The sequence below is a fragment of the Sphingopyxis panaciterrae genome (assembly GCF_011762125.1).
GTDB classification, from domain to species: domain Bacteria; phylum Pseudomonadota; class Alphaproteobacteria; order Sphingomonadales; family Sphingomonadaceae; genus Sphingopyxis; species Sphingopyxis panaciterrae.
In genome coordinates this window covers 204,916-262,586 of sequence record NZ_JAASQN010000006.1, presented here as the reverse complement: position 1 = coordinate 262,586, position 57,671 = coordinate 204,916, and the positions used below count along the sequence as shown (strand labels likewise).

Here is a 57,671-nt window from a genome sequence, read left to right as displayed (position 1 = left end):
ACCCCTGTTCGCCCAGCTCGCCGCCGATCGCGCGCATCGCTTCGCGCACCCCGTCGGCAGCGGTCGGCGCGGCGAGGACGGGGTCCAGCCATGCGGCGCGCAGCGCGCCCGTCACGCGCTCGTGCACAACCGCGAGACCGAGCGCCTTCTTCGATTCGAAATGATGGTGGAAGGCGCCGCTCGACACTCCCGCCAGCCGCTTTACATCCTGCACCGACGTGTCGTGATAGCCGCGCGCCTGGAACAGCTCGGCGGCGGCATCGAGGATGCGCGCGCGCATCCCTTCGGGATCATTGGTCCGGATTTTGCCGCGGCGCCTGTTTTCCATCGCCGCCGACGCTAGGCGGTTTTGCCGGCGCCGAACAGGGCTCCGGTTGTGACAAATCGGCTACATCATCCGATTAATCGCGCGCGCCATGGCCCGATTGATAGGATTAATGGCCCATATGATGGAATTGTGCTGCGGTCGCTTATTGCAAATCATTCTCAATCGCTATACGGGGCGGGCGACCAAATTCGGAAAATTCAGGGGGTTTTCATGCGCCGTTGCTCATCCGCCATTCGCGTCATCGCCCTGCTGATGGCGGGCGCCGCGACCTTGCCGGTTGCGGCCCACGCGCAGGATGCGGTCTCTCCCGAGGCGGTCGAAGCCGATGGCGGCGTCGAGGCAGTCAAGCAGGACGATGGCGCGATCATCGTCACCGCGCGCCGCTTCGTTCCCTCGGGCGCGATCACTGCGAGCAAGACGACCGCGCCGCTGATCGAAACGCCGCAGTCGGTGTCGGTGATCTCGCGCGACCAGATCGACCTTTTGAACTTCGTCGATGTTCAGCAGGCGGTGCGTTACACCGCGGGTGTCGCGGGCGAAAATTACGGGCCGGACCTGCGCTTCGACTTTTTGCGCGTGCGCGGTTTCGTGCCCGTCCAATATATCGACGGCATGCAGGCGCCGGTCAGCGACACGATCGACAACGTCGGCATCGACCTCTACGGCTTCGACGCGATCGATATCCTCAAGGGGTCGGCGAGCACGCTTTATGGCAGCACCCCCCCGGGTGGCATCTATAATCTGACCAGCCGCCGCCCCTCCACCCGGACGGGGGGCGAGATTCAGGTCAAATATGGCACCGACGATTTCAAGCAGGTCGCGGGCACCGTCACCGGCGAGTTGACCAACGGCATCAGCGCCCGGCTGACCGGCCTTTATCGCGACCGCGACGGGCAGACCGACTTCGTCACCGCACGGCGCGCCTATGTCGCTCCGGCCGTGACGTTCGAGATCGGACCCGATACGAAGCTGACCGCGCTCGGCTATTATCAGTGGGACCGGGTCGAAGGCGACACCAATGGCTTCCTGCCCGCGAATGGCGTGTTGTTCGACAATCCCGTCGGCAAGGTCCGCCGCGGCATCAATCTTGGCGAGCCCGATTATAATTTCTATCGTCGCGAACAATGGGGTGCGGGTTATGAACTGACGCACCGTTTTTCGAGCGCGCTCAGCTTCACGCAAAATCTTCGCTGGACCGACTATAGCGAATATCAGCAGATCATCTACGCGTCGGGCCTCGCCGCGGACAATCGCACCGTTTCGCGCTCGAACTTCCCGTTCGCCGACGATACCCAGCAATTCGCGGTCGACAACCGCTTCGATGCCAATTTCGCGACCGGTGCAATCGAGCATCGCGTGCTCGTCGGCTTCGACTATCGCAACTATCGCGAGCAGTCGGCCTTCGCCTTCGCCGGCGCGACCGATATCGACCTGTTCGATCCGGTTTACAGCACGGCGCCGATCACCGCGCCGGCGCTGGGTGCGTTTACCGACGTCCGGCTGAAGCAATATGGCCTTTATGCGCAGGACCAGATGAAGATCGACAATTTCATCCTGACGCTGTCGGGGCGGCAGGACTGGTCCAGGGTCACGCGCTACCTGACCACGCCGGTCACCCAGACCAATCAGGACAAGTTCACCTGGCGTGTCGGCGCCACCTATGTGACCGAAGCGGGCGTCGCCCCCTATGTCAGCTATTCGACCTCTTTCCTGACCAATGTCGGTTCGACCATCGGGGGAACGCCCTTCGTGCCGAGCACGGGCAAGCAATGGGAAGCGGGTGTCAAATATGACGCGCGCAACTTGGGCGATGACGTAAAGCTCTTCGCCACCGCCGCCCTGTTCCGGATCGTGCAGGACAATCCGCTGCTGACCGATCCGAACGCCGTCTTTTTCGACATCCAGACGGGACGGATCGTGTCCAAGGGTTTCGAGGCCGAATTCGTCGGCCGTTTCTACCAGAAGCTGAGCGTCAACGCGTCCTACAGCTTTACCGACGCCAAGATCACGCGCAGCGATTTCCCGCCCGAGGTCGGCGCACGGCTCGAAGCCACGCCGCGCCACAAGGCGTCGCTGTTCGTCGATTACACGCAGGATACCGGCGCGCTGGCCGGCTTCGGCGGCGGCGCCGGGGTGCGCTATCTCAGCAGCAGCCCGGGCGTGACCCCGTCGACCATTCCCGCCATTCTCTACACCAGCCCCGCGGTGACCTTGTTCGACGCGACGCTGCATTACGACATCCCGGGCTGGCGGCTTGCAATCAACGGCAGCAATATCTTCGATAAGCGCTATGCAGGCCGCTGTAACGGGCCGGTCGGGTGTTTCTTCGCCCAGAGCCGGCAGATCGTCGCCACGGCGACCAAGCGTTTTTAAAGCATCGTCAGCATCATGGGCCGCGAAGGAAACTTCGCGCTCCTTTCCGATGACACAGGCTAGCTCCGCCGCATCGCCCAGATGACGACAAGCGCGGGGATGCTCAGCGCGATCCACGACATCGCATCGCGCAGCCCATCGCCGGTCAGCGCGACGACAAGTCCGGCGACGCTCGCGAGTCCGATGGCGGCGGGCGCGGCGAAGATCCTGCGCAGGCCGTGCTGGCGCGCCTTGCTCATCCGGCGGGCACCACCTGGCCGCCGGTTTCGACTTCGCGGACGAGCGCGTCGGTCCCGGCGCGCCGCTTGCCGAGCCAGAGGTAGAGGCCCGAGCTGAGGACGATGATCGTGAAGCCGGTCAGGATCGCCCACAGGATCTTGAGCGGCAGTCCGCCATAGTCGCCGAAATGCAACGGCTGCGATACGAACAGCGCCTGTGCGTACCAGGGCATCGGCCGCGCATCGACGAATGCACCGGTTTCGGCATCGACGAGCACGGGGGTCAGCAGACGCTCGGTCAGCGCGGTATCGCCCTGAAAGAAGATCGCATAATGATGCTTGCTGCTGAAATCGCCGCCGGGAAAAGCGATGAACTGCGGGTTGTTGCCGGGAACTGCGCGGCGCGCGGCCGCCATCGCCGTGTCGATCGAACCGTAACGCGCGGGCGCTAGCGCGCGCTTGCCGGCATAGGCGCGCACCATGTCGGCGAGTTCGGTTGTCTGCCACTGCGCGAAGATCGGGGTGGCGAGCGCGTTGATCACCCCCGTCGCGCCGACGACGGTCATCCAGGCGAGCGCGACGATGCCGAGCAGGTTGTGATAATCGAGCCATTTGACGCGGCGGCTGCGCGAGGTGCGGAGCGTGCCGAAATCGAGCTTGCGCATGAAGGGGGTGTAGAGGACGACGCCCGAGACGATCGCGACGACGAAGAGCAGCCCCATGAAGCCGAGGAAGAGCATGCCGGGGAGGCCGAGGAACATGTCGGTGTGGAGCTGGAGGATGAAGTGCATCACCCCGGCCTCGTCGACCGCGCCCGTCGTTTTACCCGTCGAGCGGTCGAGAAGCTGGATCGTCATGTCTTCGGCCGGCGAATCGGGGCGCGGCGCGGTGGTGACCGTCATCGACGGCTGGTCGTTGTCGAACGCCATGAACACCGGCACTTCGCCGGGACGCGCGGCGAGCGCCCTGGTCAGCATTGCGTCGAGCGGTGCAAGATGCGGATCGGTTCCCGACGATCCGACCCCGGGCAGGCCAAATTGCGGCGTCGCTTCGCTCAGTTCGTCGATCTCGTGATGAAAGATCAGCGGCAGACCGGTCACGCACAGCATCAGCAGAAAGGCGGTGCAGACGATACTCGTCCATTTGTGGATGAGGAACCATGTCCGGATGGTCGATCGTTGCATGGCAGATGGGGCCGCTGTTATGGCGAGAAATAATCCATGGGCCTTATGGAGTGCCCTGGCATTTAACAACCCGTTTCACGGCGTTCGTCTCGCTGCGCCGGCCTGCTATGCCATCATTCGAGCCAGCCGGGATCGTCATCGATTGCGTCCTGGCACGCGGGCGCCGCGATAGCGCTTTACCTTCCTTTCACGGGGAGCCACTATGGATGGGCTCGAGGGACCGCTCGCATCGATGGAACCCGCATGCCCATGATCCGGGAAATGCAGCGATTGCGCGCCGAACATGCGGCTTTGGTCACCCTGTCGCATATTCTGGCCGGCATGGTTCGCGCGCCGCGACCGCCGCGTGCAACCGCGCTGCTTTCGGCGCGGAGCCTGTTTCGCGACACGCTGCTTCGTCACCTCAAATGCGAGGATTGGGTGCTCTATCCGCGGCTGAAGGCGAGCGGCGATCCCGAACTGATCCGGATCACGCGCGAATTCGAGCTCGAAATGGGCGACCTCGCGATGGATTTCACCGCCTATGATGACAAATGGACCATCGAGCGGGCCGAGGCGGCGTGGCTCGATTTCTGCCGCGAGACCGCGATCATGCTCGAGATATTGGGGACGCGGATAGAACGCGAGGAACGCGACCTCTATCCGCTCGCCGAAAAGCTGCGTCCGGCGCAGAGCGTCATCGATACCGGGGCGGGGCGGGGCCGGACCGGCCATTTCCGGTCAAGCGAGCCGCGCCGGGCCTGATCGAAATCCGGCGGCATCGGTTGCCGATTGTCGCCGTTTCTTCTTCTATCGGTCATCGCGGCGTCATGCCTATGCCGCAACGCAGCAATATCGCTTGCCTAAAGCCCCCGCGATCCGCGCGCCATTTCGGCGCGGGGCAAAGGGGATTCACGCATGACTTATCCGTTCAGGAACCGCCTGCGGGCTGGGGCCGCCTTGATCGCCGTGCTGGCTGCGACGCCGGCGCTTGCCGGGGAACCGGCGGCCGATGCGGCCGGTGCAGCCGATGCCGGGGCCGAAGAGATCGTCGTGCTCGGCCGCGGTCAGGCGCGGCAGGTGCAGGAACTGGGCGCCGCCGACATTGCACTCGAAGTGTCCGGGATCAGCCCTCTCAAAGCCATCGACAAGCTGCCGGGGGTCAATTTCCAGGCGGCCGATCCGTTCGGCGCCTATGAATGGTCGGCGCGCATTTCGATCCGCGGGTTCAGCCAGAACCAGCTCGGCTTCACGCTCGACGGCATTCCGCTCGGCGACATGAATTACGGCAACCATAACGGCCTGCACATCAGCCGCGCGATCATCAGCGAAAATGTCGGCCGGGTGGAGGTCGCGCAGGGCGCGGGTTCGCTCGCCGCGGCATCGACGAGCAACCTTGGCGGCACGATCGAATTCTTCTCGCGCGAACCCGCCGCGGAATTCGGGGTCGAGGCATCGGGCACCTATGGCAGCGATGAGACCAAGCGCGCGTTCGTCCGTCTCGACAGCGGCGAAATCGCGCCCGGCGGGCCGCGCCTGTCGCTGAGCTACGCCTGGCAGGATGCCGACAAGTGGAAGGGCAACGGCGCCCAGCGCCAGCATCAGGTCAACGCCCGCATCGTCCAGCCGGTCGGCGACGGCCAGTTCTTCGGCTTCGTCAACTATTCGGACCGCCGCGAGAACGACTATCAGGACATGAGCGCCGAGATGATCGACCGCCTCGGTTACGGCTGGGACAATTATGCGAAAAATTGGGATCTCGCGGTCGATGTCGCCAAAATCTATCAGAACCAGGTCGCCCGCGCGGCCTATGACGACGGGATCAAAAAGGGCACTATCCCCGCCGGTACGCCTTTCACGGCGCCTTACGCCGGGGCCGGCCAGGCTTTCCCGGCACCGATCGAGACGGTCGACGATGCCTATTATGACGCCGCGGGGCTCCGCAAGGACTGGCTCGGCGGGGTCGGCGTCGAAGCACCGCTCAGCGAACATTGGACGCTGAAGGCGCTGGGCTATTATCATGGCAACAAGGGGCGCGGGCTGTGGTTCACCCCCTATGTGACGACCCCGGGCGGCGCGCCGATGACGATCCGCACGACCGAATATGCCATCGAACGCTATGGCATCGTCGCCTCCAGCCTGTTCACGCTTGGCGCCAACAAGCTCGAAGTCGGCCTGTGGTACGAGGATAATGACTTCAACCAGGCGCGCCGCTTCTACGGGCTTGCCGACACGGCCGGCGCGCCGAGCCGCGGCAGCCTCAAATTCCCGAAGGATCCGCTGGCGACGCAGTGGGACTTCGATTTCAACACCCAGACGCTGCAATATCATGTGCAGGACACGCTCGACCTCGGGCGATTCCAGATCAACGCGGGGTGGAAGGGGCTGCGCGTCACCAACCTCGCGACGCCGACCGTCAGCGGCGGGCTCGCGTCGGGGAAGACCGAGGTCCGCGACTGGTTCCTGCCGCAGGCCGGCCTGCTGTTCCGCCTCAACGACGATAACGAGCTGTTCGCGAGCTACACCGAAAATATCCGCGCCTATGAATCGTCGGCGACCGGCGGCCCCTTCGCGACGACGCAGGACGGCTTCGACGCGCTCGACCTGAAGCCCGAGACATCGACGACCTATGAGCTGGGTTTTCGGACCAAATCCTCGCGTTTTCAGGGCGTGATCGCGGGCTATTATGTCGACTTCAAGGACCGCATCATCGCCTTTGCGAACGGATCGGGCATCCAGGGCAATCCGGCGATCCTCAGCAATGTCGGCGACGTCCGCTCGTGGGGTGTCGAGGCGGCGGGCACGTTCCGCGTCACGCCTGAACTGTCGCTCTTCGCTTCCTATGCCTATAATAATTCGGAATATCAGGACGATGTCGTCAACGCGGCGGGTGCGATTGTCGCGGCGACCGCGGGCAAGACGGTGGTTAATTCGCCCAAGCATCTCGCGAAGGGCGAGATCACCTGGGACAATGGCACCTTCTTCGCGCGGGTCGGCGCCAATTACACGTCGAAGCGCTATTACAGTTATGAGAATGACGCCGATGTCGGCAGTTTCGTGATCGTCGATGCCAGCATCGGCTATCGCCTGAATGACCGCATCTCGATCCAGGCGAATGCGACGAACCTGTTCGACAAGGAATATGTGTCGACGATCGGCACCAACGGCTTTGCGAACCGCGGCGACAGCCAGACGCTGCTGGCCGGGGCGCCGCAGCAGTTTTTCGTGACGCTGAAGGCGGGTTTCTAAATACCCCTTTCCATTGACGATGATGGCGCGGTCCAGCTAGGGCCGCGCCATCATTTTTTGGGAAAAACAGTCATGACCGATACGCCCCCCGATCACCTGTCGACCAACCCGCGCTCGCCGCATTTCAACATGGATGTGCTGCAACGCGGCATCGGCATCCGCTTCAAGGGCAAGGAGCGCACCGACGTCGAGGAATATTCGATCTCCGAAGGCTGGATCCGCGTCGCGGCTGGCAAGTCGAAGGACCGGTTCGGCCAGTCGATGACGATCAAATTGTCGGGCGAGGTCGAAGCCTGGTTCGAGGATACGGCCGCCGAGGGCGGCGAAACGTCGGACGACTGACCGGCATTTGCTGCCCAACGGCGGGTTGCGGCCGTTAGCGGACACTAGCCAAATAACCGTCGCCCCCGCGAAGGCGGGGGCCGCTGGCAACCTTGCTTAAGGCCGATGGCGGCCCCCGCCTTCGCGGGGGCGACGGTTTTTAGTCGGCGTGCGAACGGCCGCTCCCCACCCCAAAGCCGCCATTGCATGCCGGGCGCCATGGCATCGACCTTAGCTCCCAAAAGGGGGAAGCCACCCGGAGCGGCGGACCGTCCCGGATGGCTTCAATGCTCGCCAATGGCCTTAGAGGGTTGGGGGGTAAGGCTCAGTTGGCGAGCGAGGCGGCGACCAGTTGGAGGCCGTTTCCGGGTTTCCAGTCATTCTTGGTCCAGACCGGTTCATCGAAGTTATCTTGCCCGGGCATGCTGTGGCTGCCCGCATAGATGAAGCCCTGCACCGGGTTGGCGCGCAGGCCGAGATCGCCGATCGGGGCATACCAGACGCGAACCATGCTCCAGTCGCCGGCCGAGCTGACATCGATGACGCGAACATTGCGTTCGATCTGGCCGCGGCGGCCGTTGATCGGCGACCAGTTCGCATGGTCGATCAGGATTTCACGGTCGTTGACGATCTTCTTGACCACGGCGACGTGGCCGAGCGGCATGCCGCGGGTGCCGGCAAAGGCCATCACGGCGCCCTTGCGCGGCTCTTCGCCGCGTTCGTAGGTGCCGGCTGCCTGTGACCACCAGGTCTTGGCGTTGCCGCGGATTTCGACGCCCGATTCGGCGCGGGCAAAGGGGACGCACTGGAGCGCTGCGGCGGGGGTGGCGGCGAGGACACCGGCCAGCATCATGAGGGACGCCAGGGCGGCACCCAAGAAGCGATTGTGAAGCATGGATTGCGACCCCCATTTGGCTTGTCTTCAAGCGTTGGAGGCTGTTTGCCATGATCGGCGAAAGCTACCAGCCGTCTAGCGGTGAGTTGCGCCCGAACTGCGATGGGTGGCGGAACCTTTTGATAACGCTTTCGGTTCGTCGTGGCATCGCTTCGGCCCGTCGCCGCTTCGCCCGTTTCAGGCGGCTGCGGTCTCGAGCGAATCCGGGCGGCGGAACAGGGTCAGCACATCGGTCGCGGGCATCGGGCGGCCGTAATAATAGCCCTGGATGTTGCTGCAGCCGAGCGCGCGAAGCGTTTCGACTTCGACCTCGGTCTCGGCGCCCTCTGCCGTCGTCGACATGCCGAGGCTGTCGGCGAGCGCGACGACGGCACGGATGATCGCGATCGATTCGATGCTGCCCTTGGCGGCGCCGACGACGAAGCTGCGGTCGACCTTGATCGTCGAGAATTGCGTTTTGCGAAGATAGCCGAGCGACGAATAGCCGGTGCCGAAATCGTCGAGCGACAGGCGGATGCCAAGGCTGATCAACTGGTCGAGCAATTGCGCCGCGCCGCCGCCGTCGCGCAGGAAAACGCTTTCGGTGACTTCGATTTCCAGCCGTTCGGGCGTGAGGCCGCTCTGCGCCAGGGCCGAGACGACGACCGAGGCAAAGGCGGGATCGGTGAGCTGTTCGGCCGACACGTTGACCGCGACCTTGAGGTTCGATGGCCAGCGCATCGCTTCGTGGCAGGCGGTCCGCAGCACCCATTCGCCGATCGGCGAGATGAGGCGGCTGTCTTCGGCGAGCGGAATGAAACGCCCCGGCGACACATTGCCGAGCTTCTGGTTGTGCCAGCGAATCAGCGCCTCGAAACCGTTCAACGTGCCGTCGCCGGCGGTGACCACCGGCTGGTAATAAAGTTCGAACTCGCCGCGATCGAGTGCGCCGCGCAGTTCCTGTTCCATCACCCGCCGTTCCTCGGCCTGGGCATGGAGCGAGGCGACATAGGCGGCGACATGATTGCCGCCCTTGTCCTTCGATTTGTAGAGCGCCAGGTCGGCGTTGCGCGTCAGCGTTTCGACCGTCGCGCCGTCCTGCGGCCCGATCGCGAAGCCGATGCTGGCGCCGACGAACAGTTGATGATTGTCGACGACATAGGGCCGGCTGATCGCGGCGATGATTCGCTGCGCCAGTTCCTCGGCATCGAGCGCCGAGGGCAGGTCCTGCATCACCACCGCGAACTCGTCGCCGCCGAGGCGTCCGCAGGTCATGCCGCGCTCTATCATGCCCTTCAGCCGCGCCGCGACCTGCGCGAGCAGCTTGTCACCGACCGGGTGGCCGAGCGTATCGTTGACCGCCTTGAACCGGTCGAGATCGATCATCAGCAGCGCGCAGCGCGACTTGGCGTCGGTCGCATGCTTGAGTGCGCGCGCCAGTTCCTCGTTGAGGTGGAGGCGATTGGGCAGGCCGGTCAGATTGTCGAAGCGCGCCATCTTGGCAATCTGTTCGGCCGAGGCGCGTTGTTCGGTGACGTCGGATCCGACCCCCCGGAAACCGAGAAACTTGCCCGTCTCGTCGAGGCGCGGCGAGGCCGAGAGTTCCCACCAGCGCGGCTTGCCGTCGATGGTGACGGGAACGATGAGGTTGGAAAAGCTTTCACGCCGCTTCATCCGTTCGGCCATGTCGTGCAGGCTGCGGGGGAATTGCCCCGTCTCCCACGCATCGCCCGACAGCGCCTGGAGCAGCGGCACGCCTTCCAGCCCGTCGGTCGAGGCGCCGAGTGCATAAGCAAGGCGCGGCGAGACATGGACGAGGCGGCGGGCATTGTCGGTCTGCCACAGCCAGTCGGCCGAGGTTTCCTCGAACTCGCGCAGCAGCAGGCTGACGGTCTCGTTCTTCTCGTGCAGCGTCTCTTCGGCGCGACGGAAACGGACATGCGTCTTCGCGAATCGCATCGCGAAGGTGCAAAGGAGCAGGGCGGCGACAAGCGCGACCGCCGCAAGCTGCGGTGCGCCCGCGCGAACCAGCGCCGCCGCCGCCGACAGGCTGACCGGCGCGATATAGAGCACGCACACCATCGGCATGCTGTGCGCGATCATCGTCAGCGTCAGCATCATCAACAGGGCGATCGTCCAGATCGACAGGACATGGTCGAGCGTCGGAATGCCTTGCAGCCAGAAGGTGGAGGACCATAGCATCGCCGAATAGAAAGCGTGGCGATGGCACAGCCGATATTCGGGCAGGCCCGAGAGCTTGAGGTCGCCGAGCAACAGGCTGGCGAAAGCCCGGTACGACCAGAAGCTGAAGAGCAGCGCCACCGCGAACCAGCCGCCGGCGATGGCAAACGGCACCCGCAGGACCATCGTCAGCGCGGCGACCAGCGCCATGCCGAGCCCCATCCACAGGCGCAGGCTTCCCTTGCCGCGCAGCGGTGCCAGCTGGAGCTGGCGGAGGTCGCCGACATCCTCGCCGCGCGGGCCGAGCCCCAGGAGGGTTCGCGCGGGAACGTCGTCGGCAAAAATCTGGTCGGACAGCAGGCTTTTCACGAAAGCCTGTTTAAAGCGGCGGGGTTACCCGAACGTAACTATGGCTGCGGGCGCACGGTGCTTTTTTGTCCTGTGCCGGGACAAACGGCCCCGGCGTCAGGCGGCGATCGCGAAAGGCTGGATTTCGCCGGCCAGATATTGCGCGCGCGCCTTCGACCGGCTCAATTTGCCCGAACTGGTCCGCGGCAAGGTGCGCGGCGGGATCAGCTCGACGACGCAGTTCATGCCGGTGATCGCGCGGACGCGGTCGCGGATCGTTTCGCGCAGCGCCAGCCGTTCGCTGTCATCGCTGGTGCGGCACTGGACGAGGACCGCCGGGGTTTCCTCGCCGCCCGGCGCGGTGATCGCAAAGGCCGCGATATCGCCCGACTTGAAGCCCGGCAGCTGTTCGACCGCCCATTCGATATCCTGCGGCCAGTGGTTCTTGCCGTTGATGATGATCATGTCCTTGGCGCGGCCGACGATGTAGATGTAACCGTCCGACAGATAACCCATATCGCCGGTGTCGAGCCAGCCGCCGGCCATGCACGCCGCGGTCGCTTCGGGATCGCGGAAATATCCGGTCATCAGCGACGGACCGCTGCACCACACCTTGCCGACCGTCTGGTCGGGCAGCACGTTGCCGGCTTCGTCGCGGACCTCGATCACCATGTCGCGCGCGGCGCGGCCGCAGTTGACGATCGCGCGGTAACGGGTCGGGCGGCCGGCATCGCCCGCGGCGCCCGACAGTTCGGTTTCCTCGACCAGTTCGACGACGATGCCTTCGCCGGGCGGCATGATGCTGACCGCCAGCGTCGCTTCGGCGAGGCCGTAGCTCGGCAGGAAGGCGCTCGCCTTGAAGCCCGCGTCGGCAAAGGCGTCGACGAAATTCTGCATCACGTCGGGGCGGATCATGTCGGCGCCGTTGCCCGCGACGCGCCAGCGCGACAGGTCGAACCGGTCGGCGACGTGCGTCTGGCTTGATACCCGGCGCGCGCAAATGTCATAGCCGAAGGTGGGCGAATAGCTGAGCGTCGTGCCCTGGTTGCGGCTGATCAGGTCGAGCCAGGCGAGCGGACGGCGGGCGAAATCCTCGGTCTTGAGATAATCGACCGACACCTGGTTGGCGACGGGCGACAACAGGCAGCCGACGAGCCCCATGTCGTGGTACCAGGGCAGCCACGAGATACAGCGGTCGCTGTCCTGCAATTCCATGCCGTGCGAATGCGCGGCCAGATTGTTGAGCAGCGCGCCATGGGTGACCGCGACACCGTGCGGAAAGCGCGTCGATCCGCTGCTGTACTGAAGGTAGCAGGTCGCGTCGCTTTGCTGTTCGGGGAGGTCGGCGACGGGCGCCAGCCGCTGCTCGAACGCGCTCCAGTCGATCGGGGTCACGCCCTGCGCTTCGGCCGCCTCGATCGCCATCGCGGCAATTTCGGGCGGGAAGAACAGCATGACGGGATCGCAGCTGGTAAGCTGGACGCTGAGTTGGCCGACATAGGAATCGCGGCCGCCGAAGCTCGTGGGCAGCGGCAGCGGCACCGGCCAGGCGCCGGCATAGATGGTTCCAAAGAACAGCGCGGCGAATTCGGGGCCGGTTTCGGCGATCAGCGCGATGCGGTCTTCGGGCTTCACCCCGGCGGCAACCAGGCGGTGCGCGGTGGCGATCGCGTCGGCCTGCAGTTCGCGATAGGGATAGGGGCGGGTGAGCTTGCCGCGCGGATCGTGGAAATTGAGCCCGCGCGTGCCGCTGGCGGCATAATCGAGCGCTTCGCCGACGGTGGCGAAATCCGAAAAGCGGCGCGGCTGGGCGCAGGTCGTCGGTGTCGGCGTCAGCGCGTCGGCGGAAATCGCTGGATTTTGGATCGTCATGGATGCTGAGTCCCGGGAATCAGGGCGCGCGGCAACAAGCATGTCATCTTTCTGTGCCATATTATCGTGCGCGAACCCTATATTGTTGGAACAAATTGGCCCGTTTCCGGGCTTTATTGCCCGATATGGCGGTGCTGATCGTTCTCAATCAGGCCCGACTGTGGCATAAACATGGCATATGGCCAACCGCCGCGCTCTTCCCGACCGTTCAAAAAGGCCGCTCGGCGCAGCGAAGCTCGACGAATTGGCGCTCGCCTATGTCGCGCGATTCGCCACGAGCCGGGCCAAGCTGATGCGCTATCTCGCGAGAAAGGTTCGCGAATCTGAGTGGGCCGACGACATCGATGCCATGACGGTTTGCGAGGCGATTGCCGATCGGATGGAACGGCTGCGCTATCTCGATGACCGGCAATATGCCGCGATGCGCGCGGGGGCGATGACCCGCCGCGGACTGGGTGTCCGGCGCGTGAAGGCGCAGCTGTACGTCGACGGCATCGCGCCCGCGGATAGCGGTGAGGCGGTGGCGGCGGCCGAGGACGCTGCGGTCGCTGCGGCGCTCGGTTTCGCGCGCCGCCGCCGCTTCGGGCCGTTCGCGGTCCGCGCGAGCGATGACCCGAAGCTAAGCGAACGGCAGGTTGCCGCCTTTTTGCGCGCCGGGCACAGCCTGGCGCTCGCGCGCCATATCCTCGCCGTCGCGCCGGGGGACGATGATGCGCTGGCGGCGCTGGACGCTGGCGCGGCGCTCGATTAGGCCGGTCAGGTCATCAATCCGGGATAAGGATCCGCCGATGCGTGCGCTGTTTACCGCTCTTGTCCTGTCGCTCGCCCTGCCGATGGCGGCGTGCAGCACCAATGGCAGCGAGACGGAAAGCGTGGCGACGATCCCGCTGGCGATCGCCATGGCCGGCCAGACGCACCCGTTCCGGGTCGAGGTTGCGCGCACCGCCGAGGAACAGGCGCAGGGATTGATGTTCCGCACCGGCCTGCCCGCCGACGGCGGGATGATCTTTCCGTTCGAAAAGCCGCGCATTGCGAGCTTCTGGATGAAGAACACGCTGATCCCGCTCGATATGATCTTCATCCGCGCCGACGGCAGCATCGACCGGATCGCCGAAAACACCATCCCCGAGTCGCTAGAGCCCGTGGTCAGCGGCGGCGAGGTTGCGGCGGTGCTCGAACTGGCCGGCGGCACGTCGGCGCGGCTTGGCATCGACGAGACGGCCAGGATCACATGGAAAGATGGGAAATAGCGGTGCGCGGGACGGTTTGCGACTTGCGAACCGCCTTGGCTTGCCTGTAAACGCCGCAGCCATGAGCATCTTGGGCAAGATTTTCACCTGGTGGGACGGCGCGACCGTCGGCACGTTGCTGAACAGCTGGAGCACCGGCGAGAAGGTCGGCGAGGACAGCCTCGGCAACCGTTATTTCCGTGCGAAAAAGGGCGGGCGACGTTGGGTCCTCTACAATGGATCGAACGACGCGAGCCGTGTGCCACCCGAATGGCATGGCTGGCTGCACGGCACCTTCGACGAACTGCCCGGCGACGTCCTGCCCGCGCCGCGCGCGTGGGAGCAGGAACCCAGCGCCAATCTGACCGGCAGCACCGGCGCCTATCGCCCGGCGGGTGCGCTCGAACGCGGCGGGCGCCGCGCGGCGGCGACCGGCGACTATGAGGCCTGGCGGCCCGGCGCCGAGTGAGCATTTTCGTGCCGCGCCTGTCCGCGACCGTGGGCCTCGCCGCCCTGACGGCACTGGCTCTCGCGGCCTGCGACCGGTCGCCGGCGACCAAGGCGGGCGGCAGCGAGAAGGCGCCGCAGATCGCCAAATCCGAACGCGTGCCGCAGGAAGTCGGCGGAATCGAGGGCGCGACCCCGATGGCCGACCGCGTCGCGGTGCTCGGCCTGCTCAACAAGCGCAACGGCCTGGTTCGCGATCTCGAGATGAAGCCCGGCGATTCGGCGCGCGTTGGCCGCGCTATCGTGCGCCTGCGCGCGTGCGAGGCGACCGCGCCATGGGAAGACCCGCCTGAAACCGGCGCCTTCGTCCAGCTGACGGTGCAGGATCAGCGCGACGATAAATGGTATCGCGTCTTTTCTGGCTGGCTGTTCAAGGAACGCCCCGACCGCAACGTGATCGAGCACCCGATCTACGACGTCTATGTCAAAAGCTGCGCGATGACATATCCGGGCGGCGAGCCCGTCGCCCGGTCGGCACCGAAGGCGGTGCCGGGCGCAGCACCCAAGGCGTCGAGCGCCCCCCAGTCGCCCGCGGCGAACGGCGGCGCGGGAACGCCCGCACCGGCCGCTGCCCCGGCTGTCCCTGCGCCTGCACCCAAGGCATCGCCGCCGCCGCCCTCCGACAACACCGAATAAAGCTGCGCCAGATAGTCGCGCTGGGGGATTTCGATCGCGCCCAGGCTGGCGAGGTGCGGCGTGATGAACTGACAATCGAGCAACTGCCAGCCGCCGGCGCGTAGCCGCGCGACGAGATGCGCGAGCGCGACCTTCGACGCGTCGCGCGCCCGGCTGACCATCGATTCGCCGAAAAAGGCGCGCCCGAGCGTCACGCCATAGAGGCCGCCGGCGAGCTCGCCGTCCAGCCAGCATTCGACGCTGTGGGCATGGCCAAGGCGGAACAATCGTTCGTAGCTCGCCTTGATCACCGGATTGATCCACGTCGTCGGCCGGTCATCGGCCGCCTCGGCGCACAGCGTCATCATCGTGGAAAAGGCGGTGTCGGTGGTCACGCGAAAATGGTCGCCGAGGATCACCTTCTTCAGGCTGCGCGACAGATGGAAGCCGCCCAAGGGCAGGATCGCGCGCAGCCGCGGTTCGACCCAATGGACCGACGGATCGTCCGCCCCGTCGGCCATCGGGAAAAGACCCTGCGCATAGGCGCTGAGCAGCAGCGCAGGGTCGATGGTTTCGATGTGCCGTGTCAGCTTACGGGCTTCACGAATTTCAGCGTCATGCGGTCCGATTCGCCGATCGCCACATATTTTGCGCGGTCCGTGTCGCCCTCGGTCAGCACCGGGGGCAGTGTCCACACGCCCTTTTCATAATCATGCGTGTCCTTGGGATTGGCGTTGATGTCGCTTTCGCCGGCGAGCTTGAAGCCTGCCGCCTCGGCAAAGCCGACGATCGACGAGCGCTTCATATAGCCGCTCTTTTCCTCCAGCGCCGCATCCATCTCCTCGGGCAGCCGGTGGTCGACGACCCCCAGGGTACCGCCGGGCTTCAGCATCGCGAAGATCTGCTTGAACGCATCGGCGGTCTTGTCGGTGCCGCCGAAACGCCAATTGTGGACGTTGCGAAAGGTCAGCACGACATCGGCGCTGCCGTCGGGAATTTTCGTGCCCGCGCCGGTGCCCGGAAATTCGGCGAGCTTGACCGCGCCATAGGTGGCGGCATCGGCCGCCTGCTTTTCCTTGATCTTGTTCAGCCCCTTTTCCCACGGCGCCGCGACATAAAGGGTGCCGCCGCCGGCCTTGGTCAGGGGGGCGAGGATTTCGGTGTACCAGCCGCCGCCGGGCCACAGTTCGACGATCGTGTCGCCCGGCTTCACGCCGAAGAAGGCCAGCGTTTCGGCCGGGTGGCGCCAGGTATCGCGCGGCGTGTTCGCGGGGCTGCGGGTGGGGGCGGCAACCGCGGCTGCGATTGCAGCGGCGTCGGCGCCTTGAGCGGAGTGCGCGGCGTGACCTGCGTGGCCGTCCTGCGCCAGCACGGGCAGAGGACCGGAAAGGGCGATGGCGGCACTTGCAACCAGCAACAGGGAACGCATATGGGCACCTCTCTCTTGGGGGGAATGCCCCTGTTTGCGTAGGGATGCGCGGCAATGCAAGTATCCATGCTCTCGCTCGGCATCGGCGCCGCCGCGCTGTTCGGTTTTGCCGAGGTCGCCGACTGGCGCCGTCGCCATCGCCGCGACGTCGACCGGGTCGGCTTCATGCCGTGGCGCGGGATCGCGATGCTCTCCGCAATGGTCGCGCTGTTGTCGACCGCGGTCTGGCTGCACCAGTGACCTGCCGCCGGTGACGACGCTTTCCGTCATCGATATTTCGCCGCTCCGCGCGATGGACGACGCCGCGGCCATTGAACGCGTTGCGGCCGAAATCGGTGCGGCGAGCGCCGAGTTCGGCTTTTTCTATGCCGACGGACACGCGATACCGGACAGCCTGTCGACGCGGCTGGAGATGGCGAGTCGCCGCTTTTTTGCCCTGCCTGAGGTGGAGAAGGCGCGGATTGCGATGGTGCACGGCGGAATTGCCTGGCGCGGCTGGTTTCCGCTTGGTGGCGAACTGACGTCGGGGCTTCCCGACCGCAAGGAGGGACTCTATCTCGGCGAGGAACTGGCTCCCGACGATCCGCGCGTGATCGCCGGCTGGCCGCTGCACGGCGCCAACCTCTGGCCGTCGGCGGTGCCCGAACTGCGGCAGGCGGTCGACGACTATCTGGACGCCGCGGTCGCCGCCGCCGAGGCACTGATGCGCGGTATGGCGCGCGCGCTCGGTCTGTCCGCGGACCATTTCGCGGCGGGCATGACGCGGCGTCCGACGCTGCTGTTTCGCATTTTCCACTATCCTCCGGGCGGCGAATCCGACCGCTTCGGGGTTGGCGAGCATAGCGACTATGGGTTGCTCACCTTGCTCGGCCAGGATGGGCATGGCGGTCTGGAGGTGCGCGCCGCGAACGGCGACTGGATCACGGTGCCGTCGAAGGGACGGATGCTGGTCGTCAACATCGGTGACATGTTCGAACGATTGACGCGCGGCCGTTTCCGGTCCGCACCGCACCGCGTGATCAACGCGTCGGGCCGCGAGCGCCTGTCGTGGCCGCTGTTCTACGACCCCGATTTCGCCGCACCGGTTGATCCGTTGCCGATCGCCGGAACCGACCGCAGCCTGCCGCGCTGGGATGGGGCCGACGTCCACGCCGCGGGCGGCACCTATGGCGATTATCTTTTGGGCAAGGTCGGCAAGGTCTTTCCCGATCTCGCTGGACCGGCGTTCGGCGACTAGGGTTTGACCCTGGGCCTCACAGGCACGCCTCCAGATACGGCTGGTCGAACCCGTACTGGCGCGCTTTTTCGAGTGTATAGGGGCGCAGGCCCATGGCGCGATATTCGCCGACGATCTTGCCGTCCTTGTCCTCGTCGAGATATTCGAACTTGAACAATTCCTGGGTGACGATGACGTCGCCTTCCATGCCGATCACCTCGGTGACGTTGGTGACGCGGCGCGACCCGTCGCGCAGGCGCTTGATCTGGACGATCATGTCGACCGAATCGGCAATCTGCTTCGAGATCGCTTCCTTCGGGATCTTGATGTCGCCCATCAGCACCATATTTTCCATACGGCCGAGGCATTCGCGCGGGCTGTTGCTGTGCAGCGTACACATCGACCCGTCGTGACCGGTGTTCATCGCGGCGAGCAGATCGAAACATTCCGCGCCACGGACTTCGCCCATGATGATGCGGTCGGGACGCATACGCAGCGCGTTTTTGACGAGGTCGCCCATATGGATCGCACCATTGCCCTCGAGATTCGCGGGGCGCGTTTCGAGCGGCAGCCAGTGCGGCTGCTGCAGGCGAAGTTCGGCGGCGTCTTCGATGGTCAAAACCCGTTCGCCGGGGTCGATCATCTTCGACAGGGCGTTGAGCATCGTCGTCTTGCCCGAACCCGTGCCGCCCGAGATGACGATGTTGAAGCGGCTGGCGCCCGCGATCTTCAGCGCGGTGCACATTTTCTGGCTCATCGCGCCCCACTGGCAGAGCATGTCGAGCGTGATCGGCTTCGCCGAGAATTTACGAATCGAGATCGCGGTACCGCGCAGGCTCAGCGGCGGGACGATGACGTTGACGCGGCTGCCGTCCTTGAGGCGGGCGTCGGCGAGCGGGGTGGTTTGGTCGACGCGGCGGCCGACAAGGTTGCAGATGCGCTGCGCGATCTGGAACAGATGCTGTTCGTCGCGGAACTGGATCGGCGCGATGACCAGCTGGCCTTTGCGTTCGATGTAGGTCTGGTAGGGTCCATTGACCATGATGTCGCTGATGTCGGGATCGGCGAGCAATTCCTCGAGCGGGCCGAATCCGAGCAGTTCGTCGACGAGCACCTTTTCGAGCGCAAACTGTTCGCGGCGGTTCAGGGTGATGCGCAGTTCCGCGAGCACTTCGAGGATGATCGGGCGGAATTCCTCGGTCAGTTCGTCCTTGCTCAGCGTTGCCGCCGCCTCGGGATCGACGCGTTCGAGCAGGCGCGGCAGTACCTGTTCCTTGATCTTGTGGACGCTGGCTTCGAACCCTTGCGCCTTTTCAGGCTCTGCCATGTCGGCGGTCGAACGCTGGTTCAGCCGCTCCATCGCTTCCATTTCGGGCGACATCGGCCCCGACGGCATTTCGGCGACCGGCGCCTGGTCGATCGCGGGAAATTGGGTGCCGCCGGCCGCGCCGGCGCCGCCCTGCATCGGTTTTGCCACGCCGAAGGCCGGGCGGCCAGCGGTTCCGGGTCGACGTCCGAATGCACTCATCGCTAGATCCTGCCTCTATTCCATACGAGGAAACCGCGGCGATTGCCGGCGGACCCCCCAATCCGACAGGGTGAATAAAGCGGAAACTTTGACATTATCCTAATGCGGGCGGAGGGCATGCGGCGGGATGCCGGCTTCGGGGTGGGAAACTGCCCTTGCTTCACCGACCCTCGTCATCCCGGGCTTGACCCGGGATCCCGTTTTTTTGGGGGGGCACCGACAGTTTCGGCATCAAGCGGGGCCCCGGATCAAGCCCGGGGTGACGAGGAAAAGAACGTCTGCTCCCGCCCGAAACCGGGCAATCCCGATAATTTCCCCGCCCCCAAATGAAAAAGCCCGCATCCTTGCGGACACGGGCGTTTTCATTCGATCGGGCGAAAGATCAGGCTGCGATATGTTCCGCGAGCACGGTCAGCCCGGCTTCGTTGACTTCGGCAAAGCCGCCTTCGACCTCGATCGTTTCGGGTGCGGCGCCGTTGGACGCATAGATGGTCAGCGGACCGTTGCGCAGCGTCGCCATGAAGGGGGCATGGCCTTCGAGCACCGAGAAATCGCCTTCGCTGCCCGGCACGGTGACCATATAGACCTCGCTCGACCTTTCGAGGCGGGCGGGGGTGACGAGTTCGAACTTGAGGGCCATTTTCTGATCCTTGGCCCCCTCCCCGCAAGGGGAGGGGCGATAGGGTTTGTTATGCCGCGTCTTCGGCGAGCTTCGCGGCCTTGGCGATCGCTTCGTCGATGCCGCCGACCATGTAGAAAGCGGCTTCGGGCAAATGGTCATATTCGCCGTCGACCACCGCCTTGAACGATTTCACCGTGTCTTCGATCGCCACGAACTTGCCGGGGATGCCGGTGAAGACTTCGGCGACGTGGAACGGTTGGCTGAGGAAGCGCTGGATCTTGCGCGCGCGGGCGACGACCAGCTTATCTTCTTCCGACAGCTCGTCCATGCCGAGGATCGCGATGATGTCCTGGAGCGACTTGTACTTCTGCAACGTTTCCTGAACGCGGCGGGCGGTTTCATAATGCTCCTGGCCGACGGTCGCGGCGGTCAGCACGCGGCTGGTCGAATCGAGCGGATCGACCGCCGGATAGATGCCGAGTTCCGAAATCGCGCGGTTCAGCGTCGTCGTCGCGTCCAAGTGGGCGAACGAGGTCGCGGGCGCCGGGTCGGTCAAGTCGTCCGCGGGGACGTAAATGGCCTGCACCGAGGTGATCGAGCCCTTGTTCGTCGAGGTGATGCGTTCCTGCAGCGCGCCCATGTCGGTCGCGAGGGTCGGCTGATAGCCCACCGCCGAAGGAATACGGCCGAGCAGCGCCGACACTTCCGAACCCGCCTGGGTGAAGCGGAAGATGTTGTCGACGAAGAACAGCACGTCCTGGCCTTCTTCGTCGCGGAAATATTCGGCCATGGTGAGGCCCGACAGCGCGACGCGAGCGCGGGCACCCGGGGGCTCGTTCATCTGGCCGAACACCAGCGCCACCTTCGACCCGTCGGGGGTCGGGTTGCCGTCGGCGTCCTTGGCGATAACCCCGGCGTCGAGGAATTCGTGATAGAGGTCGTTGCCTTCGCGGGTGCGTTCACCGACGCCCGCGAACACCGACACGCCGCCATGGCCCTTGGCGATGTTGTTGATCAGTTCCTGGATGAGCACGGTCTTGCCGACGCCCGCACCGCCGAACAGGCCGATCTTGCCGCCCTTGGCGTAAGGCGCGATCAGGTCGATGACCTTGATGCCGGTGACGAGGATCGCGGCTTCGGTCGACTGGTCGACGAATTCGGGGGCCTTGGCGTGGATCGGCGCGACCGCGGTGGCCTTCACCGGGCCCTGTTCGTCGATCGGCTCGCCGATGACGTTGAGGATGCGGCCGAGCGTCTGCGGACCGACGGGGACCGAAATCTGTGCGCCGGTGTCGGTCACCGGCTGGCCGCGGACGAGGCCGTCGGTCGCGTCCATCGCAATCGTGCGGACGGTGTTCTCGCCGAGATGCTGCGCGACTTCGAGAACGAGGCGGTTGCCGTTGTTGTCGGTTTCGAGCGCGTTCAGAATCGCGGGCAGGGTGCCGGTGAACTGGACGTCGACGACGGCGCCGATGACCTGGGCGATGCGGCCGGTCGCGGTGCCGGTGCTTGCGGCCTTGGGTGCGGCGGCCTTCTTCGGCGCAGCAGCCTTGGGCGCAGCGGCCTTCTTGGCGGGAGCCTTCTTTTCAGGGGCGGGAGCGGTTGCCATTGGTTTCTTCCTTGCTTGGATAGCTTAGAGCGCTTCCGCGCCAGCAATGATTTCGATGAGTTCGGTCGTGATCGCCGCCTGACGCGTGCGGTTGTAAACGATGGTCAGCTTGTTGATCAGGTCGCCCGCGTTGCGCGTCGCATTGTCCATCGCGGTCATCGACGCACCCTGTTCGGACGCGGCGTTTTCCAGCAGACCCTTGAATATCTGGATGGTGACGTTGCGCGGCAGCAGGTCGGCGAGGATCGCTTCCTCGTCGGGCTCATATTCGACTGCGGCGCCGCTCGATGTCGGAACGTCGGCGGGCGGCGGAACCGGGATCATCTGCTGGCCGGTCGCTTCCTGGAGCAGCGCCGAACGGAACTTCGAATAGAAGAGATGCGCGACATCGAACGCGCCGGCTTCATAAAGCTCCATCAGCTGCGCGGCGACTTCGTGCGCCTGGTCGAAGCCGATATTGCGGACGCCGGTGGTTTCGTAATTTTCGATGACCTGGCCGGGGAAGAGGCGGTTGATCACCGGACGGCCCTTGCGGCCGACGAGGTAGAAGATGACCTTCTTGCCTTGGGCCTGCAGTTCGAATGCCTTGTCGCGCGCGGCCTTGACGATGTTCGAGTTGAAGGCGCCGGCCAGCCCGCGGTCGCTGTTGAGCACGACGAGCAGGTGCGTGTCGCTCTTGCCGGTGCCCGACAAAAGCTTCGGCGCCGAATCGGACACGCCGACCTTCGACGCCAGGCTGGCGACGACGCGTTCGAGCCGCTCGGCGTAGGGACGCGCGGCCTCGGCCGCGGCCTGCGCCTTGCGCAGCTTCGCCGCGGCGACCATCTTCTTGGCCTTGGTGATCTTCTGGGTCGATTTGACCGAGACGATGCGACCTTTGAGTTCCTTCAGACTGGCCATTAAGCCCTATCCTTGTGTCCCGGCAAACGCCGGGATCGCTGTGGGCCCCGGCTTGCGCCGGGGAACAGATTTACGCGAAAATCTTGGCGAAGGCGTCGAGCGCCGCGACTAGGGCCTTCTTGGCGTCGTCGCCCAGATCCTTGGTGTCGCGGATCGTCTTCAGCACATCGGGGTGGTCACTGCGCAGATAGGCGAGCATCGCCTGCTCGTAGCGCGACACGTCGGTCGTCGCGACGGCGTCGAGATAGCCGTTGGTGCCGGCGAAGATCGACGCCGTCTGTTCTTCGAACGGCATCGGCTGGAACTGCGGCTGCTTCAAGAGCTGGGTCAGGCGTGCGCCGCGGCCCAGCAGCTTCTGCGTCGACGCGTCGAGGTCCGAACCGAACTGCGCGAAGGCTTCCATCTCGCGATACTGCGCGAGTTCGAGCTTGATCGAGCCCGACACCTTCTTCATCGCCTTGGTCTGCGCGGCCGAGCCGACGCGCGACACCGACAGGCCGACGTTGATCGCGGGGCGGATACCGGCGTTGAACAGGTTGGTTTCGAGGAAGATCTGGCCGTCGGTGATCGAAATCACGTTGGTCGGGATGTACGCCGACAAGTCGCCCGCCTGCGTTTCGATGATCGGCAGCGCGGTGAGCGATCCCGAACCATTGTCGCTGTTCATCTTCGCGGCGCGCTCGAGCAGGCGGCTGTGCAGATAGAAAACGTCGCCCGGATAGGCTTCGCGGCCCGGCGGGCGGCGCAGCAGCAGCGACATCTGGCGGTAAGCGACGGCCTGCTTCGACAGATCGTCATAGACGATCACGGCGTGCATGCCGTTGTCGCGGAAAAATTCGCCCATCGTCACGCCGGTATAGGGGGCGAGGTAGAGCAGGGGTGCGGGTTCCGACGCGGTCGCGGCGACGACGATCGAATATTCCATCGCGCCATTTTCTTCGAGCTGGCGGACGATCTGCGCGACGGTCGAGCGCTTCTGGCCGACGGCGACATAGATGCAATAGAGCTTCTTGCTCTCGTCATCGCCCTTGTTGACTTCGCGCTGGTTGATGAAGGTGTCGATCGCGACGGCGGTCTTGCCGGTCTGGCGGTCGCCGATGATCAGTTCGCGCTGGCCGCGGCCGACGGGGACGAGCGCGTCGAGCGCCTTGACGCCGGTCTGGACGGGTTCGTGCACGCCCTGGCGCGGGATGATGCCCGGCGCCTTCACTTCGACGCGCATGCGCTTGTCGGCCTTGATCGGGCCCTTGCCGTCGATCGGATTGCCGAGGCCATCGACGACGCGGCCGAGCAGGCCCTTACCGACGGGAACGTCGACGATCGTACCGGTGCGCTTGACGACATCGCCTTCCTTGATCTCGGCGTCGCTGCCGAAGATCACGATGCCGACGTTGTCGGCTTCGAGGTTGAGCGCCATGCCCTGCACGCCATTGGCGAATTCGACCATTTCACCGGCCTGGACATTGTCGAGGCCGTGGACGCGGGCGATGCCGTCGCCGACCGACAATACCTGACCGATCTCGCTGACCGTTGCGTCGGTGCCGAAATTGGCGATCTGGTCCTTGATGACCTTGCTGATTTCAGCGGCGCGGATTTCCATGGTTTAGCCTTTCATCGCCTGTGCGAAGCTATTGAGACGGGTACGGATGCTGCCGTCGATCAGCTGGCTGCCCAGCTGGACGACGAGACCGCCGAGAATGGCGGGGTCGACGGTCGTCGCGACGGTGACGTCGCGCCCGACACGGGATTTGAGGTTGGCGGTCAGCGCTTTCAGCTGGTCGGCCGAAAGCGGATGCGCGCTGGTGACCTTGGCGGTCACTTCGCCGCGGTGGTCGGCGACGATCGCGGCGAAGGCGTCGATCATCTTGGGCAGATCGGCCAGGCGGCGATTCTCGGCAAGCACGCCAAGGAACTTGCCGGTCAGCGAATCGAGTTTCATCGCCTTGGCGACCGCACCCACCGCGTTGGCGGCATCGCCGCGGCTGACGACGGGGCTGGCGACGAGCGCCGCAAGGTCGGTCGATTCGGTCAGGCCCGAACGCAGCGTCGCCAGGCTCTTGGCGACCGCATCGATCTGGCCCGATTCGCGTGCCAGATCGAACAGCGCGACCGCATAACGGCCCGCGAGGCCCGCCGTGATGTTGCCCTGAATGCCGCCGGAATTCTCCACGCGCGAAAGTCCTTTTCTACGATCCCGTGGGGGATGGGTCGCGCGATTTTATGGGATATTCGACGAATGCCCCCCGCGCGAAGTCGCGGCGCGCCTAGCAACGATTTTGCTGCAATGCAAGGCGGGGGTTGGACTCGCTTTCCTCCTTATCTCCACCGCTCGCCCTGAGCTTGTCGAAGGGGCGTTCTTTCTTCACAAGCGACCCTGCAAAAAATGGATGATGGGAGAGGGCGATGGGCGAGATGATCCGGATGACGATGGACGATGGCGCCGAGATCGCCGTCTATCATGCCCAGCCCGAGGGCGAGCGGCGCGGCGGGCTGGTCCTGGTGCAGGAAATCTTCGGGGTCACCGACCATATCCGCGAGCTGTGCGACGAATATGCCGCCGACGGCTATGAGGTGCTGAGCCCGGCGCTGTTCGATCGCGAGCATCCGGGATTCGAAAGCGACTATTCGGGGCCGCAGTTCGAGCGTGCGGTGCAGCTGGCGCGCGAGCTGCACCCGTTCGAGCAGAGCCTGAAGGATGCGCAGACCTGCATCGACGCGCTGAAACAAAAAGGCGCCGTCTTCATCACCGGCTATTGCTATGGCGGCTCGGTCGCGTGGCGGATGGCGCAGATCAACCCCGATCTGGCGGCGGCATCGGCCTATTATGGCAGCTTGGTTCCAACGCAGTTCAGCGGTGAGGCGCCCCGCTGCGCCGCGATCGCCCATTTCGGCCGCTTCGACGGCGGCATTCCGATGGAGGGTGTCGAGGCGCTGATCGCGAAGGATCATCCGACCGCGCAGGTCTTCGTCTATGAAGCGGGTCACGGCTTCAACAGCGACCGGCGCAAGGATTATCACGAACCGAGCGCAACCCAAGCGCGCGAACGCACGCTGATGCTGTTCAGGGCTTGCGGGGGGGTAATCCGGCTGGCGTCAGCCGCCGGTTGAACCCGCCGGCACAGCGGCCGCGGCGGTCGTTTTCTGGCACCGGTAGACGAGCCGTTCGTTGGGGCTCGGCGGCAGCGCGCTGCGGATCGCTTCCTGCTGCGTCGCGAGCGCCGACAGCACGCCCGCGTCGGCGGTGCAGCCCTTGAGCGTCGTGCCCGACCGGATTTCGCGCGCTTTCGCCATCGTCTCGGCATCGAGCAGATAGCGGTCGACGCGATATTCCGTCCCTGTCTGGTCGATCGACGCGATGGTGACCGTCGCTTCCTCGTTCGGCACCAGGATGCGCTGCCAGCGTCCGTCGGACCCTTGCGCATATTGGGTGCGGTCGTTGATGCAGCCGCCGCCGTGGATTTTCACCGGCACGTCGGTCGTTGCCGATACGGTCACGCGGCTGCGTTCGGGCTGGATTGTGCAGAGATATTGCCCTTCGGCCATTTTCGGCGCCGCGCCGCCGGTCGCCGCGCCGGGGGCGGAGGCATCGGACAATTCGGCATGTGCGTCGGGGCGGGTGACGAACAGGATCGCTGCGCCGAGCACCAGCACCGCGCCGGCGCCGCCCGCGATCTTGGCGTTCCGCATATTCTTCTGGCTGGTGAACAGCAGGCTCGCCCCCGCCGCGAGAGCCCCGATGACGAACAATATCCCGGCGAGCGCGATGCGATTCTCGCGCGACGCGAGCGCGTCTTCCTGCGCGCGCGCCTGTTTGAGTTCGCGGTCGAGCTTCGCTGCCGCGTCCTTCGCGGCATTGGCTTCGGCGCTGGCGCGGCTTTCGGCGTCGAGCGCGGCGCGGTCGCGCGCATCGGCCTCGGCCATCGACAGGCAGGGGGTGCCGATGCCGGTATATTGCTGATCCGCGTCGGCAAGGAAGCGTGCGAGCTCGCGCGTCGAAATGGCAAAGGCAAAGGGCGAATCGCCGTCATCGGCGCGGGTGATCGCAGTGTTGATGCCCACGATACGCCCGCATCCGTCGACCAAAGGCCCGCCCGAATTGCCGCGCGAGATCTTGGCGGTGTGGACCAGCATCGCGACCCCGTCGACCGCCTGCGTGTTCGACAGATTGCCCTCGCTGCGCACCGGGGTGCGCGGGGTGATATAATCCGACGCGCTGCGCGCGGTCGCCAGGTCGACATTGCCCGGATAGCCCAGCGCGACGACGTCGGCGCCCGAATCGATCGGGCCGGTATAGATGGCGGCGGCGGGCAGCCGGCCCTCGGTAATCTCGATCAACGCCAGGTCGCGCGCGGTATCGATCGCGATCAGCTTGCCCGCATAGCTTTTCTGCCCTTCCGACGGAACGACGCCCAGCGCCACGTTGCCCGGATATTTGACCGCCGATTCGACGACATGCGCGTTGGTGACGATGCGCGTCGGCGAGATCGCGATGCCGCTGCCGTGGCCGAAGCCGACGACTTCGCCATCGACCATCGCGACGGTGACGACGCGCACGACGCTGCGCGACGCCGCGCTGATGTCGTCGGCGGCGCGGGCCGGAAAGGTGAAGGCCAAGAGGGCGAGCAGCAGCGTGAGGAAGCGGGTCATGGCGCGCAGATTAGCCCGCCGTGAAGCGAAGGCAAGCGGAGCTAGATATACGGACCCCACATCACCATCCACGCCCCGGCGCTGCCCGCGAGGATGATGAGGCCCGAGATGCCGAGCAGCAGCGCGGTGCCGTTCCGCGCCGCCGGAGTGTCGTGTGCGCCGGCGCGCAGATAAAGTTCGGCGAGGCCAAGCGGGAGCAGCGAGTTGGCGAAGGCGAGGAACAGGTCGAACGGCCCGTCCATCGCCTTGCCGATCCCGGCGCCGCCGGTCGCGAGACCCCACGCCATATAGCCGACGCGCATGAACCACACCGCGCTGGCGACCGCGAACAGGCGAATCGCCCAGCGCCGGTGATCGGCGAAGCGGCGTGCGCGTGCTGCGCGCCATGCCATCGCGGCAAAGCCGAGGATCAGCAGCGCGTCGAGCGTGATGCCGATCGCTCCGATATAGTTCAGCCACGTCCCGCGGCCCCACGTCATCCACAGCCCGCCGAGCGCGAGCGCCAGCGCGCAGATCAGGTAGAGCCGGCCGTTCCAGCGATGGACTGCCGGCCAGCGGCCGCGGATCGCGGGGACGACCTGGACGAGACCGCCAAAGCTGATCACCGCTGCCATCAGTACATGGGCGGCGAAGAAGAGATTGCCCGCGCTATCGCCCGCGACATGGCCGGTGATCAGCGGCTTGTCGTTCCATGCCGCGAAATTGCCGGTCAGCGTCGGCGGATAATAGAAGAGCAGGATGAAGGCGGTGAAGAGCAATTGTCCCGCCGCGATGGCGAGAAAGCAGAAGGTCGCGCTGCGGGCGAGCCAGTCGCTGCGGCGCGCGCTGCGGGCAGGCGCGAAAGATCCATTGAGCGTCGCCATGGCGAATTCCCTGATTTGTGCGAAAACCCTGCGCCTTTCGCAAGGGTGAGTCAATGATATAATACAGTAATACAGATGCGGCGATGTTTGAGCGCAAGCGCCGGGACGCGCGCCGGATCAGGGCATGGCATATCTGTCCTCACAGTCAGGAAAGGATGGTCCGATGACCTATGTGATCGAGGGGCTTTGCCCCGATGATTTTGCCCCGCTTTTCGAATATGACGACGCCGCGCTCGCCGCGATCAACGCCCGCCGCGTCACCGCCGCCGCCGATCGCGGCTATCCGTGCCGCATCAGCCTGGAGGATGCGAAAGCGGGCGAGGAACTGATCCTGCTCCATCACATCAGCCACGACGTCGATACGCCGTACCGCAGCGCCTATGCCATTTATGTCCGGTCGGGGGTCGCGGCGGCGACCTATCATGACGAACTGCCGCCAGTGTTCGCAGGCCGCCCGTTTGCGCTGCGCGCGTTCGACGCCGACGGTATGCTGCAGGCCGCGCGGCTCGCGGGACCGGGCGAGGCCGATGGCGCGATCCGCGACCTGTTCGCCGGTCCCGGCATCGCCTATATCGATGCGCATAATGCCGCATACGGTTGTTTCGCGGCGCGGATCGAAAGGGATTCAGCCGAAAGGAGCGGGACATGAGCATCGACCTGATGACCGATGACGCACGCTGGACGGCCGTGCTCCGCCGCGACCGGGCGCTCGACGGGCGCTTCGTCACCGGGGTGCTGACGACCGGCATCTACTGCCGCCCGAGCTGCGCCGCGCGCCATCCGAAGCGGGCGAATGTCCGTTTCTTCGCAGACGGCGCGGCGGCGCGGGCCACTGGTTTGCGGCCGTGCAAGCGCTGCCTGCCCGATGATGTCGCACGCGACGAGGGCGCGGTGCTCGCCGCGATCGCCGCGATCAAGGAAAGTGAGGAACCGCTGGCGCTCGCCGACCTCGCGGGGCGCACCGGCTATTCGCCGACGCATTTCCAGCGCGTCTTCACCCGCCATACCGGCCTGTCGCCCGCCGCCTATGCGCGCGCGCTGCGCGACGAACGCGCGCGGCAGGCGCTGAGCGAGGGAAGCCGGGTCACCGACGCGATCTACGACGCGGGCTTTTCGGGGCCGTCGCGTTTCTACGAGAATATGGAAGGGCGCATGGGTATGACCGCGTCGGCGTGGGTGAATGGCGGCAAGGGGACGACGATCCACTGGGCGGTGGTGCCGACCAGCCTCGGCGACATGCTCGTCGCCGCAACCGAAAAAGGCGTGTGCCGGCTGAGCTTCGCCGAGGGCCGCGCGGCGCTGGAGGCGCGGTTTCCGGCGTCCGAACTGATCGAGGGCGGAGCTGAATTCGCGGCGTTGCTCAAGGAAGTCGTCGCGGCGGTCGAAGCGCCGGTGAACGGGTTCGACCATATCCCGATCGACGTGAAGGGCACCGCCTTTCAGGAAGCGGTGTGGCGCGAACTGCGCAGGATTCCGGCGGGCGAGACGCGCAGCTATGCCGATATCGCCGCCGCGGTCGGCAAGCCGGGGGCGGTGCGCGCGGCGGGCAGCGCGAACGGCGCGAACAATGTCGCGGTGCTCATCCCGTGCCACCGGGTGATCCGCAGCGACGGGTCGCTCGGCGGCTATGCCTATGGCCTGCCGATCAAGGAAGAATTGCTCAAGAGGGAGAGTTTTTGATGTCAGATAAAATTGCCGCGTTCCGGGCGCTGCACGTTCCGGGCAATCCGCTCATCCTCGTCAATATCTGGGACGCGGGCAGCGCCAGGGCCGTCGCTGCGGCGGGCGCGAAGGCGATCGCGACAGGAAGCTATGGCGTTGCGGGCGCCCAGGGGCGCGCCGACGGCGAGGATTTCCCGCTCGAGGATGTGTTCGAAAATCTCGCCCGCATCCTGTCGGTCACCGACCTGCCCGTTACCATCGACATGGAATCGGGCTATGGCGCCGACGCGGCGGCGGTCGGCGCCTCGGTCGGGCGCGCGAAAGCCGCGGGCGCGGCGGGGATCAATATGGAGGACCGGCTGCCCGGCGCAGGCGAATTATTGCCGCTCGCCGAAGCGGTCGCCCGTTATCGCGCCGCCGCCGACACCGGCATTTTCATCAACGCCCGCTGCGACACCTTCCGCGGACAGGATGCCGCGAAGGATGGCGACGCGCTCGTCGCCGCGACGCTCGAACGCGCGCGCGCCTATGCCGACGCGGGCGCCGGGTCGCTGTTCGTGCCCTTCCTGCTCGATCCGAAATATATCGGCGCGATCTGTGACGCCTCGCCGCTGCCGGTGAATATCCTGCGCGACAAGGGCGGGCCGACGCACCGGGAACTCGCGGCGCTGGGCGTCGGGCGGATCAGCCACGGGCACCAGTCGTGGGCGGGCGCCATGGCATGGCTGACGGCGCAGGCGCAGCAGGTGCTGGGCGGTGAAGAGCCCGATTATTGAGGCGGTGCATCAGTTGGCGGCGGTTTCCGATTCTTCGTCCGGCGTATCGGTTTTCAAGCGGTCGGCGTCTTTCCGCATCGCTTCGATCTGGTCGAGCAACGATTGCCCCCGCCCCCCGTCATGCGGGTCGAAGGCGATGCTTTGGACCAGTCTGATCGCTCCGTCGAAACGGCCCTGATTGGCCAGGGCGAACGCCTGACTGACGCGAATGGTCGTATTCTCGGGTTCGAGCGTGAAGGCTCTCCCCAGTCCCTGCAACGCAATTTGGGGCGGCGGCACGCCTTGATCGGCGAAGCTTTGATAATAGGCGTAGAGCGGGATCGGATCGTCTGGGTTGGTGCGGTTGGCGAGCGCGATCGGTTTGCGCACCGCACTCCATGCTTCGGCGCTATAATCGCCCTGCTTGTCCAGTTCGGCTGCAAGCAGTCGCCCGAGGAGGACGTTGGCGCGGATATGGTCGGGCTTCAGCATGATCGCCTTATCGACCGCCGCGCGCGCCGCGGCGACGTCGCGCTTGTCGTCGTCCATGCCCCATTCGGCCGCGGCGAGTTCGTACCAGACCTCGGCGTCGCCCGGTTGGGCGGCCGCCAGTTTTTGCAGCGCGAGGCGGACGCTGGCGGTCCGTTCGGGCGAGTATCGGGCACTCAGCCGCTCAAGGCGGAGCGGGATCAGCGCGTCTTCGGCGGCGGTAAGCGGGGCTATCGTGATCGCGCCCTCGATCTGCATTGGCTCGTGAAGCGCGACATAGGACAGCGGTTCATTGATATAGCGGTTGAGGTCCTTGTCGAGCTGACCCAAGTCGCCAAAAGCCTTGGGCGCTGCCTCGATGGCGTCCTCGCCGCGATTGATCGCCTCCATATAGGCGAGCAGCTGACCTTTTCGTTTCGGGTCGTTGTAAAGCATGTGGGTCAGCAGCCACGATCGCCCATAATAGACATCGGCCATGCCGCTGCCGCGCACCGCGTCGGGGCGTTGGGTTATCAATTGCTCGACCGGAATCTTCGGCATCGCGAGCAAGCCAAAGGCGCGGCGGTGGACAGGCTTGCCGATCGACGCTTTGCCTTCGCTCGTGAAATCGACCGTCGACAGATATTCGGCGAAGCCTTCGACGAACCAAGCCGGGTGGGCGGCCGGGACAAAGCGCTTCATGAAGTGATGGGCATATTCGTGGAATAATGTCTGCTGCGCCAGCGGGGTGCCACGCCCTTCGTCATTTTCGCGGTTCGATACGGCGAAGGCGCCGTTGGGCGTTGCAAGATAGAAGCCCGCGATCGACGACCCTCTCTTCCCCGACGCGAGCCGCCCGGCCTCGTCGGCGTGTGCGACGAGGTAGATAGCCAGCCGGTTAGGCTCAAACCCGTCAGGGACGTTGAAGCGATGGCGCAGCGTCGCGTCGAACCGCTGCAGATTCTCGGCAAAGCTGCGCAGCGATTTTTCGCTACCCTCGCTGTAGATGATAAAATTATTGGTATCGGCGCGCAGCCAGCGGGCGCTGGCGGGCGTCGCCAGCGCCATGGTGAACAGGACGGCAAGCGCCGCCGCGATCCCGTGTCGCATAATGTCCCCCTATTGGCTGGCGCCGCCCCGGCGTCAGCCCTTCTTCTTGCCCGCGGCCGCGTCCTTCTGGTCCTGGAATATCTCCGCGATCTTCCCCCGCGCCTCGTTGATTTTATCCTGATCGATGAACTCGACCGTCGCGAGGATCTTGTTTTCCTTGTCGCCGGCATGCGCATCGAAGGCGATCGGCGACAGCACGTCGCGGGCGAGCTTGCCCTTGTTCTCGTTCAGAAGCTGCCGGGCGAGGACCAGACGGTACCCCGGATCATAGGATGCATAGTCCCAGGCATCCTCCAGCATGATCAACGCCTCTTCGGGGATCGGCCCGCCGGCCTCGGAATAGGACATGTAAAGCCCGATCATCGGGCGCGGGTCCTTGAGGTCGAGCGTGTGCGCCTTGGTGAACCAGGGCCGCGCCGCGGCATATTGCGCCTTGTCGGTTTCGCCGCGTGCCATATGCACCGCGCCCATCATGAAATGCGCGGGCGACGAGGTGGGCGCGATCGCGATCGCGCGCTTCGCGGCGGTTTCGGCGGCGTCGAAATTCTTGGCATCAAGCTGGGCCTCGGCGACGACCAGTTGCGCGAACAGGCTGTCGGGATTGGCGCTATCCTTGCCCGCAACGTCGCGGGCGACGTCCTTGGCCTGTTTCGGATTAACGCCAACCTGCGACCGGATATAGGGCGGCATCAGGCTTTCCTCGACCGCCGTCAGCTGGCGCGTCGTCACAACGGGTTCGACATAGGCCGGCGGCTTGATGTCATATCCGGGGAAAGGCCCGTTTTTATATTTGCGCAGTTCGGCCTGCAGCTTGTCGAGATCACCGAAGACGCGCTTCGCGGCCTCAAGGCTGTCCTCACCCTTGTTGAGCGCGGTCAGATAGGCGGGCAACTGGCCTTTGCGCGCTTCGCTGAAGTTCAGATAGTGCGACAGCAGCCAGCCGACCGAATAGGACTGCATCAGTTCCATCCCCTTCAGCTTGACCTTGTGATCGAACAAACGCGACAGGCGCGTGTCGGGCAGCACCCGCAGTGCCTCGCCGCGCGCTTGCGGCACATTACCGAGGTGGAAACTGCCATCGTCCCGCAGTTCGATCGTGCCATAGACTTCGGCAAAGCCTTCGGAATACCAATGGGGATAGGCGGTGCTGAAATTGGTCAGCATGAAATGGTGCGTATATTCGTGGAACAGCACGCGCTGCGTATCGAGCTGGATTTCGTTCAAGGTGCGGACACCCACGCCATCGCGGCGCTTGTTACGCGCTGGAACAAAGGCGACGGTGCCGCCCGCCCGTCCGATATAAAAGCCGTAAATGCCCGATTCGGGCGCGCCGGCGAGCGCGGCGATATCGTCGGTATCGCCGCTGCGAAACACCTTGACCTTGTTCGCTACGCCCATGTCGGGGCCCGGTACGGGCCGTCCCTGCAGATAGCGCAGCGCATTGTCATAACGTTCGAGCAGGCGCGCGAATTGCTCGGCGTCCGCCTTCTTGCTTTCCGAATAGACGATGAAATGCGACGTTTCGGCCTGCCACCATTCGGCGCGCGCGCTCGCGCTGATCGAAAGGGCCGCCAAAGCCACGCCAGCGCTGATCGCGCGCATCATCCTGCGAATGTCCACCTGTTGCCTCCACCCACTTAAGCCCCGGTAATGGACCGATGATTAACAGGAAAATTGGCCGAATCCAGTTCGCTTTGCGCGGGCGCGGTCAGACGAAGCTGTAGGGGTCGATATCGATCGCCAGCCGCGCTTTCGACGGCCAGTCGACGCTGCTCACCCAATCGCGGATCGTCCCCTGCAGATCGAAGCTGCGCGGGGCGTGGAGCAGCAGGCGGAAGCGGTGGCGGCCGCGCAGCATCGCCAAGGGGGCAGGAGCGGGGCCATAGACCGCGAGGCCCTCGGCGACCGGCGCCTTTTGTCCCAGCCGCTGCGCCTGTCCGCGCGCGACCTCGATATCCTCGGACGAGATGACCAGCGCGGCGAAGCGGCCATAGGGCGGCGCGCCGGCGAATTTGCGCGCCGCCGCCTCGGCCGCATAGAAACCGTCGCGGTCGTTGGCGACGAGTGCCGCCATCACCGGCGCCTCTGGAACGCGCGTCTGGATCAGCACCGCGCCGGGCTTGACCCCGCGCCCGGCGCGCCCCGCGACCTGGGCGATCTGCTGAAAGGTGCGCTCGGAGGCCCGCAGGTCGCCGCCGTCGAGCCCCAGGTCGGCATCGACGACGCCGACGAGCGTCAGGTTGGGGAAATGATAGCCCTTGGTGACGAGCTGCGTCCCGATGATGATGTCGACCAGCCCGCCCTCGACATTATCGACGAACTCGGCCGCTTTCGCCGGCGACCAGAGCGTGTCGGAGGTGACGATCGCGACCCTCGCCTCGGGAAAGCGCAAGCTCACCTCGTCGGCGACGCGCTCGACGCCGGGTCCGCAGGCGACGAGGCTGTCCTCATCCTCGCATTCGGGGCACAGCCGCGGCGGCGGCATGACATGGCCGCAATGGTGGCAGGCGAGCCGGTGGACCAGCCGATGCTCGACCATCCATGCGGTGCAGTTCGGGCACTGGATGCGGTGGCCGCACGTCCGGCACAGGGTCAGCGGCGCGAAGCCGCGGCGGTTGAGGAATAGCAGGCTCTGCTCGCCCTTTTGCAACCGGTCGGCGAGCGCCTCGACCAGCGGCGGGGCGAGCCAGCGGCCGCGGTCGGGCGGGTCGGCGCGCATGTCGATCGCCGCGAGGTCGGGCAGGGTCGCGCCGCCGAAGCGCGCGGGCAGGACGATGTGGCGGTAACGCCCCGCCTCGACCATCGCGAGGCTTTCGAGCGCCGGGGTGGCGCTCGCGAGCACGACGGGCAGTCCTTCGAAATGCCCGCGCATCACCGCGACGTCGCGCGCGTGATAATGGACGCCGTCCTCCTGCTTGAAGCTCGTCTCATGCGCTTCGTCGACGATGATGACGCCCAGCCTGGCATAGGGCAGGAACAGCGCCGAACGCGCGCCGACGACGATCTTCGCTTCGCCGCTCGCGATGGCGTGCCACGCCCGGCGGCGCTCGGTCGAGCGCAGCCCCGAATGCCAGGCGACGGGCTCGCAGCCGAAGCGCGCGGCGAAGCGCGTCAGCATCGGTTCGGTGAGCGCGATTTCGGGGAGCAGCACCAGCGCCTGGCTGCCCGCGTCGATCGCGGCGGCGATCGCTTCCATATAGACTTCGGTCTTGCCCGACCCGGTGACCCCGTCGAGCAGCAAGGTGTCGAATTTCGCGGCCGCCACCGCATCCTTGAGCTGCGCCGCCGCCGCGGTCTGTTCGTCCGACAGGGCGGGCGGGGCGAAGCCGCTGTCGGGTGCGGGATAGGGCTGGTCGGCCGAAATGGTGACCGCCTCGAGCGCGCCGCTGTTCACCAGCCCGCGGATCACCGCCTCGCTGACCTCTGCAAGCGCAGCGAGTTCGCGCACCATGCCCTGCCGCTCGCCGATCTTTTCGAGCGCCACGATGCGCTGCGCGGTCATCCGCTGGGGAACCTCGCCCGTGGCGCGATATTCGACGATCGGGCGCCGCGCGTCGGCAAAGGCGACCCCCGGCAGCACCATCCGCAGCACCGCGCCGGGCGGCGCGAGATAATAGTCGCTCGTCCATTCGACGAGGCGGCGCAGCGGCGCCGCGACCGGCCGGACGGCGACGACTTCGTAGAGATTGCGTAGGCGATTGTCGCCGACCGCCTCCGGCGCGCCGAAGCTTGCATCCTCCCACACGACCCCGCCGAGCCGCCGTGGTCCGAGCGGCGCGATCACGACGCTGCCGAGCACGGCCTCGCTTTCGCGCGGAACGCGATAGTCGAGCGGGCCGAGGGCCGCCGTGAGGAGAAGAACGCGGGCGCGGGTCATGGACTGGGCAGGATATAGGGCGGCGGGTAAAATAGGAAAGCGCGGCTGACAGAAACCGTCGCCCCCGCGAAGGCGGGGGCCGCTATCGGCCTGACGCAACATCTCCAGCGGCCCCCGCCTTCGCGGGGGCGACGGTTAAGTCGCCGCGAACGCCGCCTTCTTCACCACCCGCTTCGCCGGCTTCGGCCGCTTGAACCAGAAGCTCCACACCGCAAGGCTGCCGAGCATCGTCATCGCCAGCCCCGAAACCGTCAGCGCGATTCGCCATGCCCAGCCGCCGACCTTCGACGCATGGATCGGGAAGGCCATGTTGAACGCCTGCGCGCCGGGCGCTAGCTTCAGCGCATCGCGCGCGCCGAGCAGTTCGCCGGTCGCCGCATCGAACGCCAGCGTCGTGCGGCCGTTGGGCAGCCATTCGGCGGGCTGCTTCATGCGGATATTGATCGGGTCGCCGGGCTTGCGCGGCAGGCTGAGAATACGGAATTCGGCATCGGGAAAGCGCCGCCGCGCCTCGGTCAGCATCGCGGTATAATCGGGCTTATCGGTGAGTGGGCCGCCCTTATATTTCGGCGGATCGAGCGCCTTCGCGGTCTCGGCGACCGGGCCGAACGGTGCGACCATCCCCAGCGCAAAGGGCCGGAAGATCATCATCGTCCCGGTGACGACCGACAGCAGCAGCAGCGGCGCCGCGACGATACCCAGATCGCGGTGGTGCATGACGATCGCCGGGCGGCTCATCCGCTTGGGCCACAGGCGCAGCTGGAAGGTCCGCCGCGTCCGCCACCACAGGATGACGCCTGAAATCACGAAGAACAGCCCGCACAGCCCAGCAATGCCGATCACCCATTCGCCGCTGTCGCCGGCAAACAGATGGTGGTGGAAATCGAAAATCCAGAGCTCGGGCCGTTCCCTCTGGCTGACCCAGCGCGTCACCAGCTCGCCCGACTGGTTCGCATAGGCCCCTGCACCCTCTCCGAAGCGCAGCTGGTGCAGTCCGAACCGGTCGTCGGCATAGATGATGCCCTGCGCGCCGGGCAGCACCATCAGCCTTTCGGTCGTCGCGGCGACGGTGGAAAGGTCGCCGCGCAGCGGGTCGCCGGTGCCCGGCACAGCGATCCACAGATGCTCGTAGAGCAGGATCGTGCCCGACAGGCCGAGCAGCGCGAGCACAAGGCCGATCAGGCCCCCCGTCCAGCGGTGCAGCGTGTCGAGCAGCTTCATCATGTCAGAAACGCCCCCTTAGAACCTGTAGTCCCAACCGAGCGTGACCGTCCGTCCGCGTCCGGTAAAGAAGCGGGCATTGTCGGTCGCGGCGACGGTCGAGCGGATCGTCTGGCTGTTATAGGTGACATAGTCGACATCGAAGAGGTTGGAGGCCGCAAGCGTGATCCCGCCCAGGCGTGGCAGCTCATAACGCAGCACGGCGTCGGTCAGCGTGTAGCCGGAAAAAGCGGTGTTGGCCGGCGCGCCATCGAATCTGCGGTCGAGATAGAGGCCCGCCTGCACGCGCGCGGATACCGGCCCGCTGTTGTAGCTGGCCCAGAGATTGACCCGGTCGGGCGAAATATTCGCGCCGTCGAGGTCGATATCGACCTTGTCGTCCTTGTTGCTGTCCGTGCGGCCGGACAGATGGGCATAGCCGGTACCAAGCTTCAGCCCGTCCACCGGAAGCTCGACCGCCAGATTGATTTCGAAACCTTGGATTTCGATGCGCTGGCGCTGGACATCATAGACGCCGGCGCTGTTCATGACCAACAGCCCGCCATCTTTTGACGTGGACCAGAAATAGGAAGCGCTGGCATCCAGGGGCCCGCGCTTGATTTCGATGCCAAGCTCGCGATTGTTGGAAATAACCGGGGTGACGTTGACTTCGTCGATGCGGAAATTCGGCTGGGTCCTGCCATTGACCGACCGCAGGATGCGGCCGACATCGGCAATCGAATAGCCTTCGGCATAGCTGGCATAGGCCCGGATGCCTTGCATAGGCTCGATAATTACGCCGCCATTGATCAGCAGATCGTCAAAATTGCGGGTGCCGCCGGTGACCCGCGCCGAATTATAGGAGGCCAGCGTCACATAATCATCGACCTTGAGCTGGCCATTTTCCCAGCGCGCGCCGCCCGCAACGCGCAGGATGCCGTCAAACAGTTTCAGATTGGCCTGGCCGAAGGGAGCGAGCGTACGGAAGGTGGTGGGCGGGACCCAATAGCGCCCGGTCGCGATCATCTCCTGCTGGGTCTTGTCCCACATCGAGTCGAAGCCGAGCGTGATGTTGAGCGCGTCGAAAAATTGCCGTTCATAGCTGACGCGCGCGCCCAGCTTGCGCGAGCGGTTTGCCGACTGGTCGAATAATGTGCCGACGGGTGCGATGTTGGCGTCCTGAAAGGTTGCGCTCACATCGCCGCCGAAAATATCGCGCGACCGGTTGAAAAAGGCCTGGAAGATCAGATTGCCGCCGCCGAGATCGGTATCGGTCAGCGTCAGATTGACGGTCTCGACGCGGTTGGAGGCCATCTCGCCTTCCATTTCGCCACGCTTCGAGCTGGTGGGAAGACCCGTCGACCGATTGCCCGCGACCTGCACCCAGTCGCCATTGCCCTCCAGGTTGAAACGCGTCGCGAACAGTTCGAGACGCGCGGTCGATGACAGATCATAACCCAGTCGCGCAAAGAAGCTGAGGCTCTTGCTGTCCTGCACATCGCCCTGCGTATTGTCGATGCCGACGCGGCGGCCCGCGCCATCATAATAGAGGCCGCGCGTTTCATAGGCGACGCCGCCGGTCGCATCGAACGCGCCCTGGCGATAGGCGATCAGTCCGCCGAGCTTGCCGCCAAAGCTGTTGTTTTCAAAATTGCCCGTCGATCCTTGCACCAGCACGCGGCCGGAGAGGCCGTCTTCGCGCGGCGCCTTGATCACCACCTGATTGACCACGCCGCCGGTCGCGCCGATCCCCTGCAAGGCATTCGATCCATAGATCAACTCGACGCGATCGAGGAAAAAGGGATCGATCGTATAGCCGTCGCGCGATCCGTCGCGGATCGGGGTCGATTGCGGGATGCCGTTGATCGCATAGAGCGGCGAGCGGCCGCGCAGCGTTTCGCCCGAGCCCGAGAGTTTCTGGCGCGTCGGCGAGAAGCTGGGGGTCAGGTTCGCGACCGCATCGATGACCGAGCCAGCGACCGCAACCTGTTGATCCAGACTGTCCTTGGAAATGACATCGATCGTCAGCGGCAACGCGTTCGGGGGCAGGATCGTCCGCGCGGCGGTGACGACAATGCCGTCGTCCTGCGCGGCGCTGTCATCGACGGGCGCGATGTCCTGCGCGAAGGCGGGGAAGGGAAGCGCGCCCGAAAGCAGCGCGGCGACGAGCCATTTGCGATTCATTATCAACTCCTGTTGCGGAGCGGGCGCTAGTGCGACACATTTGCAAAGGCAAGGATTTTCGTCGTTTCCGCGAGGCGGCGGCGGGCTGCTAACGCCGATTGCAGACCTATCCATCATCGTCACCCCGGACTTGATCCGGGGTCCCGCTTGACGTCGAAAGCTGCTGCTGCCCAAAAAAGCGGGATCCCGGGTCAAGCCCGGGATGACGAGGGAATTGAGAAACGACCAAGGTTTGACGTTGCGACTATCTTTGTCATTCCCGCGAAAGCGGGGACTTAGAGCGTGCGTCAGCTGGCCCATCCCTGGGTTCCCGCTTTCGCGGGAATGACAAAGGTTCGTAACGACGACTGCTCCCCACCCCAAACCGCCATCGCCTTGCGAGGGGGTGACGCCGCTCCCCAAACCGCGCTATCAGCCGGCGCATGCGCGAAAAGGAACTGCGTTTTGCCCTGATTTGCTACGGCGGCATCAGCCTTGCCGTTTATATGCACGGCATTACCAAGGAGATATGGCGGCTCGCCGCCGCGTCGCGGGCGTTTCACGATGGCGGCGAGCTGGCGGGACCGGCGGCGGTCTATCGCGACCTGCTGGGCGCGATCGCGGCGGGCAGCGGGGTGCGGCTGCGCGTGCTCGCCGATATCGTCGCGGGCGCGAGCGCGGGCGGGATCAACGGCATCTTCCTCGCCCGCGCGCTCGCCACCGGCCAGTCGCTCGATCCGCTGACCGAATTGTGGCTGGGCGATGCCGATGTCGATCATCTGCTCGACCCCGACGCGCGGCCGCTGTCGGCGGCGACCAAATTCTGGGCGGTGCCGCTCGCCGGCTGGGCGATGAAGCGGCGCGGCAATGTCATCGACCGCACGGTGGGTGAAGCCGCGCAGGACGAGGTGCGCGCCAAGCTGTCGCGTTTCGTCCGCGCGCGCTGGTTCGAACCGCCCTTCGGCGGCGAGACCTTCTCGAACCTGCTCATCGACGCCTTCGACGCGATGGACGCGGGGCCGAAGGGACCGGCGCTGGTGCCCGCGGGGCAGCCGGTCGACCTGTTCGTATCGGTCACCGATTTCGCCGGGCACAGCATGCCGCTCGCGCTCAACAGTCCGCCGCGGGTCACCGAGCAGGAGCATCGGCTGATCCTGCATTTCCGCCAGGACGGGCGGCGCGGCAAGGATCTGGGCGATATGCCGGGGCTCGCCGCGGCGGCGCGCGCGACCGCCAGTTTCCCGGGCGCCTTCCCGCCCTTCACGCTGCGCGAACTCGATACGGTGCTCGAAAAGCGCGGCATCGCCTGGCCGGAGCGCGACGCGTTCATCCGCACCCAGCTTCCGGCGGGCGGCGAGGGCGACCCCGCCGACCGGGTGCTGATCGACGGATCGGTGCTCGCCAACGCGCCCTTCCGTCCCGCGATCGCGGCGCTGAAACAGCGGCCGGCGCGGCGCGAAGTCGACCGGCGCTTCGTCTATATCGACCCCAAACCCGATTTTCGTTCGATCAGTTTCGGCAAGCGCGGCGAGGTGGCGGAAGGCGAGGACGTGCGGCTGCCGGGTTTCCTGCCGACGATCCTCGGCGCGCTTTCCGAAATCCCCCGCGAACAGCCGATCCGCGAGAATGTCGAGGCGATCGAGGGCATGTCGCGGCGCATCCGCCGCATGCAGCATATCGTCGATGCGATGAAGGTCGAGGTCGAGGAACAGGTCGCGGCGATGTTCGGCACGACCTTCTTCCTCGACGCGCCGACCCCGGCGCGGCTCGATAAATGGCGCGCCAAGGCGCAGGAACAGGCGGCGGCGCGCGCGGGCTTCGCTTATGCGCCCTATGGCCATCTGAAGCTGTCGGCGGTGATCGAGGAACTGGTTGGGATGGTCGACCGGCTGTCGCCGCCCGAAGGCAGCGTGCACCGCGCCAACCGGCGCCAGGCAATCTGGGACGAAGTGCGCGCGCGCGGGCTCGACCGCATTTCGGGCAAGAAGGGCGCGGGCGCCAGCGGCGATGCGATCGCCTTCTTCCGCACCCACGACCTCGGTTTTCGCATCCGCCGCCTGCGCTTCATGGCGCGCGAGCTCGATGCGGTGATCGCAGGCCGCAGCGAAGGGCGCGACACGGCGTGCGAGGAGATGCGCGGTGCGATCTTCACCGCGCTCGGCCTTTATCTCGAACGCGAGGGCGATAGCTGGATCGCCGATCTCGACGTGCCCGCCGACGCCGATCCCGGGCAATGGATCGACGCGATCGCGGCGCGGCGCGACCTGACCGCGGTCGACGGCGAGGCCGATACGCTGATCGCCGCGGCGCTGACCTCGCTGCCCAAGGACGACCGCCGCGTGCTGCTGCTCGCCTATCTCGGCTATCCCTTTTACGACATTGCGACCTTGCCCTTGCTGCAGGGCGAGGGGTTCGACGAGTTCGACCCGATCAAGATCGACCGCATCTCGCCCTCCGACGCGATCGCGATCCGCAGCGGCGGCGCGGCGGCGATGCTGAAGGGGATCGAATTCAACAGCTTCGGCGCCTTTTTCAGCCGCGCCTACCGCGAAAATGATTATCTTTGGGGTCGCCTCCATGGCGCCGACCGGCTGATCGACATCGTGGCGAGCAGCGTGACGGGCGAGGCCGCGCTCCCGGCGGAGGAGTTGAAGGCGATCAAGCGGCGCGCGTTCCATGCGATCCTCGACGAAGAGGAGGACAGGCTGCCGATGGTCAAGGCGCTGATCGCCGAACTGCGGGGCGAGATCGGATAATATCGGCGCGCTCGCCGCGCGGACGGGATCCGGCTTGCAACCCCGGTCATAATGTTGAAACTGCCGAAAAGTTCAAAAAGGGGTCGATGATATGCGTCTGCTTTCCGCCTTGCTTGTTTCCGCCGCGATGCTCGCCGCCGCGCCCGTCCACGCCAAACCTGCCGATGCCGAAACGGCGAAGAAGATATTGAAGGACAGCGTCGCGATCCCGACCGTCGAAGGACGCGGCAAGGTGCCCGAACTCGCCGCTTATTACGCCGGGGTGCTGAAGGCGGCGGGCTATGCCGACAGCGATATCGTCATCACGCCGATCGGCGAAACCGCGACCTTTGCCGCGACGCTTGCCGGTAGCGGCAAAGGGAAGCCGATCGTGCTGCTCGGCCATATGGACGTGGTCGAGGCCGACCCCAAGGACTGGGCGCGCGATCCGTTCGTTCCGGTCGAGGAAAACGGCTATATCTTCGGCCGCGGGTCGGAAGACAACAAGTTCGACGTCGCGATGATGGTCGCGGTGATGGCTGAGCTCAAGAAGGAGGGCTTCAAGCCGAAGCGCTCGATCATCCTGCTTCTGTCGGGCGACGAAGAGACATCGATGGTCACGACCCGCGCCCTGGCAGCGAAATATAAGGACGCCGAATTCGCCCTGAACGGCGATGGCGGCGGCGGGCTGATCGGCGAGGATGGCAAGCCCAAATATTACGGGCTGCAGGCGGGCGAAAAAACCTATGCCGACTATGTGCTCGAAGTGACCAATCCGGGCGGCCACAGTTCGCGCCCGTCGGACACCAATGCGATCGTCCAGCTGTCGAACGCGCTCGCGAAGGTTGGCGCCTATCGTTTTACGCCGCAGCAGAATGAACTGACCAGGGTCGGCATGCCGATCGTCGCCGACCAGGTCGGCGGCGATATCGGCGCCGCGCTCAAGGCCTTCGCCGCCAATCCGTCGGATGCGAAAGCGATCGCCGCGATCCGCGCCGACCCCGAATATGTCGGGCAGATCGGTACGACCTGCGTGCCGACGCTGGTCAAGGGCGGCCATGCCGAAAATGCGCTGCCCCAGCGCGCGACCGCGAACATCAATTGCCGCATCTTCCCCGGCGTCAGCATCGAGGCGGTGCGCGCCGAGCTGGAAAAGGTGATCGCCGATCCCGCCGTCAAGGTGAAGACCGACCCCGACGCGACCGCCAGCGACGCCTCGCCGCTGCGCCCCGACGTCGTCGCCGCGGTGACCAAGGCGGTGCATGCGCGCGCGCCCGGCCTGCCGATCATCCCGTCGATGAGCGCGGGCGCGACCGACAGCCTGCATTTCCGCGCCGTCGGGGTGCCGAGCTATGGCGTCGCAGGCCTGTTTTCGAAGGCGAGCGACAGCTACGCCCACGGCCTCGACGAACGCGCGCCGGTCGCGGCGATCGCTCCCGCGCTGGCGCATTGGGACAGCTTGCTGCGCGATTTGTCGAAATAGCGCAGACCCTGGACAGACTCTAGGCCGACAATCCGAACTCCGGCGCCGCGCGTAACCGTGCGGCGTCGCGCAGCGGCGGCAGGCCGAAGGCGCGGCTGTAGTCGCGGTTGAACTGGGAAGGGCTGTCATAGCCGACCTGGAAACCCGCGCTCGCGGCATCCATCGCCTCCGACACCATCAGCCGCCGCGCTTCGAGCAGCCGCAATCGGGTGCGATATTGCAGCGGGCTGAAGCGCGTGACCTTCTTGAAATGCTCGTGGAGGGACGACGGACTCATCCCCGCCAGCCCGGCCAGATGGCCGATGCTGAGCGTCCCGGCATAATTGTCCTTGATCCACGTCACCGCGCGGCTGACCTGATGCAGCCGCGTGTCGGCGGTCGCGATATGGCGCAGCATCGCGCCCTGCGATCCGGTTAGCAGCCGGTACAATATCTCGCGCTCGGCGAGCGGCGCCAGCGCGGCAATGTCGTCCGGCGTATCGAGCAGGCGGAGCAGGCGAAGCGCCGCGTCGAGGAGGCCCGCATCGGTATCGCCGACCGCGATCGACGGCGCATGGTCGCTACGCGGCACGCGGGCATCGTGCGCGAGCAGCAGTTCGCCGAGTACCGCAACGTCGAGGTCGAGCTTCAGGCACAGATAGGGATCGTCGGTGCTGGCATCGACGATCATGCCGCTCACCGGCAGGTCGACCGACACGACCAGAAACCGCGCGCTGTCATAGATGAAGCTCGCGTCGCCCAGCAGTACGCGCTTGCGGCCGCTGACCGCAAGGCACAGCGACGGTTCGTAGACGACCGGCATCGGGTGGCTTGGCTCGGAGCTACGGACAAGCGATACGCGCGGTAGCGCGCAAGGGTGAATCCCGTCCGTGGAACGATGGCGGAGTAATATGGAACGCATTTCCGATAATATCGTCATGGCGCCGGTTTTGCAGCGTCGCGATGTCCCGGCAAGCGTAAACCACATCGTTCGGAGGATCGTATAATCATTGCGGAGGCGCGTTCTACCGCTTCCGGTCGGCCCGGGTCCAAAAGCTGGTCACCGGACGGCGCAGGGCCGCCCGCTCTCGATGGAGACGATCATGAACATCACCGCCGATAAAGTCATCCTGATCACTGGCGCGAGCAGCGGTATCGGTGCCGCGACGGCGCGCGAACTCGCCGCCAGCGGCGCGAAGCTGCTGCTCGGGGCGCGCCGCACCGACCGGCTCGAAGCTCTCGCCGCCGAAATCGCCGCCGCGGGCGGCGCCGCCGACTATCGCGCGCTCGACGTGACCAGCCGCGACGACGTGCAGGCGTTTGTCGACCATGCCGTCGCCCGCTTCGGGCGCGTCGACGTGCTGGTCAACAATGCTGGGATCATGCCGCTGTCGCCGCTCGCCGCACTCGAAATGCAGAACTGGGACGCGATGATCGACGTCAATATCCGCGGCGTCCTCAACGGCATCGCGGCGGCGCTGCCCGGCTTCACCGCGCAGGGTTCGGGTCATTTCGTCAATGTCGCCTCGCTCGGCGCGCATTATGTCGTGCCGACCGGCGCGGTCTATTGCGCGACGAAGTTCGCGGTCTGGGCAATCACCGACGGCATCCGGCAGGAACATCGGGATGTCCGCGCAACGATCATCTCGCCCGGCGTCGTCGAATCGGAGCTTGGCCACGATATCACCGATCCGGACAGCGCCGCCGCGATGGCCGAATTCCGCAGCATCGCGATCACGCCCGACGCGATCGCCCGCGCGATCCGGTTCGCGGTCGAGCAGCCCGGTGATGTCGATGTCAGCGAGATCATCGTACGGCCGGTGAGGGGCAGCTTCTGAGCTTCGCGAGCGGCGCTGCTAGTCGAGCAGCGCCGCTACGGCCTTCTCCACCATCGCCGCCGCCGCATCGGCGCCGAAGCTGGCGGCGTCGAGCGACAGTTCGAGCCAGAGTCCGTCGACCATCGCCGTCAGCATCACCGCAAGCCGCGCGGCATCAACCGCGCCGCAGGCGATGAGCAGCTCGGCAAGCCGCGCCCGGTAGCCCGCATAGCTTGTCGCATGGATGGCAGCCATGCGCGCATCGCTGCGTGCGAGAGCCCAGAAAGCGGTCCATGCGCCCAGCAGTTCGGGATCGGTCACCGGCGGGCGGAAGCTGGCGGTCAGATAGGCCGAAAGACGCGCGCGCGGTTCGACCCCCGCGCTTTCCACCGCGCCGGCGAAAATCGCATCCATCCGGTCGCTTGTCGCTTCGTAGGTTGCCGCAACCAGATCATCGATGCCGCCAAAATAGTGGCGCAGCAGTCCCGGCGACACGCCGGCCTTCGCACAGATGGCGCGAACATTCGTGCCCGCCAGGCCATGTTCGGCGAGGCACGTCGCGGTCGCGTCAATCAGGTCGGCGCGGCGGGCGTCGGCGCTTTCGCGCGTAAAGGCTTGGCGAACGGGCTGCATGCTGTTATACATATGTACAACAAGGAACGGGACATGGCAACGCTGCGTGACACTTTCGACAACTTCGGGAACATCGACCCGCAGGACGGCTGGTCGCTCCCGGCATGGACCTACAGCGACCCCGACTTTCACGCCGTGGAAATGGCGCGCATCTTCCGTCCGAGCTGGCAGGTCGTCTGCCACGACAGTGACATTCCGAATGCCGGCGACTGGCACAGCATCGACTATTGCGGCGAAAGCGTCATCGTCGTGCGCGGCACCGATCGCACCGTGCGCGCCTTTACCAATGTCTGCCGTCACCGCGGTTCGCGCCTCGTCGACGGCGCGACGGGCTGCGCGAAAAAACTGGTCTGCCCCTATCATGCCTGGACCTACGAACTCGACGGCCGCCTGATCGGCGTTCCCGATTCGGCGAGCTATCCGACGCTCGACAAGGGCAGGGCGGGGCTCGTGCCGGTCGACCTCGAACAATGGCGCGGTTTCTGGTTCGTGCGGCTCGACGATGACGGCGGTCCGTCGGTCGCGGCGATGATGGCGCCCTATGAGGCGATGGTCGAACCCTATCGCTTCACCGAACTCGCCGCGCTCGGCCGCGTCACGCTCCGCCCGCGCGAGGTGAACTGGAAGAATGTCGGCGACAATTATTCGGATGGTCTCCACATCCCCGTCGCGCACCCCGGTCTGACGCGCCTGTTCGGCAAAAGCTATGGCGTCGAGGCCGAGGAACGCGTCGACCGCATGTGGGGCGACCTGATCGACCGGCCATCGGTGAACTGGTCCGAACGCATGTACCAGCGGCTGCTGCCTCCCGTCGCGCACCTGCCCGCGGACAAGCAGCGCCACTGGCTCTATTTCAAGCTGTGGCCCAATGTCGCCTTCGACATCTATCCCGACCAGGTCGATTTCATGCAGTGGCTGCCGACCGGGCCGACGACCTGCCTGATCCGCGAAATATCCTATGTGCTCCCCGATGAGCGCCGCGAGATGAAGGCGGCACGCTATCTGAACTGGCGCATCAACCGTCAGGTCAACGCCGAGGACACCGAACTGATCACCCGCGTCCAGCAGGGGATGGCGTCGAAAAGCTTCACCATGGGCCCGCTCAGCGACAAGGAAGTCTGCCTCAAGCACTTCTGTTCGCGGATGCGCGATATCATTCCCGAAGCGCGGCTGGAGGAGGCGCCGCTCGCGGGGTGGAGCCGTCAAAGCCCCTCCCCTTCAGGGGAGGGGTTGGGGGTGGGGGCCATCGGCCTTGCGCCAAGCTCGCGAGCCCCCACCCCAACCCCTCCCCTGAAGGGGAGGGGTTAAATGTTCGCCCCTCCAGTCATCATCGTCGGCGGCGGGCCCGCCGGCATGGTTGCGGGCCTGCTCCTCGCGCGCGCCGGGGTGCGCGTGACCGTGCTCGAAAAACACGCCGATTTCCTCCGCGATTTCCGCGGCGACACCGTGCACCCCTCGACGCTCGAGCTGTTCCATGAGATCGGGTTGCTTCAGGAGTTGCTTCAGGAACCGCACGCCGCGATCGACACGATGACGCTCAACCTGCTCGGCGGGCAGTACACGATCGCGACGATGAAACATCTGCCCGTCGCGGCGCGCTTCGTCGCGATGATGCCGCAATGGGACCTGCTCGATTTCATCGCGGGGCAGGGTAGGCGCTACCCGACCTTCGACCTGCGCATGTCGACCGAGGCGACCGGGCTGACCTATGGTGTCGCGAACCGCGTCAGCGGTGTGATGCTGGCAAGCGGCGAGACGCTGCCCGCGCGCCTCGTCATCGCCGCCGACGGGCGCCGTTCGGTACTGCGCGACGCCGCCGAGCTCCCGCTCGAAGATCTCGGCGCGCCGATGGACGTGCTGTGGTTCCGCATTCCCGTTCCCGCCGGCATGAATATGTCGGAGGTCGCGCTCGGCACGATCGACAAGGGCGGCATGGTCGTCGCGATCCCGCGCGGCGATTACTGGCAATGTGCACAGATCATCGAAAAGGGCGGCTTCGCCCCGATCGAGGCGTGCGGGATCGCGGCCTTCCGCGACAAGATCGTCGACATCGCGCCCGGTCTCGCCGCAGGGATCGATGCGATCCAGAGCTTTGACGATGTGAAACTGCTCTCGGTCGCGCTCGACCGGCTGACGCGCTGGTCGCGTCCCGGCCTGCTCGCGATCGGCGATGCGGCGCATGCGATGTCGCCGGTCGGCGGTGTCGGCATCAACCTTGCAGTACAGGATGCCGTCGCCGCCGCGAACATCCTTGCCGCCCGGCTCGCGGCCGGCGCCGATCCCGACCCGCTCCTCGCCAAGGTGCAGGAGCGGCGCTGGAAACCGACGACACGCATGCAGGCGATCCAGCGTTTTGCGCACCAGCGCGTCATCGAACCGATGCTGCGCGGTAAGATCACCCGCGTGCCGTTTGCGGTTCGCCTGCTCGATTCCGTTCCGCTGCTTCGCCGCATTCCGGGCCGCATTCTCGGCCTCGGTTTCGGCCGTCAGCATGTCCAATCCCCGCTTGCGAAAGAATTTTCATGACCAAAGCCTATGACGCCCTGATTATCGGCGCGGGCCACAATGGCCTCGTCTGCGCTTTCTATCTCGCCAAAGCGGGCCTCAAGGTCCGCATTGTCGAGGCGCGCGACGTCGTCGGCGGCGCTGCGGTGACCGAGGAATTCGCGCCGGGGTTCAGGAATTCGGTCGCGAGCTACACGGTCAGCCTGCTCCAGCCCAAGGTGATCGCCGACATGAAGCTCGCCGATCATGGCTATCGCGTGATCGAGCGCCCGATCAGCAATTTCCTGCCACAGGAAAACGGCGGTTATCTGAAGCTCGGCGGCGGGCTAGAACGCACCCAGGCCGAGTTTCGCAAGTTCAGCAGCCGCGATGCCGATGTGCTGCCGCAATATTATGACGCGCTCGAAAATGTTGCCGAGCTGCTCCGCGACCTCGCGCTGCGCGTCCCGCCAAACGTCGGCGAAGGGCTGCGCACCTTGCTCGACGGCGCGCGGCAGGGGCGGCGCTTCGCGGGACTTAGCCTCGAACAGCAGCGCGACGTGCTCGACCTGTTCACGAAATCGGCGCGCACGATGCTGGGTAGCTGGTTCGAGAGCGAGGCGGTCAAGGCTGCCTTCGGGTTCGACGCCGTCGTCGGCAATTATGCGAGTCCCGACACCCCGGGCAGCGCCTATGTTCTCCTCCACCACGTCTTTGGCGAGGTGAACGGCAAGAAGGGCGCGTGGGGACACAGCATCGGCGGTATGGGCAAGATCACCGAGATCATGGCGAAGGTGTGCCGCGACCTGGGCGTCGAGATCAGCCTCGAAAGCCCGGTCGACAAGGTGCTGGTCGATGGAAACAAGGCGGTCGGGGTGAAGCTGATCGGCGGCGAGGAAATCGCTGCAGCGCGCGTCATCGCCAATGTCGGGCCGAAGCTGCTTTACGAACGGATGATGGACGCGTTGGACCTGCCGGCGGGTTACGAACGCCGGATCAAGGGCTTCAAGGCGGGCAGCGGCACCTTCCGCATGAACGTCGCACTGTCCGAACTGCCGAAATTCACTTGCCTCCCGCACAATGAACAGGATGGGCCCGGCGAGCATCATCAGTCGGGAATCATCCTCGCACCGACGCTCGACTATATGGATCGCGCCTTCCTCGACGCGAAGCAATATGGCTGGTCGAAGGCGCCGATCGTCGAGATGCTGATCCCCTCGACCGTCGACGACAGCCTCGCGCCGCCGGGCCAGCATGTTGCCAGCCTGTTCTGCCAGCAGTTCGCGCCCGAGCTGCCCGATGGGCGCGACTGGGACAATGAGGAGGAAGCCGCCGCCGATTGCATCATCGACACGGTCGAAAAGCATGCGCCCGGTTTCCGCGCCAGCATCATCGCCCAGACCCGTCTGTCGCCCAAGGGACTCGAACGCAAATTCGGCCTCGTCGGCGGCGACATCATGCACGGCAATATGAGCCTCGACCAGCTTTGGGCGGCGCGACCCGTGCTCGGCAACGGCGGTTACCGCGGACCGGTGAAGGGGCTCTACATGTGCGGCGCGGGGACGCACCCCGGCGGCGGCGTGACCGGCGCGCCGGGGCATAATGCCGCGCAGGTGATCCTACGCGACCGGGGCTTCTTCGCGCCGCGCTGGCGCTGAGCGGCTCGCGATCAGGAAAAGCGGCAGGCCGGCAAGCGTCATGGCAAGGCTGTACAGGCTCGGCTCGATCCCCGCGCCGTAAAAGGCCCAGCAGACATAGACGATTCCGGCCACCGTGAGCAGGATGAAGCCCGCCGACATCGGGACGCGTTTGGCGTGTCGAAACTTCAATGCGGCCAGCGAGCCGACAAGATAGAAGATGATCGTGGTCGACGTCGTCACCAGCATCATGAAGTTGAACAGTTCCGCCAAGCCGCGGCTGTAATTGGCATAGACGATCAACGTGGCGAGCAGCGCCGACAGGAGCAGGCTCCAATGCGGTACGCCATGCCGGTTTTCGACGCCGAAGCTGCGCGAGATCAAGCCGCGGTGCGCAAGATCGCGCGGCAGCTCGCCAGCGAGCAGAACGAAGCCATTAAGCGCGCCAAGCGCGGCGATGGCGGCCAGGGCGGCCGCCGCGATACCCGCCTCGGGTCCGATGAAATGGCTGAAAAACGTCGGGAATGGCGCAATGGATTCGGTCAGGATCGGTAGCGGCACCAGCATCGTGACGGCCGTGCACGCCAGGAGATAGAGCAGGCCGGTCGCGATCATGCCGATCGTCGTTGCGCGCGGAACGTTCCGTTCGGGATCGGCTATCCGGTCGCCTGCCGCGAGAGCGCTTTCAAAGCCAAGCAGGGCGAACAGCGTAAAAGTCGCGGCCTGACCGACACTCGTCACGCTGACGGGTTTGGCCCCCTCCATCGACGGCAGGGCTCCATCGCCGGCGGTGAGCCACCAGAGACCAATGGAAATCGCGCCAAGCAACAGCAGCAGCTTCAGCACCAGCGTAACCACCTGCATTCCGCCCGCCTTGCGCACACCGAGCAGATTCACGAGGGTGAAGAACCATACAAAGGCGATGGCAAGCAGGGCGGCGGCGGACCCTCCGTCGTTCAGCGAGGGATAGATGATGGCGAGGTTGCGCACGGCCGCGACCGCCAGCGTTGCGTTGGTCACCCAGCAACTGATCCAGAAACTCCAGGCCACGATGAATCCCGTCGCGGGTCCGAATGCTTCGGCGGCATAAGTATAGGCGCCGCAGCCGCCGGGAAAATGGCGCGCGAGGCGGGCAAAAACCAGCGCGAGGCACAAGGTTCCGGCGATCGTCACGAGCCAGCCGAGCGCGGCATTCCACCCCAGCGGCGCCAGATCGGTAGGGAGCAGGAAAACGCCCGACCCGATCATATTGCCCATGACGAGCGCGATGCACATCAAAAGGCCGAGCTTTTGGCCCGGCCTTTCGCTGTCGGTCACGATATGCGTCACCCGATCAGAACTTGGCACCCAGCCGCGCCCCGAAGGTCTGGGGCTGGTTCACCAATATCTGCACCCGCCCGTCGCATTGGCCGCAGTTCGAATAGCGCGACAGTTCGGCCCGCTCGTCGAACGCATTTTGCAGGAACAGCTCGAAACTATAATTGCTCCAGTCGAACCCGACCGCAAAATCGACCGTCGTCGAGCCGCGAATCCGGCCCAGCGCATCCGCCGTCGCGACGCGGATGTCAGGGGTGGCCGAACTGCGATGCGCGATCACCGACTGCAGATGCATTTCGCCGGGTCCGAGCGGAAACTGGTAGCGCACCGTCGCATTGCCGTTGAACTTCGGCGTCACCGGCAGCCGGGTACCCTTCTCCGCGGCGATCGAATTGTCGGGATCGGCGTTACATTCATAGGTCGGATCGTCGATCGCGCAGAGATTATTCCTGGTCTTGGCGTCGGTGTAGGATGCCGCCGCCGATATGGTCAGGCCTTCGATCGGCCGGATGTTGATATCGGCCTCGATCCCCTTGATCCGCGCGTTCGGACCATTGTGGATTTCGGTAAAGCTGTTGAGACCGAGGAAAGAGAATTGGAAGCGTTTCCAGTCTTGCATGTAAATCGCCGCATTGAGCCGGACCATGCCGTCGGCCAGCGTCGTCTTGATCCCCAATTCATAATTGGTGAGGAAGTCGGCGGCATAGGGCTGGATCGTCGCGCGCCGGTTGATCCCGCCGGGGCGGAACCCGCGCGACCATGTGGCATAGGCCATCACATCCTCGCTGGGTTTCCAGGTCAGGTTCAGGCGGTGGGTAAAGCCGCTATCCTTGGTCCGCTTGGGAACCAGCTTGCCGTTCACGAAATCGGCGAGATTGGTGCAGGGGCTGCCCGGCACCGCGGCCGGAAGCAGCGTGCCGCCCGGATCATCGCGGAACAGGGCGCCGGATGTCGTGTAACAGCCGGCTACCCCGGTCATCGAACTACCTGCAGCATTATAGGGCGCATTAGGCGGGTCGCCGGCCGGGTTGCGGCCGAAGCCGAAGAAGCCGATCAGGCTGTTGTCATATTTATAATATCGCCCGCCCCCGGTCAGCGTGACCGTCGGTGTAATGTCGAAGCTCGCTTCGCCAAAGGCGGCATAGTCGCGGTCGACGCGCTTTTGATTGGTCAGCCACAGCGTGCCGGGCCGGCCGTTGACCGACACCGCATCGCCCAGTCCCGGAATCTTGTAGTCCTGGAAAATCTGGTTGCTCTGGCGCTGGTAGAACAGCCCCGCGACAACCCGGAAGCGCTCGTCCTGCGGCGACGAGATGCGCAGTTCCTGGCTGAGTTTGCGGAAATGGTCGGTGCCGATGATATATTGGCGCGGATCGATCGTGTTGCCGCCATTGTCCTGGATATAGAAATAGCCGGCCAGCCCGCCATCATCGGCATACAACAGATCATAGGCTTCGGAATAATCGGTGTAATCGTTGATCTGATACGCCTTGCGGTCGAGATAGGCGCCCGCATAGGTCAGGTCGAAATTGCCGATCTTGCCTTCGATCGTCAGCGCCGCCTGGATGAATTTGTCGGTCCGCATGTCGGGATAAAAGCGCTGTGTCTGCAGATCGCCGACGCGCGGATCCTGCGCGAAGGTGCCGTTGCTCTTCTGCTTTTGATACAGCACGGTCGGCGTGACCGTCCAATTGTCGTCGAGATCGACCTTCAGCGCGGCGCGGCCGCCATGGACTTCGCTGTCGTTGAAATTCTTTTTGACGAAATCGTCATTGTTGACGGTGATCCCGCCGGGGTCCGGCAGGAACGAGCGGGTGCCGGGCACATTGTCGATATAGCCCGCATCCTTTTGATACCAGCCGACGACGCGCAGCGCCGCCATCTCGCTGATCGGCACGTTGATCATGCCTTCCAGCCGGCCGCCCATGCCGCCGTGCTTGACGCTGTTGAGTTCGCCGTCGACCCGCCCCTCGAAGCCAGCGGTGCTCGGCTTGTTGGTAATGATGCGGATCGTGCCGGCCTGCGAAGAGGCGCCGTAGAGCGTGCCTTGCGGACCGGCGAGCGATTCGATGCGCGCGATGTCATAGACATGAACGTCGAGCGTGCCGCCGATCGTCGTCACCGGCTGTTCGTCGAGATAGACGCCGACGCTGGGCAGCGAGCCCGAATGGTTGCCGTCGCCGCCGCTCGCCACGCCGCGCATATAGACGGTGGTGACGCCCGGCTGGCTCGACTGGAAAGAGACGCTGGGCAGGAGTTTGGAAAAATCCTGGAAATTGGCGACGTTCAGCTGGTCGAGCTTGCGCGTCCCCAGCGCCTGGATGCTGATCGGGACATTTTGCAGATTTTCCTCGCGCTTTTGCGCGGTGACGATGATCTCGTCGTCATAACCCGAACTGGGCGTTTCCTGTGCCAGCGCCGCGCCCGAAACGACGGTCGACGACAGCGACGCCAGCAACAACGCCCGGCGCGAAAAACAGACCGACATAACATCCCCCTTGTCCTGCCCCGCGCCGTCGCTGCGGCGCGCTAACGACAAGGTGTGGCACGTTTCAGGCGATCGTCAATCGCGACCCGCGCAATGACCCGCTCACCGCTGAAATTTCGCGAATAGTATGACAAAATTGCAACATCGGATCAGGGACGCGCGGGATATTGCGGCAGGACCGGTCCCAATGCGTCGACGAGCGGGCCGAGCCAAGGCTCCATCGCCTGCCATTGGCCGACCCCGTCGCGATTGATCGGGCGCCGCACCTGTTCCGAACTCGCGGTGCGGACGGCGCGGTCGTTGGCATGGAAGTCAAGGCAGGCCTGCTCGAACGGCAGGCCCAGATACGCCAGCATCGCGCGCACTTCGGCCTCCAGATCATCGATCAGCCGCTCGTGAAAGACACGGTGGACATGCCCCGGCAAGACGGCATCGAAATGGTCCATCAGGTCGACATAATCGGCATAATAGCGGCCCATGTCGGTGAGGCTGTAGCTGAACGCCTGTCCACGCGCGAAATGCTGTTTGAAATTGGAAAAACAGCAATCCATCGGGTGGCGCCGCGCATCGATGATCTTCGCATTCGGCAGGATCAGGCGGATGAAACCGACGTGCAACCAGTTGTTCGGCAGTTTGTCGATGTAAAACGGCTTGGCGCTTTTGCGCTGGATCTGCGTGTCGCGCAGAAACCGCTCGCCCAAGCCGCGAATGTCGTCGGCGGACAACTTCGCGATCCCGCCCATATTGCGGGCCTGCCCGGCGAGTTTCGGAATATCGGGCAATTCCATCGTGCCCTCGACCATCGAATTGCTCGCCAATATCTGTTCGACCAGCGTCGACCCGGCGCGCGGCATGCCGACGATGAAGATCGCATCGGTGGCATCGGCGCCCTGACCCTGCCGCGCGGCAAAGAAGTCGGCCGTATAAAGCGACTTGGCATGATCGACCGATGCCCGCGTCTGGTCGGCATCATAGTCGAGCAGCGTCTTTCGCAGGCTGTTGCCCCGGTCATAATGGCCGAAGGCGGTTTCGGCCTCGCGGCGATCTTCGTGCGCCTTGCCGAGCGCGAAATGCAGGTGAAAGCGATCTTCGGGCGAAATATCGCCGCGGCCCAGCGCTTCCTGCATGGCCGACAGGTCGCCGTCATCGAACCGCAGCGTCTTCAGATTGGCGAGGCTCCACCAGACTTCGCCCAGGGCGGGATTGCGTTCGAGCGCCTTGCGATAGGCGGCGATCGCATCGTCCCGGCGCCCCACCGTCTTCAGCATATGACCATAGGACATCCATATTTTCGGCTGTTTGCCAAAGCTTTCGAGCACCTGCTCATAAAGCTCAAGCGCTTCGTCGAATTCGCCGACGCGCCCCAGCGCCGCGGCTTTCAGATTGGCATTCATCAGATTGCCGGGATCGACCTGCTGCAGTCTGTCCAGTTCTTCGACGGCCTCGCTCGACCGGCCCTGGCGATGCAGGACAGTCGCGAGGTTCGATCGCGCGGCAAGGAAATCGGGCGCCAGTTCGATCGCGCGGCGCAGCAGCGCTTCGGCATCGCGATAGCGTTCGATCCGCGCCGCCAGCTCGGCGAGCATGCGGATCGCCGCGACATCGAACGGATCGCGCTTCAGATGCGCCTTCAGCACCGGTTCGGCGTCGTGAAGCCGGCCCTCGAACAGCGCGAGCGCCGCAGCCATCAATTCGGGGTTTCGAACCCCCCTCGCGATCGCTGTCTCCGCCCGGTCGGCCGTCATCCTCAGCTCTTCGCCGCGCGCGCCTTGGCGACTGCCTGCTTCAATCCGTCATAGCCGATCTGGCCCTGGAACAGCTGGTCGCCGACGATCCAGGTCGGGGTGGCGTTGAGCTGCAACTGGGTCGCGATCGCCAGATTGCTGTCGAGTTCGCGCTGGAACAGCGCCTCGTTCGCCGTGGCATCGGCGCTGCCGTCGGTGACCACGCCGACCTTTTCGGCTGCGGCATTGATGGCGGCCTTGTCGAGCGAGCCTGCCGCGAACATCGCATGATGGAAGGCGTCATATTTGCCCTGCCGCGCGGCGGCGAGCGCCATGATCGCGGCATCGCGGCTCTGCGGTGCGATGATCGGCAATTCGCGGAACACGACTTTCAGGCGCTTGTCTTCGCGGATCAGCCGGTCGACGTCGGGGACGCTCGCGCGGCAAAAACCACATGCATAGTCGGTGAACACCACCAGCGTCACATCGCCGTCAGCGTTGCCCGCCCAGGCGCCGGCATAGGGTTTTTCGAGCGCGGGACGGATCGCATCGACCGCCTTGGCGATCTCGCGACCGCGCTGCGCCTCCAATGCTTCGGGAATGATCTGCGGGTTCGCCTTGATATAATCGGCGACGACGGTTTCGACCTCGGTCTTGCTCATGCCGCCGCCGAAGCGGCCGCCGAGCCAGAAGACGAGCGCGAGGAGGACGACGCCCGCCAGCGCGACCAGTCCCGTCCGTCCAGACATGCGATCCATTCCCGTCCCCTTGACTTGCGGTAATTTTTGCGCGGCCATCGCCTTGCTCGCCGATGGTTTCGGAGCGACGGGACCTGCGTGCGGCGACCGGCCGTCGGCTTCCATTGCCGCCGGTACGGCTTTTGCCGCCTTCGGGGGCGGCGCTGGCGCCAGTGCGGGTTCGCTCGCGAACAGCGGCAGATCGGGTGCCATGGGCGCCGCCTGTTCGGCGGCGCGCGCGGCAGCTTCTTCGCGGGCGAGCAATTGTTCGAGCCCCGACGGCGGCGGTGGCGGTTCTTCGCGTGGGGCGGGGCGCAGCTTGGTCGCGGCTTCGCCGATGCTGTCGCGCAGGCTTTCGCTGCCCGCCTTGGCGACCTGGCCGATCCCCGCCTTGGTCTTGCCGGCAACTTCGCCAAGCCCGCGTCCGGCGTCGCTCGAGATTTTGGCGACCTTGTCGCCCAGCGCCATTTTCTGCCAGGCGTCGCGGCTCGCGGCGGCGGCGCTGCGTCCGGCGCGGGCTGATCCCTTGCCGATCGCGCGTGCGGTGCGCCCGGCGATGACGCCGCTACGCGATGCGAATTCGCGCCACCGGCGCGGAATTTCCATCGCCTCGAGGCGGGCGGGGATATCGGCGCGGTCGCCGGCGCGGATCGTCCAGTCGGCAAAGGCGGATGCGCCCGCCTGAACCGCCTGCCACAGGTTTGCGGCGCCGGCCTTCAGATGATCGGCGGCGGGGCCTTGACGCGCGGAACGATCGTCGGCCGGATAGCGCGACAGGTCGATGCCGACGGGGGGCATGTCCTTCGGCTTGGCGAGGCCCGTGTCAGGCTTGGGCGGCGCGCTTTGCGGCGCAGCGTCCGGCGCCGGGTCGCGCAGCCACGGCTGGTAATAATCGTCTTTTTTGTCAGTCACTTGTCGCCCTTGCGCATCGATATTGGCGATGCTGTCCCCTTATCCTTCACCGAATCTAACGCCGTTTGCGCTCGCGTTCCACCTCGGCGCGAGCCACGAGCGAAATATCCTGTGCACGAATCCAGTCGGACGAACCCTCGGGCAGGCCCTGCAACGCGGTTTCGGCATTACGCAGCGCAAGGACGGCCTGTCCACCCTCCAACTGGTAACGTTCCGCCGAGGCGAGCGCGGCGCGCGCCTGATCGCCCTTGTTCGCATAGACGATGCCAAGCTGGTACCAGGCGAAGGGATTCTGGTTGTCGAGGGCGACCGCGGTCTTCAGCACCTCTTCGGCCTCGGCATAATTTGCGGGGTCTTCGGTGGCGATCAGCGCATGGCCCAGCGTCGCGCTGATCAGC

At 65.3% G+C, this 57,671-nt stretch carries 47 protein-coding genes and 1 pseudogene (2 of these 48 only partly in view); 20 read left to right on the top strand and 28 right to left on the bottom strand.

Annotated features, from left to right (window positions below):
• Positions 1–280, bottom strand: partial view of a TetR/AcrR family transcriptional regulator gene (locus tag FHR22_RS19215; RefSeq protein WP_208417806.1) — the 5' portion only. Its footprint begins 290 nt before the window's first position; the window shows 280 of its 570 coding nt (coding positions 1–280); its start codon is at positions 278–280; its stop codon lies off the left edge, out of view.
• Between the two features lie 258 nt (positions 281–538).
• Here FHR22_RS19215 and FHR22_RS19210 point away from each other — a divergent pair, with 258 nt between their 5' ends.
• Positions 539–2,701: a TonB-dependent siderophore receptor gene (locus FHR22_RS19210; protein ID WP_166945285.1), complete on the top strand. Its 2,163-nt coding sequence runs from the start codon at positions 539–541 to the stop codon at positions 2,699–2,701.
• Positions 2,702–2,760: 59 nt separating this feature from the next.
• Here FHR22_RS19210 and FHR22_RS19205 read toward each other — a convergent pair whose 3' ends face one another.
• Both FHR22_RS19205 and FHR22_RS19200 read right to left on the bottom strand, forming a co-directional pair.
• Complete coding sequence (locus FHR22_RS19205) at positions 2,761–2,940, bottom strand: hypothetical protein (protein ID WP_166945284.1); 180 nt, start codon at positions 2,938–2,940, stop codon at positions 2,761–2,763.
• On the bottom strand, positions 2,937–4,103 hold the full coding sequence (locus FHR22_RS19200; protein ID WP_166945283.1) for a PepSY-associated TM helix domain-containing protein: 1,167 nt from the start codon (positions 4,101–4,103) through the stop codon (positions 2,937–2,939). Before FHR22_RS19200 ends, FHR22_RS19205 begins: the two co-directional genes overlap by 4 nt.
• A 243-nt stretch (positions 4,104–4,346) precedes the next feature.
• Here FHR22_RS19200 and FHR22_RS19195 point away from each other — a divergent pair, with 243 nt between their 5' ends.
• The 3 genes from FHR22_RS19195 to FHR22_RS19185 all read left to right on the top strand — a co-directional run bounded on the left by FHR22_RS19195 (position 4,347) and on the right by FHR22_RS19185 (position 7,673).
• A complete protein-coding gene (locus FHR22_RS19195) occupies positions 4,347–4,847 on the top strand; it encodes a hemerythrin domain-containing protein (RefSeq protein ID WP_166945282.1) in 501 nt (166 codons plus the stop codon).
• A gap of 153 nt (positions 4,848–5,000) precedes the next feature.
• The gene (locus tag FHR22_RS19190) at positions 5,001–7,331 is read left to right on the top strand and encodes a TonB-dependent receptor (protein ID WP_166945281.1); all 2,331 of its coding nucleotides are present in this window, start codon (positions 5,001–5,003) and stop codon (positions 7,329–7,331) included.
• A gap of 72 nt (positions 7,332–7,403) precedes the next feature.
• Positions 7,404–7,673, top strand: a complete 270-nt coding sequence (locus FHR22_RS19185; RefSeq protein WP_166945280.1) for a DUF3297 family protein — start codon at positions 7,404–7,406, stop codon at positions 7,671–7,673.
• Positions 7,674–7,977: 304 nt separating this feature from the next.
• Here FHR22_RS19185 and FHR22_RS19180 read toward each other — a convergent pair whose 3' ends face one another.
• The 3 genes from FHR22_RS19180 to FHR22_RS19170 all read right to left on the bottom strand — a co-directional run bounded on the left by FHR22_RS19180 (position 7,978) and on the right by FHR22_RS19170 (position 12,927).
• On the bottom strand, positions 7,978–8,547 hold the full coding sequence (locus FHR22_RS19180; RefSeq protein WP_166945279.1) for a CHAP domain-containing protein: 570 nt from the start codon (positions 8,545–8,547) through the stop codon (positions 7,978–7,980).
• Positions 8,548–8,724: 177 nt separating this feature from the next.
• Positions 8,725–11,076 carry an EAL domain-containing protein gene (locus tag FHR22_RS19175; RefSeq protein ID WP_166945278.1) on the bottom strand — a complete coding sequence of 784 codons (2,352 nt, stop codon included), beginning with the start codon at positions 11,074–11,076 and terminating at the stop codon, positions 8,725–8,727.
• Between the two features lie 96 nt (positions 11,077–11,172).
• The gene (locus FHR22_RS19170) at positions 11,173–12,927 is read right to left on the bottom strand and encodes a fatty acyl-AMP ligase (RefSeq protein ID WP_166945277.1); all 1,755 of its coding nucleotides are present in this window, start codon (positions 12,925–12,927) and stop codon (positions 11,173–11,175) included.
• Positions 12,928–13,105: 178 nt separating this feature from the next.
• Between FHR22_RS19170 and FHR22_RS19165 the strand changes: the two genes are divergently transcribed.
• The 4 genes and pseudogenes from FHR22_RS19165 to FHR22_RS22430 form a co-directional block, all read left to right on the top strand.
• Positions 13,106–13,678, top strand: a complete 573-nt coding sequence (locus tag FHR22_RS19165; RefSeq protein WP_166945276.1) for a regulatory protein RecX — start codon at positions 13,106–13,108, stop codon at positions 13,676–13,678.
• A 37-nt stretch (positions 13,679–13,715) separates the two neighbouring features.
• Positions 13,716–14,177: a DUF192 domain-containing protein gene (locus FHR22_RS19160; protein ID WP_166945275.1), complete on the top strand. Its 462-nt coding sequence runs from the start codon at positions 13,716–13,718 to the stop codon at positions 14,175–14,177.
• A 61-nt stretch (positions 14,178–14,238) separates the two neighbouring features.
• Positions 14,239–14,625, top strand: coding sequence for an NADH:ubiquinone oxidoreductase subunit NDUFA12 (locus tag FHR22_RS19155; RefSeq protein WP_166945274.1), 387 nt, complete (start codon positions 14,239–14,241; stop codon positions 14,623–14,625).
• A 176-nt stretch (positions 14,626–14,801) separates the two neighbouring features.
• Positions 14,802–15,038 (top strand): annotated as a pseudogene (locus tag FHR22_RS22430) (DUF2155 domain-containing protein); the annotation flags it as partial.
• A 44-nt stretch (positions 15,039–15,082) separates the two neighbouring features.
• On the opposite strand, the gene aat reads toward FHR22_RS22430, so the two are convergent.
• Positions 15,083–15,856: a leucyl/phenylalanyl-tRNA--protein transferase gene (aat, locus tag FHR22_RS19145; protein WP_166945347.1), complete on the bottom strand. Its 774-nt coding sequence runs from the start codon at positions 15,854–15,856 to the stop codon at positions 15,083–15,085.
• 8 nt (positions 15,857–15,864) lie between these two features.
• The gene (locus FHR22_RS19140) at positions 15,865–16,707 is read right to left on the bottom strand and encodes a class I SAM-dependent methyltransferase (protein WP_166945273.1); all 843 of its coding nucleotides are present in this window, start codon (positions 16,705–16,707) and stop codon (positions 15,865–15,867) included.
• Positions 16,708–16,761: 54 nt separating this feature from the next.
• On the opposite strand from FHR22_RS19140, the gene FHR22_RS19135 reads away from it, so the two are divergent.
• Positions 16,762–16,947, top strand: a complete 186-nt coding sequence (locus tag FHR22_RS19135; RefSeq protein ID WP_166945272.1) for a hypothetical protein — start codon at positions 16,762–16,764, stop codon at positions 16,945–16,947.
• A 10-nt stretch (positions 16,948–16,957) separates the two neighbouring features.
• Entirely contained in the window at positions 16,958–17,944 is a 987-nt protein-coding gene (locus FHR22_RS19130) for an isopenicillin N synthase family oxygenase (protein WP_166945271.1), read from the top strand.
• A gap of 16 nt (positions 17,945–17,960) precedes the next feature.
• On the opposite strand, the gene FHR22_RS19125 is transcribed toward FHR22_RS19130, so the two are convergent.
• The 6 genes from FHR22_RS19125 to FHR22_RS19100 form a co-directional block, all read right to left on the bottom strand.
• Positions 17,961–19,451 (bottom strand): TadA family conjugal transfer-associated ATPase, encoded by a 1,491-nt coding sequence (locus tag FHR22_RS19125; RefSeq protein WP_166945270.1) that lies wholly within the window; start codon positions 19,449–19,451, stop codon positions 17,961–17,963.
• A 382-nt stretch (positions 19,452–19,833) separates the two neighbouring features.
• The gene (locus FHR22_RS19120) at positions 19,834–20,091 is read right to left on the bottom strand and encodes an ATP synthase F1 subunit epsilon (RefSeq protein WP_166945269.1); all 258 of its coding nucleotides are present in this window, start codon (positions 20,089–20,091) and stop codon (positions 19,834–19,836) included.
• Positions 20,092–20,140: 49 nt separating this feature from the next.
• On the bottom strand, positions 20,141–21,682 hold the full coding sequence (gene atpD / locus FHR22_RS19115) for a F0F1 ATP synthase subunit beta (RefSeq protein WP_208417805.1): 1,542 nt from the start codon (positions 21,680–21,682) through the stop codon (positions 20,141–20,143).
• Between the two features lie 24 nt (positions 21,683–21,706).
• Positions 21,707–22,582 (bottom strand): F0F1 ATP synthase subunit gamma, encoded by an 876-nt coding sequence (locus FHR22_RS19110; protein WP_166945268.1) that lies wholly within the window; start codon positions 22,580–22,582, stop codon positions 21,707–21,709.
• A 70-nt stretch (positions 22,583–22,652) separates the two neighbouring features.
• Positions 22,653–24,182 carry a F0F1 ATP synthase subunit alpha gene (atpA, locus tag FHR22_RS19105; protein ID WP_166945267.1) on the bottom strand — a complete coding sequence of 510 codons (1,530 nt, stop codon included), beginning with the start codon at positions 24,180–24,182 and terminating at the stop codon, positions 22,653–22,655.
• A gap of 3 nt (positions 24,183–24,185) precedes the next feature.
• A complete protein-coding gene (locus FHR22_RS19100; protein ID WP_166945266.1) occupies positions 24,186–24,752 on the bottom strand; it encodes a F0F1 ATP synthase subunit delta in 567 nt (188 codons plus the stop codon).
• A gap of 233 nt (positions 24,753–24,985) precedes the next feature.
• Here FHR22_RS19100 and FHR22_RS19095 point away from each other — a divergent pair, with 233 nt between their 5' ends.
• On the top strand, positions 24,986–25,690 hold the full coding sequence (locus tag FHR22_RS19095) for a dienelactone hydrolase family protein (protein ID WP_166945265.1): 705 nt from the start codon (positions 24,986–24,988) through the stop codon (positions 25,688–25,690).
• Here FHR22_RS19095 and FHR22_RS19090 read toward each other — a convergent pair.
• A complete protein-coding gene (locus FHR22_RS19090) occupies positions 25,676–27,229 on the bottom strand; it encodes a S1C family serine protease (protein ID WP_166945264.1) in 1,554 nt (517 codons plus the stop codon). The genes FHR22_RS19095 and FHR22_RS19090 overlap by 15 nt on opposite strands.
• Before the next feature lie 41 nt (positions 27,230–27,270).
• On the bottom strand, positions 27,271–28,092 hold the full coding sequence (locus tag FHR22_RS19085) for a DUF2306 domain-containing protein (protein ID WP_166945263.1): 822 nt from the start codon (positions 28,090–28,092) through the stop codon (positions 27,271–27,273).
• Between the two features lie 163 nt (positions 28,093–28,255).
• Between FHR22_RS19085 and FHR22_RS19080 the strand changes: the two genes are divergently transcribed.
• From FHR22_RS19080 to FHR22_RS19070, 3 genes are read left to right on the top strand one after another with little or no spacing between them, the layout of a single operon-like run.
• On the top strand, positions 28,256–28,741 hold the full coding sequence (locus tag FHR22_RS19080) for a DUF1203 domain-containing protein (protein ID WP_166945262.1): 486 nt from the start codon (positions 28,256–28,258) through the stop codon (positions 28,739–28,741).
• Complete coding sequence (gene ada, locus FHR22_RS19075; protein ID WP_166945261.1) at positions 28,738–29,772, top strand: bifunctional DNA-binding transcriptional regulator/O6-methylguanine-DNA methyltransferase Ada; 1,035 nt, start codon at positions 28,738–28,740, stop codon at positions 29,770–29,772. Before FHR22_RS19080 ends, ada begins: the two co-directional genes overlap by 4 nt.
• The gene (locus FHR22_RS19070; protein WP_166945260.1) at positions 29,772–30,530 is read left to right on the top strand and encodes an isocitrate lyase/PEP mutase family protein; all 759 of its coding nucleotides are present in this window, start codon (positions 29,772–29,774) and stop codon (positions 30,528–30,530) included. The genes ada and FHR22_RS19070 overlap by 1 nt, the downstream gene beginning before the upstream one ends.
• A gap of 9 nt (positions 30,531–30,539) precedes the next feature.
• On the opposite strand, the gene FHR22_RS19065 is transcribed toward FHR22_RS19070, so the two are convergent.
• From FHR22_RS19065 to FHR22_RS19045, 5 genes are all read right to left on the bottom strand, one after another.
• Positions 30,540–32,087 (bottom strand): tetratricopeptide repeat protein, encoded by a 1,548-nt coding sequence (locus FHR22_RS19065; protein WP_166945259.1) that lies wholly within the window; start codon positions 32,085–32,087, stop codon positions 30,540–30,542.
• A 33-nt stretch (positions 32,088–32,120) separates the two neighbouring features.
• Positions 32,121–33,707: a tetratricopeptide repeat protein gene (locus tag FHR22_RS19060; RefSeq protein WP_166945258.1), complete on the bottom strand. Its 1,587-nt coding sequence runs from the start codon at positions 33,705–33,707 to the stop codon at positions 32,121–32,123.
• 88 nt (positions 33,708–33,795) lie between these two features.
• Entirely contained in the window at positions 33,796–35,964 is a 2,169-nt protein-coding gene (locus tag FHR22_RS19055) for a primosomal protein N' (protein WP_166945257.1), read from the bottom strand.
• Positions 35,965–36,099: 135 nt separating this feature from the next.
• A complete protein-coding gene (locus tag FHR22_RS19050) occupies positions 36,100–37,185 on the bottom strand; it encodes a PepSY-associated TM helix domain-containing protein (RefSeq protein ID WP_166945345.1) in 1,086 nt (361 codons plus the stop codon).
• 18 nt (positions 37,186–37,203) lie between these two features.
• Complete coding sequence (locus tag FHR22_RS19045; protein ID WP_166945256.1) at positions 37,204–39,348, bottom strand: TonB-dependent receptor; 2,145 nt, start codon at positions 39,346–39,348, stop codon at positions 37,204–37,206.
• Between the two features lie 422 nt (positions 39,349–39,770).
• On the opposite strand from FHR22_RS19045, the gene FHR22_RS19040 reads away from it, so the two are divergent.
• Positions 39,771–42,083, top strand: a complete 2,313-nt coding sequence (locus FHR22_RS19040) for a patatin-like protein (protein WP_166945255.1) — start codon at positions 39,771–39,773, stop codon at positions 42,081–42,083.
• Between the two features lie 91 nt (positions 42,084–42,174).
• Complete coding sequence (locus FHR22_RS19035) at positions 42,175–43,545, top strand: M20/M25/M40 family metallo-hydrolase (RefSeq protein ID WP_166945254.1); 1,371 nt, start codon at positions 42,175–42,177, stop codon at positions 43,543–43,545.
• A gap of 19 nt (positions 43,546–43,564) precedes the next feature.
• Here the strand turns inward: FHR22_RS19035 and FHR22_RS19030 are convergent, their stop codons facing one another.
• On the bottom strand, positions 43,565–44,446 hold the full coding sequence (locus FHR22_RS19030; protein ID WP_341786927.1) for an AraC family transcriptional regulator: 882 nt from the start codon (positions 44,444–44,446) through the stop codon (positions 43,565–43,567).
• A 181-nt stretch (positions 44,447–44,627) separates the two neighbouring features.
• On the opposite strand from FHR22_RS19030, the gene FHR22_RS19025 reads away from it, so the two are divergent.
• Entirely contained in the window at positions 44,628–45,362 is a 735-nt protein-coding gene (locus FHR22_RS19025; protein ID WP_166945252.1) for an SDR family oxidoreductase, read from the top strand.
• Positions 45,363–45,380: 18 nt separating this feature from the next.
• On the opposite strand, the gene FHR22_RS19020 is transcribed toward FHR22_RS19025, so the two are convergent.
• Positions 45,381–45,974 (bottom strand): TetR/AcrR family transcriptional regulator, encoded by a 594-nt coding sequence (locus FHR22_RS19020; RefSeq protein ID WP_243853856.1) that lies wholly within the window; start codon positions 45,972–45,974, stop codon positions 45,381–45,383.
• A 33-nt stretch (positions 45,975–46,007) separates the two neighbouring features.
• Between FHR22_RS19020 and FHR22_RS19015 the strand changes: the two genes are divergently transcribed.
• Genes FHR22_RS19015 through FHR22_RS19005 form a run of 3 tightly spaced genes read left to right on the top strand, consistent with a single transcriptional unit; the run spans position 46,008 to position 50,116 of the window.
• Positions 46,008–47,282: an aromatic ring-hydroxylating oxygenase subunit alpha gene (locus FHR22_RS19015; RefSeq protein ID WP_243853854.1), complete on the top strand. Its 1,275-nt coding sequence runs from the start codon at positions 46,008–46,010 to the stop codon at positions 47,280–47,282.
• Positions 47,283–48,500, top strand: coding sequence for an FAD-dependent oxidoreductase (locus FHR22_RS19010; RefSeq protein WP_166945250.1), 1,218 nt, complete (start codon positions 47,283–47,285; stop codon positions 48,498–48,500).
• Positions 48,497–50,116, top strand: a complete 1,620-nt coding sequence (locus tag FHR22_RS19005; protein ID WP_166945249.1) for a phytoene desaturase family protein — start codon at positions 48,497–48,499, stop codon at positions 50,114–50,116. The genes FHR22_RS19010 and FHR22_RS19005 overlap by 4 nt, the downstream gene beginning before the upstream one ends.
• On the opposite strand, the gene FHR22_RS19000 is transcribed toward FHR22_RS19005, so the two are convergent.
• The 5 genes from FHR22_RS19000 to FHR22_RS18980 form a co-directional block, all read right to left on the bottom strand.
• On the bottom strand, positions 50,078–51,442 hold the full coding sequence (locus tag FHR22_RS19000) for an amino acid permease (RefSeq protein ID WP_166945248.1): 1,365 nt from the start codon (positions 51,440–51,442) through the stop codon (positions 50,078–50,080). The genes FHR22_RS19005 and FHR22_RS19000 overlap by 39 nt on opposite strands.
• Complete coding sequence (locus FHR22_RS18995) at positions 51,429–53,900, bottom strand: TonB-dependent receptor (protein ID WP_166945247.1); 2,472 nt, start codon at positions 53,898–53,900, stop codon at positions 51,429–51,431. Before FHR22_RS18995 ends, FHR22_RS19000 begins: the two co-directional genes overlap by 14 nt.
• Positions 53,901–54,049: 149 nt before the next feature.
• Positions 54,050–55,645, bottom strand: a complete 1,596-nt coding sequence (locus FHR22_RS18990) for a tetratricopeptide repeat-containing sulfotransferase family protein (RefSeq protein ID WP_166945246.1) — start codon at positions 55,643–55,645, stop codon at positions 54,050–54,052.
• A gap of 2 nt (positions 55,646–55,647) precedes the next feature.
• Positions 55,648–57,273: a thioredoxin domain-containing protein gene (locus tag FHR22_RS18985; RefSeq protein WP_166945245.1), complete on the bottom strand. Its 1,626-nt coding sequence runs from the start codon at positions 57,271–57,273 to the stop codon at positions 55,648–55,650.
• A 55-nt stretch (positions 57,274–57,328) separates the two neighbouring features.
• Positions 57,329–57,671 carry the 3' end of a M48 family metalloprotease gene (locus tag FHR22_RS18980; RefSeq protein WP_166945244.1) on the bottom strand. 1,058 nt of this gene lie beyond the right edge of the window, so 343 of the gene's 1,401 nt are visible here — the last part of the coding sequence; the start codon falls outside the window, past its right edge; the stop codon is at positions 57,329–57,331.

Coding starts and splice junctions, on each gene's coding strand:
- FHR22_RS19210 (WP_166945285.1), top strand. CDS start 539: ATGCGCCGTTGCTCATCCGCCATTCGCGTCATCGCCCTGCTGATGGCG.
- FHR22_RS19205 (WP_166945284.1), bottom strand. CDS start 2,940: ATGAGCAAGGCGCGCCAGCACGGCCTGCGCAGGATCTTCGCCGCGCCC.
- FHR22_RS19200 (WP_166945283.1), bottom strand. CDS start 4,103: ATGCAACGATCGACCATCCGGACATGGTTCCTCATCCACAAATGGACG.
- FHR22_RS19195 (WP_166945282.1), top strand. CDS start 4,347: ATGCCCATGATCCGGGAAATGCAGCGATTGCGCGCCGAACATGCGGCT.
- FHR22_RS19190 (WP_166945281.1), top strand. CDS start 5,001: ATGACTTATCCGTTCAGGAACCGCCTGCGGGCTGGGGCCGCCTTGATC.
- FHR22_RS19185 (WP_166945280.1), top strand. CDS start 7,404: ATGACCGATACGCCCCCCGATCACCTGTCGACCAACCCGCGCTCGCCG.
- FHR22_RS19180 (WP_166945279.1), bottom strand. CDS start 8,547: ATGCTTCACAATCGCTTCTTGGGTGCCGCCCTGGCGTCCCTCATGATG.
- FHR22_RS19170 (WP_166945277.1), bottom strand. CDS start 12,927: ATGACGATCCAAAATCCAGCGATTTCCGCCGACGCGCTGACGCCGACA.
- FHR22_RS19165 (WP_166945276.1), top strand. CDS start 13,106: ATGGCCAACCGCCGCGCTCTTCCCGACCGTTCAAAAAGGCCGCTCGGC.
- FHR22_RS19160 (WP_166945275.1), top strand. CDS start 13,716: ATGCGTGCGCTGTTTACCGCTCTTGTCCTGTCGCTCGCCCTGCCGATG.
- FHR22_RS19155 (WP_166945274.1), top strand. CDS start 14,239: ATGAGCATCTTGGGCAAGATTTTCACCTGGTGGGACGGCGCGACCGTC.
- FHR22_RS19140 (WP_166945273.1), bottom strand. CDS start 16,707: ATGCGTTCCCTGTTGCTGGTTGCAAGTGCCGCCATCGCCCTTTCCGGT.
- FHR22_RS19135 (WP_166945272.1), top strand. CDS start 16,762: ATGCAAGTATCCATGCTCTCGCTCGGCATCGGCGCCGCCGCGCTGTTC.
- FHR22_RS19125 (WP_166945270.1), bottom strand. CDS start 19,451: ATGAGTGCATTCGGACGTCGACCCGGAACCGCTGGCCGCCCGGCCTTC.
- FHR22_RS19120 (WP_166945269.1), bottom strand. CDS start 20,091: ATGGCCCTCAAGTTCGAACTCGTCACCCCCGCCCGCCTCGAAAGGTCG.
- atpD (WP_208417805.1), bottom strand. CDS start 21,682: ATGGCAACCGCTCCCGCCCCTGAAAAGAAGGCTCCCGCCAAGAAGGCC.
- FHR22_RS19110 (WP_166945268.1), bottom strand. CDS start 22,582: ATGGCCAGTCTGAAGGAACTCAAAGGTCGCATCGTCTCGGTCAAATCG.
- atpA (WP_166945267.1), bottom strand. CDS start 24,182: ATGGAAATCCGCGCCGCTGAAATCAGCAAGGTCATCAAGGACCAGATC.
- FHR22_RS19095 (WP_166945265.1), top strand. CDS start 24,986: ATGGGCGAGATGATCCGGATGACGATGGACGATGGCGCCGAGATCGCC.
- FHR22_RS19090 (WP_166945264.1), bottom strand. CDS start 27,229: ATGACCCGCTTCCTCACGCTGCTGCTCGCCCTCTTGGCCTTCACCTTT.
- FHR22_RS19085 (WP_166945263.1), bottom strand. CDS start 28,092: ATGGCGACGCTCAATGGATCTTTCGCGCCTGCCCGCAGCGCGCGCCGC.
- FHR22_RS19080 (WP_166945262.1), top strand. CDS start 28,256: ATGACCTATGTGATCGAGGGGCTTTGCCCCGATGATTTTGCCCCGCTT.
- ada (WP_166945261.1), top strand. CDS start 28,738: ATGAGCATCGACCTGATGACCGATGACGCACGCTGGACGGCCGTGCTC.
- FHR22_RS19070 (WP_166945260.1), top strand. CDS start 29,772: ATGTCAGATAAAATTGCCGCGTTCCGGGCGCTGCACGTTCCGGGCAAT.
- FHR22_RS19065 (WP_166945259.1), bottom strand. CDS start 32,087: ATGCGACACGGGATCGCGGCGGCGCTTGCCGTCCTGTTCACCATGGCG.
- FHR22_RS19055 (WP_166945257.1), bottom strand. CDS start 35,964: ATGACCCGCGCCCGCGTTCTTCTCCTCACGGCGGCCCTCGGCCCGCTC.
- FHR22_RS19050 (WP_166945345.1), bottom strand. CDS start 37,185: ATGAAGCTGCTCGACACGCTGCACCGCTGGACGGGGGGCCTGATCGGC.
- FHR22_RS19045 (WP_166945256.1), bottom strand. CDS start 39,348: ATGAATCGCAAATGGCTCGTCGCCGCGCTGCTTTCGGGCGCGCTTCCC.
- FHR22_RS19040 (WP_166945255.1), top strand. CDS start 39,771: ATGCGCGAAAAGGAACTGCGTTTTGCCCTGATTTGCTACGGCGGCATC.
- FHR22_RS19035 (WP_166945254.1), top strand. CDS start 42,175: ATGCGTCTGCTTTCCGCCTTGCTTGTTTCCGCCGCGATGCTCGCCGCC.
- FHR22_RS19030 (WP_341786927.1), bottom strand. CDS start 44,446: ATGCGTTCCATATTACTCCGCCATCGTTCCACGGACGGGATTCACCCT.
- FHR22_RS19025 (WP_166945252.1), top strand. CDS start 44,628: ATGAACATCACCGCCGATAAAGTCATCCTGATCACTGGCGCGAGCAGC.
- FHR22_RS19020 (WP_243853856.1), bottom strand. CDS start 45,974: ATGCAGCCCGTTCGCCAAGCCTTTACGCGCGAAAGCGCCGACGCCCGC.
- FHR22_RS19015 (WP_243853854.1), top strand. CDS start 46,008: ATGGCAACGCTGCGTGACACTTTCGACAACTTCGGGAACATCGACCCG.
- FHR22_RS19010 (WP_166945250.1), top strand. CDS start 47,283: ATGTTCGCCCCTCCAGTCATCATCGTCGGCGGCGGGCCCGCCGGCATG.
- FHR22_RS19005 (WP_166945249.1), top strand. CDS start 48,497: ATGACCAAAGCCTATGACGCCCTGATTATCGGCGCGGGCCACAATGGC.
- FHR22_RS18995 (WP_166945247.1), bottom strand. CDS start 53,900: ATGTCGGTCTGTTTTTCGCGCCGGGCGTTGTTGCTGGCGTCGCTGTCG.
- FHR22_RS18990 (WP_166945246.1), bottom strand. CDS start 55,645: ATGACGGCCGACCGGGCGGAGACAGCGATCGCGAGGGGGGTTCGAAAC.